Origin of the sequence: Anaeromyxobacter diazotrophicus (assembly GCF_013340205.1) — a bacterium.
GTDB lineage: Bacteria > Myxococcota > Myxococcia > Myxococcales > Anaeromyxobacteraceae > Anaeromyxobacter_A > Anaeromyxobacter_A diazotrophicus.
In genome coordinates, this window is the sequence record NZ_BJTG01000007.1 from 223286 (window position 1) to 280039 (window position 56754).

Below are 56754 nucleotides of genomic sequence, written 5' to 3' on the forward strand. Positions count from 1 at the left end.
CTCGGCCAGGCCGTCGAGCAGCACGGTCGCGAGGCGCGGCGGGTCGATGACGGTGGCGATCCGGTCCCGCAGCTGCTCGAGGTGCCGCACCAGCTCGTACCGCTCGCGGAACAGCGTCACGATCACCCACTCCTCGACCTTCTCCCGCAGCGGCTCGAAGAGCGAGAGGATGACGAAGGAGGCGACGAGGGTGTTGAAGTAGAAGAGCTCGGGCCGGTTGCCGACCCAGGAGACGAGCCCGCCGTAGATCGCGACCAGCACCAGGCCGAGCGCGGTCACCACCACGATCTTCCCCAGGAACTCGTGCAGGTCGAGCAGCCGGTGCCGCAGGAGCGTCTGCGACAGGAAGAACATGAAGACGGTGAGCGTGATGGCGCCGAGCCCCTCGAGCGGGTAGGGCAGGCCGAAGCGGGGCAGGACGTCGAGGGTGGAGAGGGCGACCGCGACGCACGCGCCGATGAAGAGGTACAGGAGGCGGGCCCGCTCCACCCGCGTCGGGGCGCCGTGGAGGCGGTTCCACAGGACGGTCAGCACCGCCATCATCCCGCCGACCACGTAGAGCGTGACGGCGAGCTTCGCGACGGCGACGTGGACGAGCGGCGACGCCGCCACCACCAGGCCCGAGACCGAGCCCGCCAGCATCGCGTTGCGCGCGCGGCGGGCGGGCCGCCGCGCCACGCCCAGGAACTCGAGGAAGAAGGCGAGCCCGGTGGTCGGGAGCAGCGCCCCCATCACCACCGCCACCCGCTCCCAGCCGTCGTAGCCGAGCTCGGCGCCCGGCCAGCGGTGGAAGAAGTCGGCCAGCGAGTAGAGGCCGAGGTTGGCCGCGAAGAGCGCGAACAGGGTGAAGACCCGCGGGCGGTTGTCGCGCAGCAGGGCCGCGCCGGCCAGGGCCAGGGTCACGATCGCCGCGAGGAGCGAGGCCTGGGTGCGGATGTCCACGGACCCCGATCCTAACCGCGATCGGGGGAGCGGCGCGACGCGTGAAATGACGAGCGCCCGCCGGCTGTTCCCGGGCTGCAGCGCCCCGCGGCCGGGAAGCCGGACGCACCCTTGACCACCTGGCGAACCCGGCGCACCGTGCCCGACCGATGACGACGCTCGTACTCAGCCTGCTGCTCGCAACGACCGCGAATCCGACCGCGACCGCGACCGCGACCCCGACCGCGACCGCGACCCCGACCGCGACCGCGACCGCGACCGCGACCCCGACCGCGACCGTGGCGACGACGAACGCGGCCGCGGTCCCGAAGGCGGCCTCGACCCCGGCTGCGGTGGGGCCGGCGCCGTTCACCGAGGCCGACGCGGCGCCGCTCTTCGCGGCCGGGCCGCTGGCGAAGGCGCGCGCCGACCTCGACGCGGGGCGCTTCGACGCGGCCGCGAAGGGGTTCGAGCGCGCCACCGCGCCGGAGGCGCGCTACCTGCGTGCGGCGGCGCTCGTCCAGGGGCACCGCGGGGCGGAGGCGCTGAAGGCGCTCGACGGGCTCGAGGAGAAGCTCCCGGAGGTCGCCGACCGCGTCGCCTTCTGGCGGGCGCGCGCCCGCGAGGCGGCGGGCGCGCCGCGCGCGGCCGCGGCCGACTACGCCGCGGTGGGGGAGGGCTCGCTCCTGTGGGCCGAGGCGCAGCTCGCCCGCGCCCGCGCGCTGCACGCCGCCGGCGACCGCGCCGCCGCGCTCGACGCGCTCGCGCCCATCCTCTCCCTCCCCGCGCCGGACGAGGTCACGAAGGGCGACTTCGCGGCCGAGGCGCTGCTCCTCGACGGGCGGCTGCGCGCGGCCGGGAAGACCTCGGCCGAGCTGGCCTGGGCGCGGCGCGCCTACGTCGACTGCTGGGCGGGCCACCCGCTCGCGGGCGAGGCCGCCACCTGCCTCGCCGAGCTGCGGCGCCTGCCGAAGCCGGCCGGGGCTCCTCCCGCGACCGAGGACGCGCTCCGCCGCGCGGAGGCGCTGCTCGACGCCAACCGGAACGCGCCGGCGCTGGCGGAGCTGCAGAAGCTCGTGCCCGGCCTGCCCGGCCCCGGCCCCGGGGAGCCGGTCGCGTGCCGCGCGCGCTTCGCGCTCGGCAAGGCGTACCGCAAGGAGCGCCAGCACACGAAGGCGATCGAGATCCTGAAGCCGGTGGTCGAGCGCTGCGAGGATCCGCAGCTCCGGGTCCGCGCCGTCTACGTCCTCGCCAGCGCCGCCTCCATCGCGGCGCCCGAGGAGGGCGTCACCTGGTACCGCGTGCTGGCGCGCGACTACCCGGCCCACCCGTTCGCCGACGACGCGCTCTTCTACGCCGCCGACCTGCTCGCCCGCGCCGGCCACACCGACGAGGCGCTGGCCGCGCTGGCCGACCTGTCGGAGCGCTACCCCAAGGGCGACTTCCGGGCCGAGGCGCTCTTCCGCATCGCCTGGATCGAGCGGCAGGCGGGCCACGCCGCGGGCGCGCTCGCCTCGCTGGCGCGGATCGAGCGCGACTACGAGGCGAGCGATCCGTACGAGCACGCCCGGGCCGTCTACTGGCGCGCGCGCCTCCTGTGGGACCGCGCCGCCGACGGCGACCGCGAGGCGGCGCTGGAGGCGTGGCGCGCGCTCGCCGGGCGCTACCCGGCCGACTACTACGGCCTCCTGGCGCGGGCGCGGGTGGAGGAGGCGAAGCCCGGCTCCGCGCCGCCGTGGGTGCGGGTGGAGGCGGCCGCGGAGGAGGGCCTGCGCTACCAGCCCGGCCCGCTCGCGCGCGACCGCCACTTCCGGGCCGGCGTGCTGCTGCTGCGCCTGGGGCTCTCGCGCGCGGCGGCGGAGGAGCTGGGCGCCGTGGACCGGAAGGCGCTCTCCCAGGGCGAGCCGCTCCTGCTGGTGGCGGAGCTGCTCGACCGCGCCGGCGACCACAAGGCCTCGCACCACCTCATCCGCTCGCTGGGCCGGGCGGCGCTCCGGCAGAAGCCCGAGGGCGCGGCGTTGCGCGTGTGGCGGGTCGCGTACCCGCCCGCCTACCGCCAGGAGGTGGAGCGGTGGGCGCCGCCGAACGGCGTCCCCCCCGACCTCCTGCTCGCGCTCATGCGCGAGGAGAGCGGGCTCGACCCGACGGTCATCTCGGGCGCCGGCGCGGTGGGCCTCACCCAGCTCATGCTCCCCACCGCCCAGGGCGTGGCGAAGCGGCTCAAGCTGGGGCGAGTGCGGCAGGCGGACCTCATGAGGCCGCCGCTGGCGATCCGCATCGGGGCCACGTACTTCGGGGGCCTCCTGCGGCGCTACGACGGCTCGGAGGCGCTGGCGCTCGCCGCGTACAACGTCGGCGACGGCCCGGTGAAGCGCTGGCTCGAGCAGCGCGGGACGCTGCCGCTCGACGCGTTCGTCGAGGAGATCCCGGTGCAGGAGACGCGGGGGTACGTGAAGCGCGTCCTCCGCTCGTACGCCGCGTACCGGTTCCTCTACGGCGGCCGCGACGGGAAGCCGGTCCACCTGGCGCAGCCGCTGCCGAAGCTCGCGCAGGGAAGCCCGTGAGGGCTCGCTCGCCGCGCGCGGGTGACGCCCCTGGCAGGGGCGCCGCTCGCGGAGCCGCCGTGCGAGCCGGCTCGGGCGTGACTACGATCTCGCCAAGATGCTCGAGACCGGCGTCCTCGTCCTGAACCGGGTCTACCAGCCGGTCCACATCACCTCGGTCCGGCGGGCCTTCTCGCTGCTCTACCAGGGCGCGGCCAAGGCCATCGACGAGGAGTTCCAGCTCTTCGACTTCGACAGCTGGCGGGCGCTCGCGGTGGCGGTGCACCAGGACGCGGTGGGCACCGTGGGCCGGCGCATCCGCGTGCCGCGGGTCATCGTGCTCATGGCCTACGAGCGGATGCCGAAGACGCGCATCCGCTTCTCGCGCTTCAACATCTACGCCCGCGACGAGAACACCTGCCAGTACTGCGGCGCGCGCCTGCCGCGGGCGGAGCTCAACCTCGACCACGTCGTGCCGCGCTCCCGCGGCGGCGCCACGAGCTGGGACAACGTGGTGTGCTCGTGTGTGCCGTGCAACCTGCGCAAGGGCGGGCGGACGCCCGAGGAGGCGCACATGCGGCTCCTCCGGCACCCGGCCCGGCCGCGCTGGACCCCGATCTTCCGCTCCGCGGCGCGGCGCGCCTTCTACCGCGAGTGGCGGCCGTTCCTCTCGCTCGCGGACGCCGCCTACTGGAACGCCGAGCTGCTCGCGCATTGAGCGGGGCAGGGGGCGGGCCTCCCCGCCGGCGCGGGTGGGACTCCGGCGCCGCGCGCGCAGGTCCTCCCACCGCCGCGGGTGCGCCCGGCACCTTCCTTGGGAAAGCGGCGGCGCTCGGCTAGGATCGCGGCCCGTGGCGGATGCGCGACCCCTGCAGCTCGTGCCCGCGGACCCCCCCGGCCCGCGGCGCCCGGCCGTGCGCGCGCTGCGCCGGCCCGCGCGCGTGGTGAGCGTCGGCGGCGGCAAGGGCGGGATCGGCAAGAGCCTCGTCGCCGCGAACCTCGCCATCGCGCTCGCCCGCCGCGGCGAGCGCGTGGTGCTCGTGGACGCGGACCTGGCCGGCGCCAACCTGCACACCTGCCTCGGGCTCGAGCTGCCGCGGCGGGGCCTGGCCGACGTGATGGAGCGGCGCGCCGAGCTGGCCGAGGTGGCGGTGCCGACCGGCGTCGAGAACCTGGGGCTGGTGGCGGGGGCGATGGACCACCCCGACGCCGCGAACCCGAAGCTGTCGCAGAAGGCGCGGCTGGTGAAGCAGCTGCAGGCCCTCGACGCCGACCGGGTGGTCATCGACCTCGGCGCGGGGACCCACCTGCACGTGCTCGATCTCTTCCTCGTCTCCGAGCACGGCCTGCTGGTGCTGGTCCCGGAGCCGAGCGCGGTCGAGAACGTCTACCGCTTCGTGAAGGCGGCCTTCTGGCGGCGCGTCCGCCACGCCGTCTCGGCCCACGGCTGCGAGGCGCAGCTCCGGGCCGTCATCGGCGCGGGGACCTTCCGGAGCCCGGCCGAGATCCTGGGCGCGCTCTCGGCGCGCCACCCGCAGTCGGGCGCGGTGCTCGCCCGCGAGCTCGCCGCCTTCCGACCTCGCCTGGTGGTGAACCAGGCCCGCACGCCGCAGGACGAGCAGGTCGGGCAGGCGGTGGTCGGCGCCTGGCGGAAGTTCTTCGGGCTCCGGATGGACTACCTGGGCCACGTGCCGCACGACTCCGAGATGTGGCGCGCCATGCGGGCGCGCCGGCCGCTCCTGGTGCACGCGCCCGAGGCCGCCGCCGCCCAGAGCTTCGCCCAGCTCGCGGAGGGCCTGGCCGCCCTGGAGACCGCCGAGATCGCCAGCGGGAGAGCCACGTGAAGCCGCTCGCCGAGCAGAACCTGTACGAGCTCCTGGAGCTGCCGCCCGACGCGCGCGAGGACGACATCGTGAAGGCGTGGGACCGGCTGAACGCGCTCTGCGCGCCCGGGTCGCTCGCCACGTACACGCTGGTGGCGCAGGAGGACGCGGCCCTGCTCGGGCGCCGCCTCGAGGAGGCCCTCACCGTCCTGCTCGACCCCGTGGCGCGGGAGCGCTACGACGCGAGCCTCTCGCTCACCCCCGCGCCGCGCGCCGCCAGCAGCGCCGAGGCGTCCGTCTCCGGGCCGGAGTCGCCCTCGCGGCCGCGGCCGGTCCCGGAGGTCCACCGGCCGCGCGCCCTGCCGCCCATCATCCCGCCGCTGCGCGAGGTCCCGACGCCGAGCGCGCCGGCCACGCCCATCGCCCTCGAGCGGGTGTCGGCCTCGGCGGAGGCGCCGGCCCCCGCGGAAGCGCCGGCCGCCGGGCCCGCGGCCGCCGCGGCGCCCATCCCGCTCGTGACGCCGCTCCCCTGCACCCCGCCGTTCGCGGCGGTGACGCCCCTCCCGGCCACCTTGCCGGCGGTGCCGCCCCCGGCCGCGGCGCCGCTCGCGGCCGCCGGCCCCGAGCCGCTCCTCGGCGAGCCCGGCCGCTACACCGGCGACGCGCTGCGCCGCGCGCGGGAGGCGCGCGGGATCACGCTCCCGCAGCTCTGCGAGCGCACCAAGATCACGCGCCATCACCTCGAGAACCTGGAGGCCGATCGCTACGAGCGGCTGCCCGCCGCCGTCTACCTGCGCGGCATGCTGATGGCGCTCTCGAAGGAGCTGCGGCTGGACGGGCAGAAGGTGGCGCGCAGCTACCTCGACGCGATGGCGGCCGCCGCTCCGCCGGCCCCGCCGCCGCCCCCGCGCGCCACCCAGCGTTGACCCTCCCGGGGCTCTGGCCTACGATCCGCGCATGCCGCTCATCGAGACGCCCGAGCAAGCGATCCGCCTCGCCCGCGCCATCTGCTCCGACGTGTCGCTCTACAACGAGGAGAAGATCGTCCGCGGCATCGAGCAGGACACCTTCTTCGACGCGCTCCGGGACGAGCTGGAGGAGGGCCGGGAGCTGTACCGCTCGCGGGTCTCGCCCGAGCTCTACGCCCGCACGAACTTCTACGATCGGGCCATCGTCGACGTCATCCTGCGCTCCAAGCGGCACGTGAAGTCGCGCATCTGGTGACGGCGGCGGCGTGCCCGAGACGCGCTCGCTCCTCGCCCCGGCGGCGCTGGCCGGCCTCCGCCTCGACGTCGCCCTCACCCGGCTCGCGCCGGACCTGACGCGCGCCCGCGCCCAGCGGCTGCTGGAGGGGGGGCACGTGCTCGTGGACGGGCGCGCGCCCAAGGCGGCGGCGCGGCTGCGCGGCGGCGAGCGGCTCGTGCTGACGCTCCCGGATCCGGAGCCGTCCGGCCTCGTGGCGCAGGACCTGCCGCTCCAGGTGCTGTTCGAGGACGACGACCTGCTCGTCCTCGACAAGGCGGCCGGCATGGTGGTCCACCCGGCCCGCGGCTCGCCACACTCGACGGTCGTGAACGCGCTGCTATACCGGCTCGGCTCCGGCGGCCCCGGCGACCGGCTCGGCCTCGTGCACCGGCTCGACAAGGAGACCTCGGGCTGCCTGGTGGTGGCGAAGCGCGAGGAGGCGCTGGCGGCGCTGCAGGCCGCGTTCAAGCGGCGCGAGGTGGAGAAGCGCTACCTCGCGCTGGTCCACGGGGCGATCGCGGCGGAGGGGCGCCTCGACACGCCCTACGGCCGCCATCCGCGCGACCGGACCCGCTACACCTCGCGGCTGGCGGAGAGCTCCCGGCGGGCGATCACCGCCTGGCGCGTCCGCGAGGCGTTCCCCGGGGCGGCGCTGGTCGAGGTCGAGCTCCACACCGGCCGCACGCACCAGATCCGGGTGCACCTCTCCGAGGCCGGCCACCCGCTCCTCGCCGACGCGGCGTACGGCGGCACGCGGCGCGAGGCGCGGCTCGCCGCCGAGGATCCGGTGCGGCGGGCGGCGGCGGCCGTGGGGCGCCAGGCGCTGCACGCCTGGCGGCTCGCCTTCCCGCACCCGCGCACGGGAGAGCAGGTCGCCTTCGAGGCGCCGCTGCCGCGGGACTTCGAGGCGGCGCTGGCGGTGCTCAGGGCCCCCGCTTCACCGCGCTGAAGCGCCGGAACAGCCCCCGGGTGCGCCGGCCCTCCTGCTCGAGCCGGAAGCCGGCCGCCTCCACCGCCGCCTCCGTGTCGCGGTTCGGGCGGCAGCCGCCGCTCACGTGCGTCCAGGCGGGCTGGACCGCGTCCTGCAGCCGCGCCTGCCAGCCGCGCGCGCGGACGTGCTCCACCGCGCGCAGCGCGCCGCCGGGCGCGAGCACCCGGCGGACCTCGGCCAGCGCGCGGGGCGGGTCGTCCACGCTGCACAGCACGAGCGCGGCCACCACGGACTCGAAGGCGCCGTCGCGGAAGGGCAGGGCCTCGGCGCGCGCCTGGACGAGCGGCACGCCGGGGGCGCGCCGCCGGGCGCGGGCCAGGTTCTGCGGGTGGGGGTCCACCGCCACGAGCGCCGCGCCGGGCGGGTACCGCGGCAGGTTGCGCCCGGTCCCGCAGCCGAGCTCGAGCACCCGCCCGCGCGCGCCGCCGGCGAGCCAGTCGCGCCAGCGCGCCAGCCAGCGCCGATCGGCGAGCGCCATGCCGGCGTCGTACAGCCAGGGGATCTGCTCCAGGCCGCGCATGGTCAGTCGAGGTAGCCCTGCGCCTGCAGCCGGAAGAGGTGCGCGTACCGGCCGTCCTTCTCCAGCAGCTCGCGGTGGCTGCCCAGCTCGACGATCCGGCCGCCGTGGAGCACCGCGATCCGGTCGGCCATGGTGCGCACGGTCGAGAACCGGTGGGAGATGACGATGGCGGTCCGGTCGGCGGCCAGCGCGCGGAAGCGCTCGAACAGCTCGTGCTCCGCCTCGGCGTCGATGGCGGCGGTGGGCTCGTCCAGGATGAGCACCTCCGGCCGCTCGCGCATGAAGCCGCGCGCGACCGCCAGCTTCTGCCACTGGCCGGCCGAGAGCTCCTGGCCCGCCTCGAACCAGCCGCCGAGGACCGTGTCGTAGCGGCGGGGCAGCGCCTCCACCACCGCCGCCGCGCCGCCCCGGCGCGCCGCCTCCTCGATGCGCGGCCGGTCCTCCAGGTGGGGCGGGCTGCCGAGGCCGATGTTCTCCGCGGCCGTGAACTGGTAGCGCACGAAGTCCTGGAACACCGCCCCCATCCGCTGCCGGAGATCGTCGGCGTCTAGGTCGCGCAGGTCCACGCCGCCGTAGCGGATCGCCCCGCGGGTGGGCTCGTACAGCCGGAGGAGCAGCTTGACGAGCGTGCTCTTCCCGGCGCCGTTCTCGCCCACCAGGCCGAGCTTCTCGCCCGGCGCGATCGTGAGCGTCACGTCCTCGAGCGCCCACTCGGCCCGCCCCGGGTAGCGGAAGGACAGGTGGTCGAGCTCGATGGGGAGCGGGTCGCCGCGGGGCAGGGTGGGCGCCGCGGGCAGGCGCGCGCGCTCCTGGCCGGTGGGGATGGCCAGGTAGGCGAACAGGTTCGACATGTAGAGCGCGTCCTCGTAGAGCGCGCCGATGGCGGAGAGGATGTTCTGCACCGCCCCCTGGCCCTGCCGGAAGACCGCCAGGTACAGGGTGAGGTCGCCGAGCGAGATCTCGCGCCGGGCCGCGCGGGCGGCCACCAGGGCGTACATGGCGTAGAACGCCGCCAGCGAGACGAGGCCGAACGCGACCCCGAACGCCATCCGCCGCACCGCCAGCCGCCGGTCCTCCCCGTAGAACTTGGTGAAGAGCGCCCGGTAGCGGTCGAGGACGAGCGGCCCCAGCCCGAACAGCTTCACCTCCTTCACGTGGCTGTCGCGGGTGAGGATCCACTCGAGGTAGTTGAGGCGGCGCCCCTCCGGCGCGCGCCAGGAGTTGAGGCGGAAGGAGGCGGCGGCCAGCCGGGCCTCGGCCAGGAAGGCGGGGATGGAGGAGGCCACCACCACCAGCACGCTCCAGGGCGAGAGCCGGGCGAGCAGCGCCGAGAGCGCCGCCAGCGTGACGGCGTTCTGGGCGATGGCGAAGGCCTGCATGACGAGCGAGAGCGGGCGCGCCGAGGCCTCGCGGCGCGCGTTCTGCATCTTGTCGTAGACCTCGGCGTCCTCGAAGTGTCGCAGCTCGAGGTCGAGCGCCTTCTCCAGGATGCGCTCGTTCACGGCGTTGCCGAGCCGCGCCCGGAGCAGCTCGCGCTCGAGCCCCAGCAGGCGCCCGGCGGTCAGCGAGAGGGCCATCAGCCCGAGCTCGACGAGCACCAACGCCGTGACGCGCCCCGGCGGCCCCTCGCCGCGGCCGGCGGCCACCACCGCGTCCACGATGAGCTTCCCGACCCAGGCGATGCCGGCCGGCAGCACCGCCGCCACCGCGGTCAGCGCCGCCAGCAGCACCGCGCCGCTCGCGTCCGCCCGCCAGACGAGCGCGAACGTGCCGGGGACCTGGCGCGCGGCGGCGCCGAGAGCGCGCGCGCGCTCGCGCCAGGGGAGGCGCTCCGATGGCGGTCGAGGAGGGGGCGGGTGGGAGGCGGGCACGCCGCTCGCTCACTAACTCGCGGCGGCGGGCGTGGCGACCTTTCTTTCTCGCGCCCAGCGATCTAGAAGAGGTCCGCCATGGCGACCCCCGAGACGCGGTTCCCACAGCACCCGAGCGACGCCACGGCGGCCACGCCGGCCTCCGACTGGTCCGTGGAGAAGGCGGCCCAGCACTACAACGTGCCGGGGTGGGGCGCCGGGTACTTCTCGGTGAGCGACAAGGGGCACCTCGTCGTACATCCGCACGGCCAGCCCGGCCCCACCATCGACATCATGGACGTGGTGGAGGACATCCGGGAGCGGAACCTCGGCTTCCCCTGCGTGGTCCGCTTCCAGGACGTGCTGCGCGCGCGGGTGAAGGCCATCAACGAGGCCTTCGGCAAGGGGCTCGTCGAGCAGGGCTACGGGGGCAAGTACTTCGGCGTCTACCCCGTCAAGGTGAACCAGATGCGCGAGGTGGTCGAGGAGATCCTCGACGCGGGCGCGCCCTACCACTACGGCCTCGAGGCCGGCTCGAAGGGCGAGCTCCTCATCGTGCTCGGCCACAACACCGACCCGGAGGCGCTCACCGTCTGCAACGGCTACAAGGACGAGGAGTTCCTGCGGCTGGCGCTGCTCGGCCGCAAGCTCGGCCGCAAGGTGATCGTCGTCATCGAGAAGCTGTCCGAGCTGCCGCACCTGCTGCGCCTCGGCGACGAGATGGGCGTCGAGCCCCTCATCGGGCTCCGCTCCAAGCTCACCACCCGCGGCACCGGCAAGTGGGAGGGCAGCTCGGGCGACTTCGCCAAGTTCGGCCTGACCGTCCCGGAGCTCATCCACGCGGTCCGCATCCTCAAGGAGCAGAAGAAGGAGCACTGCGCGCGGCTCCTCCACTTCCACGTCGGCTCGCAGCTCACCGACATCCGGGTGGTGAAGGACGCCATCAACGAGGGGGCGCGCGTCTACGCCAAGCTGCGGAAGATGGGGCTGCCCATCGAGTACTTCGACGTCGGCGGCGGGCTGGGCGTCGACTACGTCGGCTCCCACGGCGGGAACGGCAACGGCAACAACGCGGCGCCCGGCGTCACCATCGCCTCGACCGTGAACTACACGCTCGAGGAGTACGTGGGCGACGTCGTCTACAACCTGCAGCGCGTCTGCCAGAACGAGCAGGTCCCGGAGCCGCACATCGTCTCCGAGTCCGGCCGCGCCGTGACCGCCCACCACTCCTGCGTGGTGATGAACGTCTTCGGCCACATCGAGATCGGCTCGCAGGAGCAGATCACGGCCGCCTCGGTGGCGGACCCGAACGAGTCGAAGGTCGTGCGCGAGATGCGGGAGATCGTGACCGGCCTCACCCCGCGCAACAAGGCCGAGGCCTACCACGACGCGGTGGCGAAGAAGGAGGAGGCCCTGCAGATGTTCAAGCTGGGGCTCCTCGGGCTCGAGGAGCGGGCCATGGTGGAGAGCCTGTTCTGGAAGCTCTGCCGCGACCTGGTGGCGCTGAACCGCGGCAAGAAGCGGCTGCCCCGCGACACCCGCGACCTGGGGGACAAGATCGCCGACCAGTACATGGCGAACTTCTCGCTCTTCCAGAGCGCGCCGGACCACTGGGCCTTCGACCAGCTCTTCCCCATCGTGCCGCTGCACCGGATGGACGAGCCGCCCACCCGCGACTGCACCATCGTCGACATCACCTGCGACTCGGACGGGAAGATCGACCGGTTCATCGAGGGGGAGGGCGTCGACGAGACGCTGTCCCTGCACGCCCTCGAGCCGGGCCAGCCCTACTACCTCGGGCTCATGCTCACCGGCGCCTACCAGGACGTCATGGGCGACATGCACAACCTCTTCGGCCGGGTGAACGAGATCCACGTGTTCGTGGACGACGAGGACCCGGAGGACTTCTACATCGAGGAGGTCATCCCGGGCGACCGCATCGAGCAGGTGCTCTCGCGCATGCAGTACGGACCGGGCGACCTGGCCCGCCGCGTCAAGAACGCGCTCGACCAGAAGGTGAAGGACGGCGCCATCCGGCCGAAGGAGGGCGTGCAGCTCGCCGACTTCTTCGAGCAGGTGATGCGCGGGTACACGTACCTCGCGGGCGTCTGAGCAACGCGCCCGCGGCTCGGCACGCCCGCGGCCCGGTCAGGGCCGGTGGCGCTCCCGTCGGGGGCGCACCGCCCGAATGTGACCCTCCGTCACGAGCGGCCGCGTTAACTGCAAGGTCCCACCTCCGGGGAAAGGGACCTCCATGTCCGGCACGTACAAGAAGATCGAGATCGTCGGCACCTCGCCCACCAGCTTCTACGAGGCCGTGAAGGCGGGCATCGCCGAGGCCTCGAAGACCGTCCGCCACATGGACTGGTTCGAGGTGGTCGAGGAGCGCGGCGCGATCAAGGACGGCAAGGTGGCCGAGTTCCAGGTCACGCTCCGCATCGGCTTCAAGCTGGAATAGCAGCGGGCAGGCGCGGCGTATTGCCGCGGTCCGATCCGACGCAACGCGGCGAGACTACGGGCAAAACACCGCGCGGGGCGCTTGATCGCGCGTCACGGCAGGTGCTAGCGTCCCCGCGCTGTTTCGCCCGCGGAGGCTGCGACGCTCCGTCCAAGCTCGCCGGGCGCGCCCTCGCGGCCGCGCCACGGGAAAGGATTGCCCATGGCCGTCCCCGCCGCCCTCGTCTCCGAGACGCTCAGCACCCTGCCGGGCGACGACGTCCGCTCCGTCATGTGGCGCCTGGAAGGGCGCTACGACCTGCAGATGCTGATCCAGTCGGTGCGCCAGGTGGCGCGCGGGCCGGTGGCGCGGCTGGTGGCCGAGGGGGCGCGCAGCTCGCACGACTGGACGGAGCAGAAGAACGCGCTCCTCGAGCACTACGACGCCTGCGGCGCGACCGGCGTCTTCATGGAGCCGCACCAGGGCGGGTTCCTCGAGGGGCCGAAGAACCTGGCCATGGCGCTGGTGGCGTTCGAGCTCGCCTGGGTGGACGCCGGGGCGGCGACCGGGGCGCTGGCCGGCCACCTGGGGCTCTCCCCCATCCACGAGCGGGGCACCCAGGAGCAGCAGGACCGCTACATGAGCCTCTCGGCGCCGGCCGCGCCGGGCGAGGACCGCAAGCCGTGGCGCGGCGCCTTCGCGCTCACCGAGCCCATTCCGTACGTCGGCGTCGACACCGGCATGCTGGGCGGCAAGGTGAGCGTGGCGCGCTGGGAGCCGGGGCAGGAGCCGGTGCTCAAGGTGGAGAAGCGCGGCCGCTTCATCACCAACATGGGGTTCGCGAACTTCGTCACGGCCGCGGTGGACTCGGCCGACGAGCGCATCAAGGGCACCTGCATGGTGATCCTGGAGGAGGGCGACCCGGGCACCTTCGACCGCGGCACGCCCACCAAGAAGCTCGTCCACCAGCTCTCCTCGACCAGCGACCCCATCTTCTCGCTCGAGGTGCCCGCCTCGCGCATCGTCGGCGGCTACAGCGTGAAGGACGGGGTGATCGTCCCCCGCTGGTCGCACGACGAGATCATCGCCGCGGTCTTCAAGCACACCCGCGTGCCGGTGGGCGTCATGACCGCCGCCAAGCTCCTCAGCGCGGTCGAGCCGGTCATCCGCTACCAGCGCGGCCGCTTCCGCGGCGCGCAGCAGGCGCGGCCCGGCTCGCCCCGCTACGACCTCGGGCTCCAGGTGCGCGAGGACGTGCTGCACCGGCTGGTGGACGTGTGGGCCACCGGCGAGGCGGCCGCCTCGCTCGGCTTCTCCACCTCGCGCCTCTTCGACGAGCTCGACCCGCTCGAGAAGGTGAAGTTCCAGACGCTGCAGGAGAAGGGCATCACCGGGCGCGCCGAGCTGCGCTACTTCAAGGACGTGAACGCCCGCGCGGTCGAGCTGGTGAAGCTGCGCGCGAAGCCCGAGGCCGAGCGCGACGCCGCCCGCGTCGCCGAGCTCGAGGCCGATCCGCTCGTCCGCTACGCCATCCTCGACTCGGCCGGCGCCGTGCTGTGCCCGGCCACCAAGCTGTGGAACACCGGCCACGGCGCCACCGTCATGCGCGAGGCGGTCGCCCTCATGGGCGGCTACGGCATCACCGAGGACTGCCCCGGCTTCCTCGGCCACAAGTGGATGGACGCGCAGCTCGAGGCCACCTACGAGGGGCCGGAGGCCGTCCAGCGCCGGCAGCTCTCGGTCTGCATGCAGAACGAGGTCTTCCTCGCCCAGCTCGACGCCTGGACGAAGGAGCTCCGCCACATCGCCTCGGAGCGGCCCGACACTGGCGCCTGCAACCTCGCCTCCGCCTTCGTGCTCTGGCGCTACACCTACGACCACCTGCAGGTGGCGACCGACGCCACGGGCCAGAAGCTCTACCAGGGGCCGCGGCAGGGCGTGACCTTCGCGCTCTCCGACGCGCTCGCCTGGCTGATGGCGGCGCGCAGCCTCGTCCTCGACGTGGTCGAGCTGGAGCAGAAGGGCGCCGAGAACGCCGTGCTGGCCGAGGGCCTGCCGGGGCTGGTGCGTTTCTACCAGGACCTGTCGCACGTGCAGTGCGCGCGCGCCTCGGGGGAGGTGGGCCGCATCTGCGCCGAGCTGGTCTACGGGTACAACAAGCACCCCGAGTGGAACGCGGACGCGCAGCAGGCCTGCTGGGAGGCGCGCGAGCTGGACGAGCTCGAGGACCTCATCCCCGGCATCGGCAGCTGCGCCAAGGACGTCATCGAGGCCGGCGGCGGCCACCCCGACAAGGCGGGCCCCTGCGCCCACTGCTCGAGCGTGGCCGACTTCGCCGCGCTCCGCATGAAGCTCGACCAGTGCCTCACCGGCGCGCGCCTCGCCAAGGACCGCGCCGCCGAGGCGCTCTCCAAGGTCATGATCCCCGAGGCGCTCGACTACCCGGTCTAGCCCTCGCCGCCGCCGCGCGCGGCCCTCGCACGTAGGTGGGCCTCGCCCGCCGCTGGTCCCGAGCCGTAGGGCGGGGGCTCGTCCCCCGCCGCTTCCCTGGAGAGGAGCACGCCTTGTCGAACGCGCCTGACGAGACCTCGCCGCAGCCCGACCGCCAGAGCATGGAGGTCGACATCGCCTGCGTCGGCTTCGGCCCGGCCATGGGCGGGTTCCTCACCACGCTCGCGCGCGGGCTCACGAACCCGGACGGCACGCCGGCGGTGGAGAGCGCGGTGTCGCCCGGGCTGCCGCCGCAGGTGGTGTGCTACGAGCGCGCCGACGGCCTCGGCTTCGGCGTGTCGGGCGTGGTCACCCGCGCCCGCGGGCTCCGCCAGAGCTTCCCGGACCTCGACCCGGCGCAGATCCCCATGGCGACCGCGGTGAAGGAGGAGAAGGTCGTCTACCTCCTCGACCCCCACGGCGCGAGCCGCCGCTCGGCCACGCTCCAGGCCGCGGACGCCACCTTGCAGGCGCTCCGGCTGGTGCTGCCGCTGCGCGACCACGCCCTCGAGCTGCCCTACACCCCGGAGTTCCTGCACAAGCGCGGCGGCCTCGTCCTCTCGCTCGGGCAGCTCAACCAGTGGGTGGGCGAGCAGCTCATGGCGGGCGGCCAGGTGCAGCTCTGGCCGGCGACGCCGGTGGACGGGCCGCTGGTGGAGGGCGGCAAGGTGACCGGTGTGCGCCTGCTCGACCAGGGCGTGCAGAAGGACGGCCGCCCCGACGCAGGGTACGTGGCGGGCCTCGACGTGCGGGCGCGCCTCACCGTGGTGGCGGACGGCCCGGTGGGCGCGGTCGGCCGCGCGCTCGACGAGCGGTTCGGCCTGCCCGAGGGGCACCACCAGCGGGAGTGGGCGGTGGGCATGAAGGTGGTGGTGGACCTGCCCGAGGGCTGCGCGCTCCCGGAGGGCACGGTCCTCCACACCATCGGCTACCCCGAGCCGGAGATCTTCGGCTTCCTGTACGTGCACCCCGGCCGCGTGGCCTCGGTCGGCATCTTCGTCCCCTCGTGGATGGGGAGCCCGGTCCGCACCTCCTACCTCTACCTGCAGCACTTCCTGCAGCACCCGTACCTCTGGAAGCACCTCCAGGGCGGGAAGCTGCGCTCCTGGGGCGCCAAGTCGCTGCAGGAGTCGGGGCGGCGCGGCGAGCCGCAGCTCGTCGGCGACGGGTTCGCCCGCATCGGCGAGGGCTCCGGCACGACCAACGTCCTCACCGGCTCCGGCGTGGACGAGGCGTGGACGAGCGGGACCCTGCTGGCGGAGGGCGTGCTGGAGCTCCTGCGCGCCGGCAAGCCCTTCACGAAGGAGAACCTCGACGCCGCCTACGTGGCGCGGCGCCGCGCGAGCTGGCTGGAGGAGGAGGGGAGGGTGGCGGAGAAGGCGCGCGACGGGTTCGGGCGCGGCTTCGTGACCGGCCTCCTCGGGATGGCGCTCTCCGGGATGACGAAGGGGCTGGTGAACCTCGGCTCGGAGCCGGTCCCCTCGCACGAACGCTTCGAGAGCCTCGAGGAGTGGTACGCGGGCAAGATCCCCGGCACCGAGATCGACCGGCTGCGGGCCGAGTGCAAGGCGAAGAACACCTCGCTCCACGCCGCGCTCATGAAGGCGGCGGGCTGGCCGGACATCGTCTACGACGGCCAGCTGCTCGTCTCGCACCAGGACGCGCTCCTCATGGGCGGCAAGGTGCAGGCGCCCGCCGGCTACGCCGACCACGTCGTCTTCCGGCAGCCGGCCGTCTGCGCGCGCTGCGGGAGCCGCACCTGCATCGAGATCTGCTCGGCGCAGGCCATCGCGCCGGGCGAGCCGGGGCAGCCGCCCGCGTTCGACCGGGAGAAGTGCGTGCACTGCGGCGCCTGCCTTTGGAACTGCACCCAGGTGCTGGAGGGCGAGACGACCAACCTCGCCTTCCGCGCCGGCGCGGGCGGGCTGCACTCGGCCGAGAACTAGAGTTCACCAGGAGGCTACATGAGCGGTTACCACGTCGTCGTCTGCGGAAGCATCGTCCCCGACCCGCTGCAGACCCTCGAGCCGATCACGGGCCCGACCGGCCCGTCGCTGAAGAACGAGATGATGCTGCCGGCCGTGCTCGACCCGTGGGCGGCGCAGGCGCTCTTCGAGGCGGCCGCCCTGGCGCAGAAGGCGCCCGGCTCCAAGGTGTGGCTGGTCGCGCTCGGCCCCAAGGCGAAGCTGCAGCAGGTGATGATGGCGGTGGGGCAGAAGGTGCCCTTCGAGCTGGTGGCGGTGGACGGCCCCGCGGGCGGGTTCGTGGACGCGCACGAGACCGCGGCCGCGCTGGCGGAGGCGGTGCAGGCGATCCCGGGGCTCGACCGCGCCCGCCTGCTGCTCTTCGGCGGCTGGGAGTCGGGCTCGCGCGGCGCCGGCGTCACGCTCCAGCTCGTCGGCGAGCGGCTCGGCCTGCAGGACCAGTTCCAGGGCGTCGACCAGCTCACCCCGCAGCCGGACGGCTCGCTCGAGATCCTGGAGCGCGTCGAGGGCGGCAAGCACCAGGTGTCGGTGGTGGCCGGCCCGCCGGCGCTGCTCGGCTGGGCCACCGGCAACCTGCCCGAGCCGCGCAACAACCCGCAGGTGGGCATGGCCAACATGAAGGGCATCATGCCGGCGCTGCAGAAGGCGAAGCCGGCCAAGGTCGGGGCGGCCGACGCCCAGTACCTGGCCGTGCAGCTGCCGAAGCAGCAGCGCGAGACGCGCGTGGTGAAGGACCTGACCCCGGACGCGATCGCGGCCGAGCTGGTCGAGTGGATCTCGAAGGACTAGGACCGGAGCCGACCATGGAGACCATCCTCTTCCTCAGCCACACCGAGCCGGACGGCGCGCTCCCGCGCGCCGCCCTCGAGGCCTTGACCGCCGCGCGGGCGCTGGCGCAGGGCACGAAGGGCCAGCTCGTCCTGGGCGTCTTCGGCGCCGAGACCGCCGGCGCCGCCGCGCAGCTCGCCGGCGCCGGGGCGCAGCGCGCCCTGGCGGTGACGAGCCCCGAGCTCGCCGCCGCGCGCTACGCCAGCGACGCCGCCGCCGCCGAGGCGCTGGCGCGCGCCGCCGGGGCCACCGTCGTGGTGGCGCCCTCCACCTCCCGCCTGGCGCGGGTGCTGGCGGGCGTCTCGCACCGGCTCGGCGGCAAGATCGACACCCACGCCACCGGCGTCGCCGCGCAGGACGGGGCGCCCACCGTCACGCGCTGGTTCTACCGGCAGCGGATGGAGGCGACGCTGCGCCGCGCCGCCCGCCCCTGGTTCGTCACCGTCGACGCCGGCACCCAGCCCGCCTTCCGGGCCGAGGGCGCCGCGCCGGCCCTCGAGGCGGTGCCGCTCGCGCTCGCCGACGCGCAGCGCCGCACCCGGGTCACCGGGTTCCGGGCGCCGGAGGCGCAGGCGCAGACCATCCGGCCCGACGCGAAGCTGCTCTTCGTGGCCGGCGCCGGCTGGACGAAGAAGCAGGCCGACGGCAAGCCGCACCTCGACCAGGCCGAGCAGCTCATCCTCGGCTTCCTCGGGAAGGCGAAGGCGTCGCTGGGCTCGTCCAAGTCGATGACCGACCTCGCCACCGAGGGGCACGGCGTCATGGGGTTCATGACGCACCTCAACCAGGTGGGCCAGACCGGCTCCACGCCGCGCCACGCCAAGGGGCTCGCCACCTGCTGCCACGGCGAGGAGCCGCACGTGGTCGGCTGGCGCTTCATCAACGAGCGGCGCGCCGTGAACCTCGACCCGAACTGCGGCTGGGCGCGGGGCAAGGCCGACGTGGTCTACGTCGCCGACGCCTTCGCGGTGATGGAGAAGGTCAACGCGCTGCTGGCGTCGCGCGGGTAGCCCCGGCTACTCCTTCGCCAGCTCCGCCACCGCGCGCTGGAGGCCCTCCACCACCTGGCGGACCTCCGCCAGCGCGGCCGTCTGCCCGCGCGCGAGGGCCGCGCTGCGGTCGATGGCGCCGCCCAGCCGGCCCATCGACTGGTGCGCGTCGGAGAGGGTGACCTGGATCTCGTTGGCGGCGGTGCGGGCGCCCTCGGCGAGCGCGAGCATCTCGCGCGCCACCACCGCGAAGCCGCGCCCCTGCTCGCCGGCGCGGGCGGCCTCCACCGAGCCGTTGATGGAGAGGATGCGGCTCTTCTGCGCGATCTCCTGCACGGTCCGGACGACGAGGTCGGTCCGCTCCACCTGGGCGGCCGCGTCCTTCGACGCCGCCACCATCACCCCCACCACCTGCTCCGACTCGGCCGAGGCCTCCGCCGCCTTGCCGGACACCGCCGCGACCCCGGTGAAGACCTCCGCCGCGGCGCCCTTCAGCGCCGAGCGCTGCCGCTCCTCCTGCGCCCACGACACCACCACCGCCGCCGCGATCCGCGCCAGCGGCCGCGCGATCTCGAGCGAGCCGGCCAGCCCGAACGTCCCCACCCGCTGGCCGTCGAGCACGATGACGCAGTTGCACCCCTCCTTCATCCGGGGGTCCTGCGCGACGTCCTCGGCGGTGACGAACAGCTCGTCCGCCTCGCCCGCCAGGATCCGCTTCGCGAAGGCGTGGGACGTCCCGATGCGGCGGCGATCCACGCTCTCGACGATGGTCCCGGTCTCGTCGCACACCATCATCGGCAGCCGGGTCGCGGTGTGCACGAAGTCGACGAAGCGCCGGGCGACGCGGCGGAGGTCCTCGTTCACGCGCGGGCTCCCGGGGCGGTGGACATCCCGCCCGGCGAGTGCGGCTCCTGAAGGTCGCGGTCCACCCCCGATCCCCGTGCAGGAAGCGTGCGCCCCGGGCCGGTGCGCCGGCGCGGCCCCCGGCGCGCGGGACACGCCGCGGCGCGGCGGGGTGTCGCGGACCCCGGGTCGAGAAGGAGAGCGGGCCGCGACCCTGTCCGGCGCTGTCAGACAGGTCCGCTACAGGGTGAGCCCGCGCCGGGCTCGCCGCCCGGTCGGTCGCCCGCGCGCGCGCGGGCAGGGAGAGGGACCTTCATGAGCCAGCCGAGGACCGTCGACGTCGGGGAGCGCTTGCCGCTCCTGCAGAGCATCCCGCTCAGCCTGCAGCACCTGTTCGCCATGTTCGGGGCGACCGTGCTCGTCCCGTATCTGGTCGGGCTCGACACGTCGGTGACGCTCTTCTCGAGCGGCGTCGGCACGCTGCTCTACATCTTCATCACCAAGGGGAAGATCCCGGCCTACCTCGGCTCCTCCTTCGCGTTCATCGGCGCGCTGACGGTGCTGCTGGGCGTGAAGCCGGGCCAGCTCGCCGACGCGTCGCACATCGCCGTCGCGATGGGCGGCTGCGTGGTGGTGGGGCTCATCTACATCGCGGTGGCGGCGGTCATCGCCCGCTTCGGCACCCGCTGGATCGACCTCCTCCTCCCGCCGGTGGTGATCGGCTCGGTGGTGGTGGTGATCGGCCTCGGCCTGGCGCGCGTCGCGGTGGACATGGCGACCGGCGCGGCCGTGGGCGGCTACAGCGCGAGCTCGTTCGCGGTGGCGCTCATCGCGCTCGCCATCGCCATCTGCGCGGCCACCTTCCTGCGCGGCTTCCTGGGCGTCATCCCCATCCTCATCGGCATCGCCGGCGGGTACGCGGTGGCGCTCGCCATGGGCAAGGTGGACTTCTCGCCGGTGGCGGGGGCGCAGGCCTTCGCGGTGCCGCAGTTCGTCCTCCCGCGGCTGACCTGGGGCGCGGTGCTGGCGCTCGGCCCCATCTCGCTCGTGGTCATCACCGAGCACATCGGCCACCTCATCGTGACGAACCGGGTCTGCAACCGCGACTTCTTCAAGGAGCCGGGCCTGCACCGCTCCCTGGCCGGCGACGGCGTGGCGACCGCGGTGGCCGGAATGATCGGCGGCCCCCCGAACACCACCTACGGCGAGAACATCGGCGTGATGGCCATCACCCGCGTCTTCAGCGTGTGGGTCATCGGCGGCGCGGCGGTGCTCGCCATCGTGATGTCCTTCATCCCGAAGATCGGGATGCTCATCCACACCATCCCGGTGCCGGTCATGGGCGGCATCTGCATCCTGCTCTTCGGGATCATCGGCTCGCAGGGCGTGCGCATGCTGGTCGAGGCCGGCATCGACTTCTCGCAGAAGCGCAACCTCATCATCGCCTCCGTCATCCTCGTCATCGGGATCGGCGGGGCGCACGTCCAGCTCGGCGGCGTGGAGTTCTCCGAGATGCCGCTCGCCACCTACGTGGGCATCCTCCTCAACCTCGTGCTGCCGCGCTCGAAGGAGCTCGAGGGGAACGGGGAGGGCAACGGCCTGCCGGCCGCCGCGCTCGACGCGCCGGACGTGTAGCGCCCCGGCGGGAGGCGGGGACGGCGCACCGTCCCCCGCCTCCCCCTACAGCGGCCGACATGTAGTTACCCAGGGTAAAAAGAGACCTGCGGCCGGATTGCTTCACTTGCTCGGGTGTCGTGTATCGTGGCGGCTGGCGGATTTCCGGCGCGGGGGGCGACGGAACGCCGGCTGCACGGAGAGTGAGCCCCGGCGCGCGAGCGCCAGCAAGAGGAGCGCATGGCCCTGATCGGTGACTTCAACGACACCCCCTTCGCCGACCTGATCCAGCTGTACGCGGGCAGCGGTCAGACCGTCGCGGTGACGATCAACCTCCCCGACGGCAAGGGGGAGGACGGCGTCTTCTACGTCGAGAACGGCGACGTGGTGGACGCGTGGCTCGGCGACGCGCACGGGCGCGACGCCGTGCGCCAGGCGCTGCGGCTCGACCGCGGCTCGTTCATCGTGGAGCAGGACGTCCGCGCCGCGGAGCGCACGCTCTCCATGCCCTGGCGCCAGCTCCTCATGGAGGAGGTGGTGCGCATGGACGAGGAGCGCCGGCGCGGCGGTGCGGCCGCGCGCAGCGGCCGCGGCGCGGGGCAGGCCTCCGGGGCCACCCCCGGCGCGTCCGGGGCGCTGCCGCTCCCGGGCGCGACTCCGCGCACGCCCCCGGCCATCCCGCTGCAGGCGGCGTCCGGCGCCGGCTCGGTCCCGCGGCTGACGCCCACCAGGCCCTCCGCTCCGCCGTCCGCCACGCCCGCCTCGCCGGCGCGCCCCACGGCGGCTGGCGCCACGCCGGCGCCGGGCCGGCCCGCCTCCGGCGGCGGCGGGCTCCGCGCCGGGGCGATGGTGGCCATCGCCGCGGTGGTGGTCGGCGCCGCGGGCGCCGGCTTCTTCCTCCTGCGCGGCCGCGGGAGCGCCACGGTCGAGGCGCGCCCCGCCCCCGCCGCGGGGGCTGCCCAGGCGGCCGCGGAGGTCCCCACCCTGACCTTCGGGATGGTCTCGCCGCTCTCCGGGCCCGACAAGGATCTCGGCCGCGGCATGAAGGCCGGCGTCGAGCTCGCGTTCGCCGCCGCCAACGAGGCGGGCGGCGTGCACGGCCGCCGGCTGGCGCTCGTCGCGGTGGACGACGGCAACGACCCCGCGCGGGCCGCCGAGGCCATGCGGGAGCTCACCGAGCAGCGCAAGGTCTTCGCGGTGGTGGGCAACGCGGGCACCGCCACCGCGGGCGCCGCCGTGCCGGTGGCGCTCGAGCGCAAGGTCCCGTTCATCGGCGCGCTGGGCGGCGCCCCCGCGCTGCGCAGCGACCCGCCCCAGCACGACGTGTTCGTCTACCGGCCGAGCCTCAGCGAGGAGGCGGCCGCGGCGGTGCGCTACCTCGTCGAGGTGCGGCGGCTCGACCCGGGCGACATCGCGGTCTTCGCCCAGGACGACGAGTCGGGCCAGGCCGGGTGGACCGGGGCGGCGCAGCAGCTCAAGAGCTACGGGCGCGACCCCGCGCAGACGGTGCGCGTGAGCTACCGGCGCAACACCGCCGAGGTCGACGGGGCCGTGGAGCGGCTCCGCGCCATGGGCGCGCACCTCAAGGGCGTGGTGATGGTCGCCGCGCACCGGCCGGCGGCGCGCCTGGTGGAGAAGGTCATCGCGTTCGCGCCCGGGACCGTCTTCACCGACACCTCGTCGGTCGACGTGGCGCAGCTGGGTGAGGAGCTGGTCGGCTCGCGCGTGGGCCTCGCCGACAACGTCGTCGTGACGCAGGTGGTGCCGCTCCCCACCTCGCGCTCCTCGGCCGTGATGCGCTACCGCGCGCTGCTCGAGAAGTACGCGCTGGGCGAGACGCCGGGGGCGCTCTCGCTGGAGGGCTGGATCGTCGGCACCCTGGTGGTGAAGGCGCTCGAGGCGGCGGGCCGGGACGCGGATCCCGAGAAGCTCGTGGCGGCGCTCGAGGGCTTCCAGAACCTCGACATCGGCATCGGCGCCCCGCTGACCTTCTCCCGCGCGGACCACCAGGCCTCGCACAAGGTCTGGGGCACCGCCCTCGACCGCAGCGGCGCCTGGCGCCAGGTCGACCTGGAGTGACCGGCCGCCCGCCGGGGGGCGGCCCCGCCCGGTCGGCGAGTCGAGAACTGGCGCGACGGCCGGGACGTGCGTAGTCTGTTTTCAGGCTCGGTCCTGGCGACCGGGTCTTGAGAGCGGCCAGGGCAACGGGAGTTGCCCGGTCGCTCTTTGTTTTTTAGCGATCCGGCATGCTCGGACGATCGAAGCTGCTCGCTCTCCCGCGGCCGGAGGAGGCGCTCCCTGGGCGCACCGAGGCGATGCCCGTCCCGGAGCGCCACGCGGTGCTGGGGCACCCGCTCGCGCCGCCCTTTCCCCCGGGGCTCGAGCGCGCCGTCTTCGGGATGGGGTGCTTCTGGGGCGCCGAGCGGAAGTTCTGGACGCGTCCGGGCGTCTACACGACCGCCGTCGGCTACGCCGGCGGGTCCACGCCCCACCCGACGTACGAGGAGGTCTGCACGGGCCGGACGGGCCACGCCGAGGTGGTGCTGGTCGTCTACGACCCGCGCCAGGTCGGCTACGGCGAGCTCCTGCGCATCTTCTGGGAGTCGCACGATCCGACCCAGGGCATGCGGCAGGGGAACGACGTGGGGACGCAGTACCGCTCCGCGGTGTACGCCTTCGGCGAGGCGCAGCGCCGGGCCGCGGAGGCGTCGCGCGAGGCGTACCAGGCCCGGCTGGCCGAGGCGGGGCACGGCGCCATCACGACCGAGATCCGCGACGCGCCCGAGCTCTACTACGCCGAGGGGTACCACCAGCAGTACCTGGCGAAGAACCCGGACGGCTACTGCGGGCTGGGCGGGACGGGCGTCGCCTGCCCCTCGTCGGTCTTCTCGTCGCCGCCGGCGGCCTGAGCCGCCTTCCCGGGATCCGCGCGGAGGGGCGCCTCACCGGCGCATGCGCCGGCCGAGCTCCACCAGCCGGCAGACGCGCGCCGCGGCGGCCTCCACCAGCTCGGCGCCGCGCGCCATCGCCTCGTCGAGCGGCATCGCCTGGGCGACCGCGGCGGCGAGCCCGTCGATCCCCTGCGCCAGCACGTCGTCGGCCCCGTCGCCGAGCCCGCCGGCCAGGCACACCACCGGGACGCCGTGGCGCTTGGCGGCCTGGGCGACCCCGACCGGCGCCTTCCCCATGGCGGTCTGGAAGTCGGTGCGCCCCTCGCCGGTCAGCACCAGGTCCGCGCCCTGGACGAGCGCGGCGAAGCCGGTGGTCTCGAGGACGATCTCGACCCCGGGCCGCAGCCGGGCCGGGGTGAAGAAGAGCAGCCCCGCGCCGAGCCCGCCCGCCGCGCCGGCGCCGGGGAGGCGGGCCACGTCGCGGCCGGTGGCCGCCTGGGCCACCCGGGCGTAGTGGCCGAGCGCCGCGTCGAGCTCCTGCACCATCTCCGGGGTCGCGCCCTTCTGCGGCCCGTAGACGGCGGAGGCGCCGCGGGGGCCGGTGAGCGGGTTGTCCACGTCGCAGGCGACAAGCACCTGGGCCGAGGCGAGGCGCGGGTCCAGGCCGGAGAGGTCCACCCGCGCGAGCCGCGCCAGGGCGGCACCGCCCTCGGGCAGCTCGGCGCCCGCATCGTCGAGGAAGCGCGCGCCGAGCGCGCGCGCGAGGCCCGCCCCGCCGTCGTTGGTGGCGCTGCCGCCGATGCCGACGACCAGCTTGGAGAGCCCCGCGTCGAGGGCCGCGCGCACGAGCTCGCCCGTCCCGTAGGTGGTGGTGACGCGCGGGTCGCGCCGCTCCTTCGGCACGAGCGGCAGGCCGGAGGCGGCGGCCATCTCGATGACCGCCGTCGCGCCGTCGCCGAGGACGCCCCAGCGCGCCCGCACCGGCTCCCCGAGCGGACCGCGGACGGTCCGCTCCTCGAGCCGGCCCTGGGTGGCGGTCACCAGCGCCGCCACGGTCCCCTCGCCCCCGTCGGCGATGGGGACCTTGCGCACCTCGGCGTCCGCCCAGACGGCGCGGGCGCCGCGCTCCATCGCCTCCGCCACCGCCAGGGCGGAGAGGCTGCCCTTGAACGAGTCGGGCGCGATGACGATCCGCATGGTCCGCCTCCAGGCGCGCCGGCGCGCGCTACGGCACGAGCTGCGGCGCCGCGAAGGCGCAGAGCCACACCATCGCGGCGACCACCACCAGGTAGACCACGGTGTACTTGATGGTCTGCCGCATGATCCGGCCCTCCTGGTTGAGGAGGCCCACCGCGGTGGCGGCGATGACGATGCTCTGCGGCGAGATCATCTTACCGGCCGGGCTGCCGGCGTTGCCGCCCGAGGCCATGAGGACGTCCGAGAGGCCGAGCCCGTGCGCCGTGAGCTTCTGCAGGTTCCCGAAGAGCGCGTTGGAGGAGGTGTTGGACCCGGTGAGGAAGACGCCGATGGTGCCGAACACCGGCGAGAGCACCGGGTAGACGTGCGCCGAGACCACGCTGACGATGCTGTTCGCCATCGTGTTCACCATCGAGATCTGCTTCACCCCGAGCGTGCCCCACACGGCGAGCTTGGTCTTGGGGTCCACGATGGGCAGCGCCAGGTTCATCACCTCGGAGATGGAGAGGATCGAGGCGACGGCGATGAAGGACGGGATCATCTGCTTGAAGGTCTTCCCGAACTGCTCGCCGTAGCGGCGCATCGGGATGCCGAGGAAGGGGAACGCGAGCAGGCCCGCGATGAGCATGATGGTGCCGGGCGTCTGCAGCCAGGCGAACTTGTAGAGCTTGCCCGGGTTGTAGAGCTGCGCCTGCACCAGCATCCACTCGAAGCCCTTGGCGCTGCCGTTGAAGTAGCGCTTGGTGGCGTCGAGGTTCACCAGGATGACGAGCACCGCCAGGAGCAGGTACGGCAGCCAGGAGAGGAACAGCTCGCGGGGGTGGAACTCGCGCGGGCGGGACGTGGCCGCGCTCTCGCCCGGGAAGAGCCAGGGGTCCTTCTTCATGGCGCGGGAGAGGTAGAGCGCGGTGGCGGTGAGGCAGACGAGCGAGGCGATGACGTCGGTGAGCTCGGCGCCGACCCAGTTCGAGACCACGAGCTGGGTGGCGGCGAAGCTCAGGCCGGTGACCAGGACGGCCGGCAGCGCGCCCTTGAGGCCGCGCCCGCGCGACATGGCGAAGACGGTGAGGAAGGCCATGAGGAACGACATCGGGGCCATGAGGCGGCCCGACATGGCCGAGAGCTTCATGAGGTCGAGCTGGGTGGTGCCCGCCAGCGTGACGGTCGGGATGGCGAGCGAGCCGAACGGCACCGGCCCGGTGTTGGCGACGAGGCACACCAGCGCCGCCATCATCGGGTCGTAGCCGAGGCCGACCAGGATGCTGGCCGGGATCGCGACCGGCGCGCCGAAGCCGCAGATGCCCTCCAGGAAGGCGCCGAACCCGAAGCCGATGAGGAGCGCCTGCGCCCGCCGGTCGACGGTGAGGTTCGCCATGGCGCCCTGCATCTTGTCCATCCAGCCGGTCGCCTTGAGCGTGTTGTAGACGACCAGGGCGCCGAACGGGATGTACATGATCGGGAAGATCCCGAAGAGCGCGCCCTGCAGCGCCGCGAGCAGCGTCACCCCCAGCGGAAGCTGGAAGACCGCGATCGCGACGAGCACGGTGACGACCCAGGCGATCGGGGCCACCTTGACCGCGGGCTTCATCAGGATGGGGAGGCCGACGAGCAGGACGAGGAGCGGCAGGGCGGCGGCGAATGCGGCCATGGAGGAGCCTCTCTCTGGCGCGAGGAGCGCGCGTTGGAGCCCGGAGCGTAGCAGACGGCTCCGGCGCGTGGTGGTGCTGACATGCCCGCACACCGCGCGACTTCTTGCCCCACGCCCGCGGGGCTGCCGCGCGGACCCGGACCAGCCTACGCTCGCGGCGCGGGGTCGTGACGGAGGGTGCCGTGGGGCCGAAAGACGTCCAGCTGCTGGGCCGGGTCGCGCTCGAGCGCGCGGTCCGGCTCGGCGATATCGCGCCGGAGGCCCCCGCGCCGGCCCCGGCCGCCGACGCGGACGTGCGGTGCCCCGGCTGCGGCGCGAGCCTGTGCGACGCGACCCGGCGCGCGCTGTTCGTCGGGATGGTGCTCCGGTGCGGCTGCGGAGAGAAGGCGCGCGTGGAGCGCGCCCCCTAGAAAAAATCCAGGAGGCGCCGGCGTCCTGGCCGGCACCTCCTGGTCCCCCGCAAAGCTGCCCGCGACCGCGCGCTACGCCCGCGCCGCCCGCCGCCGCGCGATCTCGCGCTCCACCTCCGCCAGCCGGTCCTCGGCGGAGGGGCGCCGGGCGCCGCCCTCGGCCCGCTCGGCGCGCGCGCCGGTGAGGTGCGCCTCGCCGGGGACCCACCCCGGCGCCATCGTGGCGGCGACGCCCTCGGCGGAGGCGCGGAAGCCGGCGGTGACCGGCCGCAGCGCGGCCGAGGCCGCCAGGTAGAAGCCGACGAAGGGCAGGAACATCAGGAAGGCGGCGCCCATGGCCGGGGCCACGACGAGCGCGAGCAGCAGCGGGATCCGCAGGTACCGCTCGCCGGGCTCGCCGGGGAGCGTCTCGCCGTCCACCGCGACCGGGTGGAGCGACCAGCGCTTCGCGCTGAAGTAGTAGCCCTTGCTCGCCGTCGCGCCCGCCTCGATCCTCGTCATGACCCGTCCTCCTCGTCCCGGCGCCCCGTGCGCCCTGGGTTCAGCTCGACGATGACAGTGTCGCGCGTCCGCACCCGCCGCGAAATCGGTCCGATCACCCAGGGTGCGAGGAGAGTGTCCGGTCCGCGGCGGCGGCGATGGCCGAGCCGCGGGCGCGCGGAGTCCCGAGGCGGGCCTCGGGAGTTCACCCGAGGTCCCCGGGGACCGCCGCCGGACCGGCCCGAAAAACCGCGCTTGCGCTGGCAGTTGCGTGCAGTAAGGAGGGGAGCGCCGGCCGGCGCCCGGCCGCTCGCACGGAGGACACATGTTCAGGGCCATCCTGGTCGAGAAGACGGCGTCCGGCAGCGCCGCGCGGCTCACGGAGCTGGACGACGCGCAGCTCCCCGACGGCGACGTGACCGTGCGCGTGGAGTGGTCGACGCTCAACTACAAGGACGCGCTCGCCATCACCGGTCGTTCACCGGTGGTGAGGAAGTTCCCCATGGTGCCCGGCATCGACGTGGCCGGCACGGTGGAGGCGAGCCGCGCGCCGGGGTTCGCGCCGGGCGACGCCGTGGTGCTGAATGGCTGGGGCCTCGGCGAGACGCGCTTCGGCGGGCTGGCCGAGCGGGCGCGGGTGGAGGCCGAGCCGCTGGTGAAGGTGCCGCCGCCGTTCGGGACCCGCGAGGCGGCCGCCATCGGCACCGCCGGGTTCACCGCCATGCTCTCGGTGCTGGCGCTGGAGCGGCACGGGGTCACGCCGGACCAGGGCGAGGTGCTCGTCACCGGGGCCGCCGGCGGGGTGGGGAGCGTCGCCATCGCCTTGCTGGCGCGGCGCGGATTCGCGGTGGTCGCCTCGACCGGCCGGCCGGCCGAGGCCGACTACCTGCGCGGCCTCGGCGCCGCGCGCGTGATCGACCGCGCCGAGCTGGCGGCGCCGGGCAAGCCGCTCGGAGCCGAGCGCTGGGCGGGCGCCATCGACGCGGTCGGCAGCCACACGCTCGCCAACGCCTGCGCCCAGACCCGCGCCCACGGCGCGGTCGCCGCCTGCGGCCTGGCCGGCGGGATGGACTTCCCGGCCACAGTGGCGCCCTTCATCCTGCGCGGCGTCGCGCTGTACGGCATCGACAGCGTGCGCGCGCCGCCCCCCCTGCGGCGCCAGGCGTGGGCGCGGCTCGCGGCCGACCTCGACCCGGCCAAGCTCGCCGCGCTCACGACCGAGATCGGGCTGGCGGACGCGCTCGCCGCCGCGCCCGGGCTCCTCGCCGGCCAGGTGCGCGGCCGGATCGCGGTCGACGTGCGCCGTTGACGCCCAGCGGTGCCGAATGGGCGCGGAGGTCGCACCCGCGCTCCTTGCGCCCGCGCGCACCCCAGCGGAAGCTGCTGCCGATGGCGGTCCGAAAGGTGGGGTCGAGCCGCATCCTGCGCGAGATCGGGCGGGGCGGCATGAGCGTCGTGTACGAGGCCTACCAGGAGGGCCTCGACCGGCGCGTGGCGGTGAAGGCGTTCCAGCCGGGGCACACGCCGTCGAAGGACCTGGTCGAGCGGTTCCGGCGGGAGGGGCGGGCGTACGCCCAGATGCGCCACCCGGCGCTGCTCGCGGTGCACGACCTGGTGGAGAAGGACGAGGGGCTCTTCCTCGTCACCGAGTTCGTGGACGGGGCCGATCTGCAGAAGCTGCTCTCCGCGGGGGGGGCGCTGCCGGTCGCGTGCGTGGCGGCCATCGGGGCGCGGATGGCGGACGCGCTCGAGTGCGTGCACGAGCACGCGCTCGTCCACCGCGACGTGAAGCCCTCGAACGTGATGCTGTCGCGGGCGGGCGAGGTGAAGCTCATGGACCTCGGCATCGCCAAGGATCCGCTCGCCTCGGAGATCACCCGCACCGGCGCGGTGGTGGGGACGCCGGCCTACGTGTCGCCCGAGATGCTCGAGGGCGAGCAGGCCACCGAGCACAGCGACATCTGGTCGACCGGGGTGATGCTCTACGAGCTCGCCGCCGGGCGCCGGCCGTTCCAGGGCGACACGTTCGCCGAGCTCTTCGCGGCGGTGCGCAAGAAGCGCCTGCGCCCGGTGCGCGACGCCGCGCCCGAGGTGCCGCGGCGGCTGGCCCGCGCCATCGAGCGCTGCCTGGAGAAGCGCCCCTCGCGCCGCTGGCCGTCGGCCGGGGCGCTGGCCCGGGAGCTCGAGGCCTGCGCCGAGCGGCTGCTCGGCGGCGCGCCGGCCGAGGAGGTGCTGGCGGCGCTGCTCAGCGACCGGGGCCTCACCGAGGAGGCGCGCAGCGTGGCGGTGCGCTCCACGGTGCTGTCGCGGGCCTCGGTCGCGGACGCGCCGGCCGCCCCGAGCTCGCGCGGGCTGGCGCGCCTGGGGTGGGCGCTGGCCGCCGCGCTGGTGATCGCGGGCGCCTGCCTGGCCTGGGCCAGGCAGGCGCTCTGACCGCCTAGAAGGCCCGCGGCGTCGCGTCCGGCGCCAGCGGCGAGCGGTACGGCTTGCCGCCGGTCGCCCGGTGGAAGTCCTCCGCGACCGCCTGGCACAGGGCGGGATCGCGGAGCAGGTCGACCGCGGAGGCGCCGAGGACCTTGGCCGCGACCAGCATGCCGCGCCGGCCGACCGGGTGGGCGGCGGCGGAGGTCTGCGCCCAGTGGTGCGCCGCGGTGCCGATGGGGCGCACCGCCACGCCGAGCTCGGCCAGCGGCGCGACCGCGCTCACCTCGCCGATGTCGGAGGAGGCGGTCCCGCCGACGCGCGGGGCGTAGGGCACGACGCCGGTCGAGAGCCCCTGCGGTTCGACGCCGACCTCGCGCTGCAGCGCCTGGGCCCAGCCGACGTCCGCGGCGTCGAAGGCCGGGGCCCCCACGCGCTCCAGCTCGCGGTGCAGGAGCTTGCCCAGCGCGTCGTTCGGGACCACGTCGCGGGCCGAGAAGAGGACGGTGACCTTGGCGCGCGTCCCGGTGGCGAGCGCGGCGCCGTCCGCGGCCTGGCGCAGCCGCCCCATGAGCTCCTCGACGCTCTCGCCCGTCGCGTCGCGCAGCCAGTACTGCCCGCGGGTGTAGTCGGGGATGATGTTGGCTTGGGCGCCGCCGTCCTTGACGACGCGGTGGATGCGGGCGGTCGGCTTCACGTGCTCGCGCATGAGCGCCATGGCGTGGTCGAACAGCGCCAGCGCGTCGAGCGAGCTGCGGCCGAGCCAGGGACTGGCCGAGGCGTGCGCCGACTTCCCGAAGAACTCCACGTCCGCCGCGCTCACCGCCAGCCGCGTCCGGTTGACCACCCGGTTCTGGTCGTCGGGGTGCCAGGTCAGCACCGCCGCGCTCTTCGCGAACAGGCCGTCGCGCGCCATGAACGCCTTCCCGATGAACTGCTCCTCGGCCGGCGTCCCGAGCACCTGGATCGTGCCGGGGAGGTGCTGCGCCAGGCGGGCGCGGTTGGCCGCCGCCGCCCCGGCGACCGCGGCGGTGCCGAGCAGGTTGTGCCCGCAGGCGTGGCCGGGCGCTCCGGCCGCGATCGGCTGCTTCTTCGTGCTGCCCGCCACCTGCGACAGCGCGGGGAGCGCGTCGTACTCGGCGAGCAGCGTGACGACCGGCTCGCCCGAGCCGGCGGTGGCGACGAACGCGGTCGGCAGCCCCGGCACGCCGCGGGTCACCTTGAATCCCTCCTGCTCCAGCGCCGCCGCCAGCATCGCGGACGACCGCACCTCCTGCAGCCCGACCTCCGGCGCCTCCCAGATGCGCTGGGCCAGCGCCTCCCACTGGCCCCGCGTCTCGTCGAGGTAGGCGTCGGTCGGCGCCGCGCCGGCCGCGAAAGCGGCGGGTGCGCACAGCGCGGCCAGCACGGCCGCGATCCGTCTCGTCTTCATGACCTTCTCCTTCAGGGTGGACGGCGGCGCGAGCCGTACGGAGACGCCGCCGGCGCGAGGGCATACCCCCGACGGGCTACCGGGGACAAGGGTCACCCGATCAGGTGATTGGGACACCTCGGGTCGGCGCGAACCCGCCGTCCCCGCGTGTCAAAGGCGCTACCCGCAAGGCGGGCCGAGCGGCACGGCCTTTGCGCAGGGGGCTCCCCGTCGCGCGACGGGAGCGCGACGAGCGGGCCGGCTCGGGCCCGAGGAGGACCGCGTGATCAGGGGATGGTTGGCGACGTGGAGGCTTGGGCCGAAGATCGCGGCGTCCTTCGCGATCGCGATCGCGATCACGCTCGGGATCGGGCTCGCCTCGTACCTGTCCGCGCGCAGCATCGCGGCGCACCTGGCCGAGGTGGCCGGCGTGAGCTTCGCGGGCGCGCAGGCGCTCGGCGCGGTCGACGCCGCCCACATGACGGCGGACCGCGCCCTCGGGCGGCTCCTCCTGCCGCGCGCCGATCCCGAGCTCCGCAAGGCGGCGCGGGCCGAGCTCGAGGCGTCGCACCAGCGGCTCGACGAGGCCTGGAAGACCTTCGGGGAGCTGCCGCGCGACGCGGACCTCGAGGCCGAATGGCACCGCGCCGCGGCCCCGTGGGACGGCTGGCGCGTGAGCGCGCGCGCCCTGCTCGCCCGCATCGACGAGCACGATCGCGCCATCCTCGACCGCGGGCAGGACAGCCCGGAGGAGATCGCGACCGACCGCGCCGTGTGGCAGGCCTTCGCCGAGCTGCGGAAGGCCGACGAGGCGGCCTCGGCCGCGCTGGGCGCGCTGCTCCAGAACGAGCAGAAGGACGTGCAGGCGAGCCGCGACGCGGGCGAGCGCGCCGCCGCGGTCGGCATGCTGGTCATCGGGCTCTCGGTGCTCGCCGGCGCGGCGCTCTCGATCGCGCTCGCGGCGCTGCTCGCGCGGAGCATCGGCCGCACCGTCGCGACCCTCACCGGCGAGGCGCGCAAGGTCACCGGCGCCGTCGCGGCGGGGCGCCTCGACGAGCGCGGCACCCCCGAGGCGGTGGACGCCGAGTTCCGCGGCATCGTGGAGGGCATGAACGGGGCGGTGGACGCGACCGTGCGCGCCTACCGCGGGGCGAGCGCGTTCCTCCGCGCCTACGCCGCCGGCGAGCTCCCGGCGGTGGGCGCGGAGCAGCTCGCCGGGGAGTACGAGGCGCAGCGGCAGGACCTGCTGCGCCTCAAGGCGCAGACCGAGCGCCGCAACGCCGAGATCGAGCGCCTGCTGGCGGCCGCCACGCGCGGCGAGCTGGCGGTGCGCGCCGACGCCGCGGGCGAGGCCGGGTTCAACCGGCGCCTGGTCGAGGGCATCAACGCGCTCCTCGACTCCATCCTCGGCCCGGTCAGCGCCGCGACCGAGGCGCTGGAGCAGCTCGCCGCGCGCGACCTGCGGGCCAGGGTCCACGGCGACTACCGGGGCGACCACGCCCGGCTGGTCGGCTCGCTCAACGCGATGTCCGACGCGCTGGAGCGCGCGATGCAGGAGGTGTCCGCCTCGGCCGGCGAGGTCTCGTCCGCCTCGGCGCAGATCGCCTCCTCCAGCCAGGCGGTGGCGTCGGGCGCGAGCGAGCAGGCCGCGAGCATCGAGGAGACCACCGCCTCGGTGGAGTCGGTGGCGGGGATGGCCCGGCGGTCCGCCGAGGCCGCCGCGCGCGCCAGCCAGCTCGCCGAGGGGGCGCGCGGGGCTGCCAGCGAGGGCGCCGGCGCCATCGGCGAGATGCAGCGGGTGATGGAGAACGTGCGCCGCGCGGCGGAGGGCACCTCCGCCATCATCAAGGACATCAACGAGATCGCGTTCCAGACGAACCTCCTCGCGCTCAACGCGGCCGTCGAGGCGGCGCGCGCCGGCGAGGCGGGCCGCGGCTTCGCGGTGGTCGCCGAGGAGGTGCGCTCGCTGGCGCTCCGCTCCAAGGAGGCCGCCAACAAGACCGAGGCGCTCATCCGCGAGTCGGTGAAGCAGGCCGGCGCCGGGGAGCTCACCTCGCGGCAGGTGGCGGAGAAGCTCGCGGCCATCGTGCAGGGGGTGGGGCAGGTCTCCGGGCTCGTGGGCGAGATCGCGGTCGGCGCCCGCGAGCAGGCCGGCGCCATCGACCAGGTGACCCGCGCCATCGCCGACATGGACAAGGTCACCCAGCAGAACGCCGCCAGCGCCGAGGAGTCCTCCTCGGCGGTGAACGACCTGTCCGGGCGCGCGCAGCAGCTCGCCGCCACCGTCGCCTCCTTCCGCGTCGGCGAGACGCCCGGCGAGTCCGCCCGGGCGACCCCCGCCGCCGCCGCGCGCCAGCCGTGGGCGCACCCACCGCAGTCCCGCCGCAGCACCACCCTGGAGAACCACCGATGATCAAGCAGCTCGGCACCGCCCTCTGCCTCCTCGCCTCGCTGGCCGGCCCGGCCCGCGGCGAGGACGTCGTGCGGCTCGGCAACCAGAAGTTCGTCATCTACGGCGCCGTCTCGTACATGAAGGAGCTGGCGCCCAAGTACGGCCTCAAGATCGAGGAGCGCATCTACGACAAGGGCATCGACATGATCCCGGCGCTCAACGCGGGCGAGCTCGATCTCGCCGCCAGCGCCGCCGACGCCGCGGTGGTGGCCCGCGCGGGCGGCGCCAAGACGTTCGTGGTCGCCGGCTTCGCCAAGGGCAGCGCCCGCCTCCTCGCCCGCGCCGACCTGCCGCTCAAGAAGATCGCCGACCTCAAGGGCAAGAAGGTGGGCGTGGCGCGCGGCGGCGCGGTCGAGCTGCTCCTCGCCGCCGAGCTGGCGAAGCACGGCATGACTTGGTCCGACAAGCCCGGCCGCGACGTGACCGTCGTCTACATGCCCTACGGCGAGCTCAACGCCGGCCTCGAGGCGAAGAAGGTCGACGCCGTCATGCAGTCCGAGCCGTACGCGTCGCAGGCCATCCACAAGGGGTTCGGCAAGGAGATGCTGAAGCCCTACGACACCGAGCTCGGCGAGCCGGTGCGCGTCCTCGTCATGACCGAGGCGATGTACCAGACGAAGCCCGAGGTCGCGCTGCGCGTCATGAAGTGCTTCGTCGAGGCCACGCGCGCCTTCAAGAAGGACCGGAAGCTGGCGGAGCGGTTCATCCGCGAGGACCTGTTCAAGGGCCAGCTCACCGCGGAGGGCTTCCGCGACGCGATGGAGAACGCGGAGTTCACCTACGAGGTGTCGCCCCGCCACGTGCAGGTCACGACCGACCTCATGCTGAAGTACGGCATCGGCCGGATGGTGACGCCGCCGGCCGCCACCGAGTGGGTGAAGCTCGACCTGCTGGAGAAGGCGAAGGGGTAGCGCCGCTCGGACCACCGAGCCGTCCGGGGCCGGACTCCGCCGCGCGGAGCCCGGCCCCGCTCGTCTCGGCCGCCGTCACCGCCGGCGCTGCGCGCGCTGCTGCTCCCAGACCGGCCGGTAGTCGTAGGTGGGGTAGAACTCGGTGCGGAAGGCGCCCCAGGCGCCGTTCTCGACGGCGAGGTTCACCTCGCGCAGCTTGTCCGGCGGGACGCGCAGCGTCACCACCTGGCCGATCCCCATCATCACGTACCAGGAGACCACCTCCACCCCGGGCGGGGGAAACCGCTCGTGGAAGCCGCTCCGGTCGAGCTGCGCGTTGATCTCCGGCAGCGGCTTCGACTGATCGTGACGGAGGAAGATGGTGAGGAGGATGGCGTTCTGCGGCCCGCTGGCGGCGCCGGCCGCGGGGGAGGCCGAGGGCGGGACGAGCGGCACCGCCTGGGGAGCGCGCGCGGGCGCGGGCGCCGGCGGGGAGCCCTGGGCGAAGGCCGGGGAGGCCGCCAGGGCGAGCCCGGCGGCGGCGAGGAGGGGCGCCGCGGCGGCGCGGCGTACGGCGGCGGGGTAGGTCGGCATCCCGGTCGCGATAACGACCGGCCCGCTCCGCCGCTCGCGCGAGGTGGAGTCCTCCCGCCGCGCCTGCTAGAACCGGAGCATGCGCGTCGGCTACCTCGGCCCACCCGGCACCTTCAGCGAGGAGGCGCTCTCGCGCTGCGACCTCGCCGGCGGCGCCGAGCGCCGCGACTACCCCAGCATCGCCGACACCTTCGAGGCGGTCGCGAAGGGTGAGGTGGACTGCGGGCTCCTCCCCATCGAGAACTCGCTCGAGGGCAGCGTCTCGGCCACGCTCGACCTGCTCGTGCACCGGCCCGGGCTCCGCATCCGGCGCGAGGTGCTCCTGCCCATCCGGCAGAACCTGCTGGCGCGGCCCGGCGTCGCGTTCGGGGACGTGAAGCGGGTCCTCTCCATCCCCATCGCGGCGGCGCAGTGCCAGGCCTTCCTCCGCGCCAGGCTGCCCGGCGTGCCCCTCGAGCCGGCGCTCTCGACCGCCGAGGCGGCGCGGCTCGCCGCCGAGCGCCCCGACGCCGCCGCGGTCGCGTCGCGCGCCGCCGCCGAGCGGTACGGCCTGGCGCTGCTCGCCGAGGACATCCAGGACGGGGAGGGGAACACCACCCGCTTCGTGCTGGTGGCGCGCGAGGACGAGCGGCCGACCGGCCGCGACCGCACCAGCATCGCCTTCACCCTCGACCGCGACCGGCCGGGCGGCCTGTACGACGTCCTCGGGGTGTTCGCGCAGCGGCACATCAACCTGTCCAAGATCGAGAGCCGCCCCAGCAAGCAGGCGCTCGGCCACTACGTCTTCTTCATCGACTTCGAGGGCCACCGCTCCGAGGCGGCCGGCGCCGAGGCCATCGCGGGGGTGCTGGAGCGGGTGCACGCGCTCCACCTGCTCGGCTCCTACCCGCGGGGCTAGGCCGGCGCGCCCTCGCCCCGGAGCCGGCGCGCGGCGGCGGCGAGGTGCCCGGGGGTCGCCCCGCAGCAGCCGCCCAGCCAGCCGGCGCCGGCGCGGTGCAGCTCGACGAGCCAGCCGGCGAAGGCGCCGGGGGAGACGAGCCGGCCCGGCAGGCCGGCCGAGGGCTTCGCCACGAGCGGGACCCCCACCTCGGCGCGGCAGTCGACGAGCAGCGGCGCGAGCGGGGCGAGGGGCAGGGCGCAGTTCACGCCCACCGCCGCGGCGCCCTCGCGCGCCAGGGCGAGGAGGCACTCGCGGGCGGGCTCGCCGGAGCCGGCGACGAGCGCCTCGGCCTCCTCGCGGAACGCGAACGTCACGGCCGCCGGGAGGCCGGTCTCGCGGGCCGCCGCCAGGGCGGCGCGCGCCTCGGCGAGGTTCCACTGGCTCTCGGCCCACAGGAGCTCGGCCCCGGCGGCGGCGAGCGCCCGGAACGCCTCGCCGTAGCGCGCGCGGAGCTCCGCCGCGGGGGCGGCCTCGCGCTGGGTGGGGCCCACCGCGCCCGCCACCCGCGCGCCCGGCGCGCCGCGCCGCGCGAGCGCCACCGCGCGCCCGGCCAGCTCCGCCACCGGCGCCGCCACGCCCGCGGCGCGCAGGCGCGGCGCCGCCAGGCTGAAGGTGCAGGTGAGCACGACCTCCGCCCCGGCCGCGGCGTGGGCGGCGTGCACCGCGGCGATCGCCTCCGGCCGCTCCTCGAGCCACGCCTCCGGCAGCGCCCCGGCGGGCAGGCCGGCGGCGAGGAGCTCGGTGCCCATGGCCCCGTCGAGGAGGAGCGGCCTCACCCGAGCTCCACCTCCTCCCCGTGCCTCGGCACGGCCGCGCTCCAGCCGCGCGCCGCCAGCCGGTCGCGCACCGCCGCGAGCGGCGCCGGCTCGCCGTGCACGCAGTAGGTCCGGGCGGGCGGGCGCGGCAGGGTGTCGAGCCAGCGCGCCACCTCGTCCCGGTCGCCGTGCGCGGAGAGGCCGGTGAGCGTCGCCACGCGCGCCCGCACCGGCACGTCCAGCCCGTGCAGGCGCAGCGTGCGCGCGCCGTTCTGCAGGCTCCAGCCGCGGGTGCCCGGCGCCTGGTAGCCGGCGAGCAGCACGGTGGTGCGCTCGTCGGGCAGGCGGTGCTCGAGGTGGTGGAGGATGCGGCCACCGGTGGCCATGCCCGAGGCGGAGATGATGACGCACGGCCCCTCCACGCGGTGGATGGCCTTCGACTGCTCCGTGGCGCGGGCGAAGCGCAGGCGCGCCGGGCGGAGCGGGTCGACGCCCGCCGCGAGCAGCCGGCTCATCTCGTCGTCGTGGTCCTCGCGATGCGCCACGTACATGGGCGTGGCGTCGACCGCCATGGGCGAGTCCATGAACACCGGCAGCTCCGGGATCTCGCCGGCCGCCTCGAGCGCCCGCAGCCGGAAGAGCAGCTCCTGGCTGCGCCCGACGGCGAAGGCGGGCACGAGGAGCGCGCCGCCGCGCGCGACCGCCTCGAGGACCGCCTGGCGCAGCTCGGCGCCGGCGTCGCCCTGGTGCAGCCGGTCGCCGTAGGTGCACTCGACGAGGAGGACGTCGGCCGCGGGCGCCGGTTCGGGGTCGGGCAGGATGGGCGCGCCGTAGCGCCCGAGGTCGCCCGAGAACAGGACCCGGCGCGCCGCGCCGCCCGGCCCCGCGAGCGCGAGCTCGACCGTGGCGCTGCCGAGGATGTGGCCGGCGCGGCGGAAGGTGAGGGTCACGCCCGGCAGGATCTCCCGCGGGACGCCGTAGGGCAGCGGCTGCAGCAGGCGCAGCGCCGCCACCGCCTCGCGCTCGGTGTAGAGCGGGCGCGCGTTCGGCGCGTGCTTCGAGTAGCCGCGCTGGTTCGCGAAGCGCGCCTCCTCCTCCTGCAGCTTCCCGGAGTCGGGCAGGAGCAGCGAGGCGAGGTCGCGGGTGGCGGGCGTGCAGTGGACCGGCCCTCGGTACCCTTCGCGCGCCAGCAGCGGCAGCGCGCCCGCGTGGTCGATGTGCGCGTGCGTCAGCACCACCGCCGCCAGCGTGGCGGGGGGGACGGGGAACGGCTCCCAGTTCCTGAGCCGGAGCTCCTTGCGGCCCTGGAACAGGCCCGCGTCGACCAGCACCGCCCCCGCGGGGGTGTTGACCAGGTAACGCGAGCCGGTGACGGTGCCGGCCGCGCCCAGGAAGCGCATGGACGCCATGGAGCCCGGATTCTACAATCCACGGACCACCGCCGCTCGGGGCGCGGCGCCAGGGAGAGGTCGATGCGGCGCAAGATCCGGGTCGTCGGCGCGATGATCGAGCGCGACGGGAAGTACCTCATCACGCAGCGGCCCGCCCGCGCGTCGCTGCCGCTCCTGTGGGAGTTCCCGGGCGGGCGGGTCGAGCCCGGCGAGACGGACGAGGAGGCGCTGGCGCGCGAGCTCTCCGAGGAGATGGGGATCGAGGTCGCGGTCGGCCCGCGCGTCATCCACGTCGAGCACGCCTACGAGAGCTACGACATCGACTTCTGCGTCTACCGCTGCCGCCACGTGGACGGCGTCATCCAGCACCAGGGCGTGAACGACCACCGCTGGGTGAGTCCGCACGAGCTGGACGACTACGAGTTCCCCGCCGCCGACGAGAAGACCATCGCCAAGCTGCTGGGTTTGTAGGCATTCCCCGGCCCGGGCCCGATCGGCAGCGGCCCCCGGCGCCTCCCCCGACTAGGCAGATCCGTCGCGCACCGCAGCGGGCCAGTTTGCCCGCCTGCCGGACGTGCACATGTTGCCGAAAAGGGGTGGCACCGCGTGGCCGATCACGAAAAGACGCCCAAGGGGCGCCCAGACAAGCCGGGCCGGCTGGCAGGCCGCTCGCCGTTCTCCTCGCCCGCGGCCTGGCTGGTGCTCATCGCGCTGGCGGTCTTCCTCTTCCGCGCCTTCCAGGACGTGGGGGTGCGGCGGATTGGCTACTCCCAGTGGAAGGAGATGCTGCGGAGCCAGTCGTTCGAGCGCGTCGTGGTCGGCCCGGACTGGGTGCGCGGCTATCCCAGGCCGGCCGAGGTGGCGGCCGAGAACGACCGCGACAAGGGCAAGGGCCAGGCGGGCCTGCCCTACGTCGCGACGCGCATGACGGGCGACGACGAGCTCATCAAGGACATCGAGAAGTCGAAGGTCGAGTACGACGCGGTCTCCTCCTCCGGCATGGGCGACGTGTTCTGGGTGTGGGTGGCGCCCATCGCGCTCGGGCTCCTGTTCTGGGGCTGGGTGATGCGGCGGATGACCGGGCAGATGGGCCAGGGGCCGCCCGGCGTGATGACCTTCGGCAAGTCGAAGGCGCGCATCCACATGGAGCCGGACACCGGCATCACGTTCAAGGACGTCGCCGGCATCGACGAGGCGGTCGAGGAGCTGCAGGAGATCGTCGAGTTCCTGAAGACGCCGGAGAAGTACCGGCGCCTCGGCGGGCGCATCCCCAAGGGCGTCCTGCTGGTCGGGCCGCCGGGCACCGGCAAGACGCTGCTCGCGCGCGCCACCGCGGGCGAGGCGGGCGTGCCCTTCTTCTCGCTCTCCGGCTCCGAGTTCGTCGAGATGTTCGTCGGCGTCGGCGCCGCGCGCGTCCGCGACCTGTTCCAGCAGGCGACGGCCAAGGCGCCCTGCATCGTCTTCATCGACGAGCTCGACGCGCTCGGCAAGAGCCGCAACTCCGGCATCATGGGCGGGCACGACGAGCGCGAGCAGACGCTCAACCAGCTCCTCGCCGAGATGGACGGCTTCGACAACCGGGCCAGCCTCATCGTCATGGGGGCCACCAACCGCCCCGAGATCCTCGACCCGGCGCTCATGCGGCCCGGGCGCTTCGACCGGCAGGTCCTGGTCGACCGGCCCGACAAGCGCGGGCGCGAGAAGATCCTGCAGATCCACGCGCGGAACGTGAAGCTCGGGCCGGACGTCGACCTGCGCTCGGTCGCGGCGCGCACCCCCGGCTTCGCCGGCGCCGACCTCGCCAACGTGGTGAACGAGGCGGCCCTGCTGGCCGCCCGCCGGAACAAGTCGGCGGTGGGCCGCGCCGAGTTCGAGGAGGCCATCGAGCGGGTCGTGGCCGGCCTCGAGAAGAAGAGCCGGCGCATCAACGAGCGCGAGAAGGAGATCGTCGCCTTCCACGAGTCGGGCCACGCGCTCGTCTCGTGGCTGCTCCCCAACGCCGACCGGGTGACGAAGGTGTCCATCATCCCCCGCGGCCTGGGCGCGCTCGGCTACACGCTCCAGCTGCCGATCGAGGACCGGTACCTCCTCACCCGCAGCGAGCTGCGCGACCGGATGGCCGGGCTCATGGGCGGCCGCGTCGCCGAGGAGGAGATCTTCGGCGAGCCGTCCACCGGCGCCTCCAACGACCTGCAGCAGGCGACCGGCCTCGCGCGCATGATGGTGCGCGACTACGGCATGAGCAGCCTCGGGCCGGTGTCGCTCTCCGACGACCACGGCCCGACCTTCCTCGGCCTGAAGGGGCCCGAGTCGCGCAGCTACTCGGACCGGACCGCCCTCGAGATCGACCGCGAGGTGCAGGCGCTCGTGACCGAGGCGCAGGGGCGCGCCCGCGACGTGCTGCGCCGCCACCGCGACAAGCTCGACATGCTGGCGGCGCGGCTGCTCGCGGTCGAGGTGGTGGAGGAGGAGGAGATCGTGCGGCTGTGGGGCCCCAAGGTCGAGCGGCCGGGCGGGATCGACAGCCACGGCCACGAGGAGGCGCCGCCGGAGCACCCGAGCCGGCCGGTCTCCGCGGCGGGCGGCGCGAGCCACGCGTGCGCGCCCTCCGCGCCCAAGGCGGTGGCGGGCACGCCGGATCCGGAGCGCGGCCCCACGTGAAGACGAGCCGCAGCCACCGCGCCCGCAAGGAGCTCTTCCAGCGGGGGATCCAGCAAGGCTGGCTCTCCGTGCAGGAGGTCGAGCGCGCGATGCCCGCCGGCTCGCTCACCGACGCCGAGCGGTGGCTGCTGTACTACAGCCTCCGCGCCTCGGGCGTGGAGATCCGGGGCCAGGACGGGGAGGCGGTGCGGGAGCCCGAGTTCCCGGCGCCCCCGGGAGACTGACGCCCCCCTTCAGGTTTGACAGCGTCCCGCCTGTGGTTAGCTTCGGCGCCGGAGGTAGGAATGCCCGACGAGTCGAGCCGGCAAGGTCCGCGCCCTGAACCGCAGGTGAAGGTGAACGACCGCCGCCGCTTCACCCCCGACGGGGAGGCCGTGCCGGAGCAGGAGGTGACCTCCGCGCCGGAGGCCGCCCAGGGGGAGGCCGGCGGGCCCGACCCGCGCGACGCCACCCTCGCCCAGCAGTCCGCGCGGATCGACGAGCTCATGCGCGCCTACGCCTCGCTGGTGGAGGACGGGAAGGCGGCGCGCGTCCGGCTCGAGCGGGAGAAGACGCGCGTGCTCGAGGCGGAGCGGGCGCAGGTGGCGCAGGTGCTCCTCGAGGCGGTGGACGAGCTGGAGCGCGCCCTGGGGGGGGCGGGGGACGCGACCGGGCCGCTCGTGGACGGGGTGCGGCTCACGCTCGCCTCGCTCGCCAAGAAGGTCTCGGAGCTGGGCGCGCAGCGGCTCTCGGTGGTGGGTCAGCGCTATGACCCGCACCTGGCCGAGGCGGTGGACGTCGTGCCGGTGGGCGATAGGTCGCAGGACGACGTCGTGGTGCAGGAGGTCCGCGCAGGTTATCGGATCGGCGAGAGGATTTTGCGGCCTGCCCGGGTGAGGGTGGGGCGCTTCACGCAGGCCTGAGGCCCGGTCGCAGGACGGGCCGCGAGAGCTTTCACCCCGCACCCTCGGCCGCGCGCGGAAATAGATTCCGGGCGCGGCTGTATGGGGTGCATGACCTTCTGGAGGAGCACGATGCGGCGTCACACCGCGTTCACAGTCAGTTCCGTCGTCCTGGCCTTGGCCGTCGCGACCGCCTGCGGGATCGAGGGCCGCGCCGACGCCGGCCCCCCGCCCCAGGCGCCCACCTCGAAGGAGACCGGCAAGCAGCTCTGGCACGACTCGACCGGCCAGCCCCCGGTGAACGTGAGCGTGCCGTCGCAGAGCTCGCTCGCGCCCCTCATCAAGCAGCTCAAGCCGGCGGTGGTGAACATCTCCTCGACCACCGTCATGAAGAACCCGCACCGCGGCCTGCGGATGCCGAACGGCGGCGGCGGGGGCGACGACGACGAGAACCAGCAGCTCTTCGAGAAGTTCTTCGGGCAGCGCGAGATGCCGGAGGAGCTCAAGGGCACGAGCCTCGGCTCCGGCTTCATCATCAACGACGACGGCTACGTCCTTACCAACAACCACGTGGTGAAGGACGCCACCGACATCAAGGTGCGCCTCTCCGACGGGCGGGAGTTCGAGGCCAAGATCGTGGGGCGCGACCCCGCCTCCGACGTGGCGCTCATCAAGCTCCAGCAGCTCAAGGGCAAGCTCCCCACCGTCGCGCTGGGCGACTCCGACGCGCTCGACCAGGGCGACTTCGTGCTCGCCATCGGCAGCCCGCTCGGCTTCCGCGAGTCGGTCACGTTCGGCATCGTCTCGGCCAAGGACCGCAGCCTCACCGGCGGCGCCTTCGACGACTTCCTGCAGACCGACGCCGCCATCAACCAGGGCAACTCGGGCGGCCCGCTCTTCAACATGAAGGGCGAGGTGGTGGGCATCAACACCGCCATCATCTCCCCGCAGATCGGCTCCGGCATCGGCTTCGCGGTGCCCATCAACATGGCGAAGCAGCTCGTCCCGCAGCTCCTCACCGGCAAGGTCTCGCGCGGCTACCTGGGCGTGGCGGTGAGCGAGCTCACCCCCGATCTCGTCCAGGGCTTCGGGCTCAAGGAGGGGACGAAGGGCGCGCTGGTGCAGTCGGTGGTGCCGAAGGCGCCGGCGGACAAGGCGGGCGTGAAGCCCGGCGACGTGGTCGTGGCGGTGAACGGCAAGCCGGTCGACAGCCCGAGCCTGCTCACCCGCACCGTCTCCTCGGTGCAGCCCGGCGGCAAGGCCACGCTGACGGTGCTGCGCGGCAACGAGAAGAAGGACCTCACCATCACCGTGGCGCAGCGGCCGGACGAGGAGGCGCTGGCGCGCGGCGAGCTGGGCGGCGGCGAGGAGGGCGAGGGCGGGCCGGCCGCGCAGAAGCCGGGCGCCAACGACAAGCTCGGCATCCGCATCGCGCCGGTCCCGCCGCAGGTCGCCAGCGAGCTCAACGTGCAGCCGGATCAAGGCGTCCTGGTGGTGGCGGTGAACCCCAACGGCCCCGCCGGCTCGGCGGGGGTCCGCAAGAACGACGTCATCCTCGAGGTGAACCGCCAGCCGGTGAACAAGGTGGAGCAGGTGGTGGGCCTCATCCAGAAGATGAAGCCCGGCCAGGTGGTGGTGCTGCGCGTCCAGCGCGGCCAGCAGGCGTCGTACCTGCCGGTGAAGCTCGGCGGCGAGAAGAAGTAGCGCGGCTCGCCCGGCGGCGGGGTGCGAGGCCTCCGCCCCACGGACTCGACCGTGGGGCGGGGCTCGTCCCCCGCCGCGCCTTTACCCGCTCAGCACCTTCGAGGCGATCTCCGCGCCGCTGCGCGAGTCGACCAGGCGGATGGCGAGGAAGCGGGCCTTCACGCCCTCGTAGAAGCCCGGCTCCCCCTTCCGCTTCAGCTTCCAGGCCCCCTCGGGCCGGAAGAGCACCTCCATCTGGAGGCGGCCGGTGCGGAGCGCGCTCTCCAGCTCGAGCTCGTCCATGCCGTCGGGCAGCGCGCCCTCGATCACGATGAACTGGATGAGCGGCCGCCCGGCCGCGTCCTGGCGGCGCGGCTCCCCGTTCGTGAGCGCGATCCCGCCGCCGTCGATGAAGGGCGTCACCACGAAGCGGAAGCCCGAGCGGGTCCGCTGCGGGCGCACGAGGTCGAGCGTCTGCTCGGCCACGCTCGCCGCGTACACGTTGCCGTCGAGGCCCCGGCGCACCCGGCGGACGTTCTGCTCGCAGTCCGCCCGCGTGAACGCGTCCTTGCAGGAGCCGACGTACCGCTCCAGGAAGGGCCCCAGGCTGTCGAGGCGCGTGGCGTGCCCGCGCAGGGCCTCGAAGCGCCCGTCTGCGTGGGTCAGGGCCGGGAGGAGGAGGGCGAGGGGGAGGAGGGCCAGGCGAGCGAGGCGCATGTGCCGCGCATCATGGACACCTGCGGCCGGGCGCATCAACGACGGGCTTGGAGGCTTCCGTCGGATGAGGTGAGGAACTATCTCCCGCCGCCGCCGGGCGCGCCCGCCTGCGCGGTCCCGAGTTTGGGTCGGGTAAGGTCGCTTTTTTGACTACATTCCCACACCACCCTAATGTCCGCCTCGGGGAGCAGGAGGGCGGATGGCGCGAGCCAGGGCGGTGGAGCGGAGCGAGGCGCAGGAGCGGCGTGCGGCGCCGCGGCTCGACAAGGTGTTCCCGGTCTTCATCGAGGGGGAGCGCGGCGGCGCCCTGGGCGTCGCGCGCAACATCTCGCAGGGCGGGCTGTTCGTGGAGACCCGCGCCCCCGAGCCGCTCGGCAGCCAGGTCCGCGTGAGCTTTCCGTCGAGCGCGGGCGAGATGACCGCGGTCGCCGAGGTGCGCTACGTCTGCCACCTGCTCGCCCGCGCCGCCTCCGGCGCCGAGCGCCCCGCCGCGGTGCGAGGCATGGGCCTGCGCTTCCTCTACTTCGACGCCGGCGGCGCTCCGCCGCCGGTGGTCCACTGAGCGACGCCGGCGCGGCGCGGCGGCGCTGGCGCCCACCCGCGGCCACGTGCTACGCGAGCGGGATGCTCGCCATCGAGACGCGCGGGCTCACCCGGCTCTTCGACGGCAAGCCCGCCGTGCAGGAGCTGGCCCTGGCGGTGCCGGCCGGCGCGTTCTACGGCTTCCTGGGCCCGAACGGCGCCGGGAAGAGCACCACCATGCGGCTGCTCACCGGGCTGCTCGCGCCGACCTCGGGCGAGGCGCGCGTGCTCGGGCTCGACGTGGCCGCGAGCCCGCTGGCGGTGAAGGCGCAGCTCGGGGTGGTCCCGGACGGCCTGTCCCTGTTCGAGCGGCTCACCGGCGAGGAGCAGCTGCGCATCCACGGGCAGCTCTACGGCCTCCCCCGCCGCGAGGCCGCGCGCCGCGCCGCCGAGCTGCTCGAGGCGCTGGAGCTGGCGGGCGACGCCGGCAAGGTGGTGCAGGCCTACAGCCACGGCATGAAGAAGAAGCTCGCCCTCGGCTGCGCGCTCATCCACGGCCCGCGGCTGCTCTTCCTCGACGAGCCGTTCGAGGGCATCGACGCGGTGGCGGTGAGCGGCATCCGGCGGCTGCTGCAGGACCTGGTCAGCCGGCGCGCGCTCACCATCTTCCTCACCAGCCACGTCCTCGAGGTGGTGGAGCGCCTCGTCACGCACGTCGGGATCATCCACCGGGGGCGGCTGGTGGTGCAGGGGACGCTGGAGGAGGTCCGCGCGACCGGCACCCTCGAGGAGACGTTCATCCGCGCCGTCGGCGAGGCGCGGCCGGCGCCCCCGCCGCTCTCCTGGCTGGCCGGGCCGGGCGGGGCAGGGGACGGCGGGGCGTGAGCGCGCGCCTGGCGGATCTGGTCGAGCTGCGCCTGCGGCTCGGCCTGCGCCGGCTGCGAGGGCGCGGGGGCGCGGCCGAGGGGGCGGCGCAGCTGGTGCTCTTCGCGCTGGCGATCCCGGCGGCCCTGGCGCTGGCGGCCGCGCTCGGATTCGGGAGCTGGCGCGCCGCGCGCGCCGGCAGCGGCGAGAGCGCGATCGCGCTGGGGGCCATCCTGTTCGGCCTCTGGCAGAGCTGGACCGCGGTGGGCGTGACGGTGAACGAGCGCGACGCCCTCGACCTGCGGCGGATGCTCGTCTACCCGGTGGCGCCGGGCCGGGTCTACGCGCTCGGGCTCACGGCGAGCCTGGTGGGCGATCCGCTCGCGCTCACCTGGCTCGTGCTGCTGGCGGGCGTCGTCGCGGGCGCGGCGGTGGCGCGCCCCGGCGCCTGGCTCCTCCTGCTGGTCCTGGCGCTGCTCCTGTTCGCCGCTGCCACGACGGCGCTGGTGGCGCTCCTGCAGGAGCTCCTGGCGCGGCTCGCCCGCCGCCGCTTCGCCCGCGAGGCCGCGCTCGCGGCCGGGCTGGCGGGCTGGCTCGCCTTCGCGCTCTCGGGGGCCCGCGGCGCGGGGGCGCTCCGGACCGCCTTCCCGGCGGCGGTGCGGCTGCGCTGGGTGCTGTTCCCGCCGGCGCTGGCCCACGCCGGCGTGGCGCACCTCTTCGCCGGGAGGCCGGCGCGCGCGCTGCCGTGGCTCGCGCTGCTGGCGCTGGCCGCGGCCGTCACCGGCTGGCTCGCCTACCGGGTGGCGCTCGGCGACGCCCAGGCGGGCGGCGAGGCTGCGCTGGCCGCGCCGCGCCGCGGCCGGCCGGCCGCGCCGCTCTTCCCGGAGCGGCTCGGGCCGCTCTTCGAGAAGGAGGCCCGGCAGCTCGCGCGGCACCCGGCGGTGCGCGTCTTCGCGCTGGCGCTGCCGGCGCTGGCGGCGCTCGTCGGGTGGAAGGCGCCGGTGCACCTCCCGGGCGACCTCGCGCCGCTCTCCCAGGCGCTGCCGCTCTTCTTCCTGGCGGTGTACGTGCACCTCGGGCTGCAGGCGTTCTGGGTGAACCCGCTCGCCTGGGAGCGCGGCGGCGCGCGCGCGTTCTACCTGGCGCCGGTGGTGCCGGACGAGGTGCTCGCGGCCAAGAACCTGGCGCTCGCCGCGTGCGCCACGCTCGTCTTCCTCGCCGCCGAGACCGCCTACGCCGCCGCCGCCGGCTGGCCCGAGCCGTGGGCGGTGGCGGGCGCGCTGGCGCTCGAGCTGGGCCTCGCGCCGGTGCTGTACGGGCTCGGGAACGTCATCGGCATCCTGTGGCCGCGTGCGGCGCCGGTGGGGGCGCAGCGGTCCGGGGCGCTCTCCCCGCTGGCGGCGCTGGCGGGGATGGTCATCGCCTCCGGCGCGACGCTGCTCTTCGCGATCCCGGTCCTGGTGGCGATCGCGCTCGACCGGCTCTGGCTGGCGCCGGCCGCGTGGGCAGCGCTGGCGGCCGGCGGCGCCATCGCCTGGCGGCTCGCGCTCCCCGCCGCCGGCCGCCTCCTGTGGCGCCGCCGCGAGGCGGTGCTGGCGGCGGTGACCGGCGACGAGGTGTGAGGCGCGGCGCTACTGGCTGAACCCCTCCAGCAGGTAGTGCGCCTCGATCCGCTTCAGCGCCAGCACCATGGCCGCGGTCCGCATGTCGACCTCCTTCCCGATGCAGTAGGGGCGGGAGTCGTGGGCGGGGGTCTTGGTGGGCCGATCGCGCGACACGTCGCGGATGATGGCGTAGTTCGACTTGATGGCGCGCTCGAGCCGGGTGTTCACCTCCTGCTCGGTCCAGTGCTCCATGCGCTGGTTCTGGAGCCACTCGTAATACGAGACCGTGACGCCGCCGGCGTTGGCGATGATGTCCGGGATGAGGTCGATCTTGCGGCCGGCGAGGACGCGCTCGCCGTCGGGCGTGGTGGGGCCGTTGGCGCCCTCCACCACCAGCTTGACGCGCAGGGTCTCCGCGACGTTCCCGTCGATCTCGCCGCCCAGCGCCGCCGGGATCGCGATGTCGGCGTCCACCTTCCAGAAGTCGGCCTTGGAGATGGCCGCCGCGCCGGGGAAGCCGAGCACCGTCTTCTTGAGGTTGTCCGGGTTCTGGTGGACGTACTGGACGAGCGCGTCCACGTCGAGGCCCTCGTCGCTGTGGATGGTGCCGTTCGCGTCGTTCACCGCCACGATCTTGGCGCCCATCCCGTACAGGATCTCGGCCGCGGCGGAGCCCACGTTGCCGAAGCCCTGCACCAGCACCCGGGCCCCGCGCAGCGAGAACTCGCGGTCGCGCGCCCACTCCTCGATGCAGTAGACCACCCCCTGGCCGGTCGCCTTGAGCCGGCCCTCGGAGCCGCCGATGCGCACGTCCTTGCCGGTGACGACGCCGCGGAAGGCGTGGGGCGTCCGCTGACCGTCGGTGAACTGGCGCATCATGATGGCCATGATGGCGCCGTTGGTGTTCACGTCCGGCGCCGGGATGTCGAGGAACGGGCCCATCAGGTTCTTCAGCTTGTACATGTAACGCAGGGTGAGGTGCTCCATCTCCTCGCGCGAGTACGCCTGGGGGTCGATGCGGATGCCGCCCTTGGCGCCGCCGAACGGGATGTCGGCGATGGCGGTCTTCCAGGTCATCTCCGCCGCCAGCGTCTTGAAGAGGTCGAGCGAGACGTCCTTGTGGAAGCGGATGCCGCCCTTGTACGGGCCGCGGACCTGGTTGTGCTGGATCCGGTACGCCTTGAACTTGCGCGGCTCGCCCTTGACCATCTTGAAGAGCCCGCGCTTGGGGATGCGGATGACGCCCTCGCGCACGGTGATGTCGGCGTCCAGCAGGGCGCGCCGGTGCAGCACGAAGTCGCCGTTGGCGAGCGGCTCGAGCGCCACCCCCGCCTTCATCGACGAGGCGGGCAGGTCCTTGAACGGGCCGGCCTCCTCGTCGTCGAGCGGCACCAGCCGGTCCCGCAGGTCGAGCGACACGTAGAAGATGTGCTCGAAGTCCGGCTCCTCCAGCTCGAGCCGCACGCGCGGGTGCATGTCGATGAGATCGGCCGCCCGATGGAACGTCTCGAGCTGCTCCGTGTAGATGGTCGACTTCTTGGGAGAGGAGTCCTTGCGCATCACTCGCATGTCGGTCCTCGGCAGAGGCGGGAGGGGAGGCGGGTTGCCAGCTGCGCCGAAGCTATGCCCGTTTCCACGGCGAGTCCATTGCTTGGAGAGAATGAAAGTAATGTAAGGATGTCGAAGGGTTGTGCCATCCTGCAGCCTGGCGTGGACGGCGCGGAGACGTGGGTGCTCGATCCGTAGGCAGACTTTGGCCACCCCCCCAAGAGTCCAGGGGCACCCCGGGTGTGCGACGATCAGCCACGGTGGCGGGCCGTGTTTTCCAGCAAATCGGCGCAAGCCGCCATCGGCTCGCCGTCGCGGGTCCGCAGGGGAGGGTGAGCGCCGCCTCAGCGCGCCATCCGGCTGGAGTCATCCATCGCGCTCTCATTGCGGCGTTCGCCGCGTTCACGCTCTGCGGCATGACGTTTGCTCTTCCGAACGAACGCATCCGCGGGGGCGGAAAGGACAGCTGGTGACTCGCAAGAAGGTCCTGCTCGTCGACGACTCGAGCACGGTCATCTTGATGGAGAAGATGATCCTGTCGAAGAGCCCCTACGAGCTCCTGACGGCGAAGGACGGGCAGGAGGGCGTCGAGATGGCGCTCGCGGAGAAGCCCGACCTCATCCTGATGGACGTGATGATGCCGCGCCTCACGGGGCTCGAGGCCTGCAAGCAGCTCCGGGCCAAGGGCCACCGCGCGCCCGTCATCCTCGTCACGACGCGCGGCGAGGAGCAGAGCGTCAAGAACGGATACGACGCCGGCTGCAACGACTACGTGACCAAGCCCATCAACGGAGCGGAGCTCCTCTCCAAGGTCCGCGGCTACCTCGGCGCGTAGAGGTCTACCGATGACGACTGAGCGAGGGCGGCGCGCCGAGGGCGTGGGCCGCGAGGAGGAGGCTCTGCGCGAGCGCCTGGCCGGCCTGGAGCAGCAGGTCGTGGAGCTCGGCAACGCCTGCGTGGTCATGGAGCGCGTCCACGGCGCGCTCGACCGCGGCGCGGTGTTGCTCGCCATCCAGGACGTCGTCATCAACGTGATCGGCTCGGAGGAGCTCGCGATCTTCGAGGTCGCGGACGGTGGCCGGCTGCTCCGCCCCGTGCAGAGCTTCGGCGTCGAGCCGCGCGAGCTGGCGGTGGGAGCTGGCCCGGTCGGGCGCGCTGCCTCGGAGCGGAGGGCGTGGACGATCCTCGACGGCGCGCCGCCCGAGGAGGAGCCCCGGCTGACCGCCGTCGCGCCGCTCAGCGCCGGCCCGCACCTGACGGGCGTGGTCGCGATCTGGCGGATGCTCGCGCACAAGCCGGTCTTCGGCGAGGCGGACCGCGCGGTGCTCGAGCTCCTCTCACGCCACGGCGGCGCCGCCCTGCACCTCACCTCGCCGCACGCCGGCCGCCGCGCGGCGGCCTGAGGCCGGAGCCCCGCATGGACCAGCAGATCGACCCGGGGGACGAGATCGAGATCGACCGCGAGGTGCTCGTCCAGGCCTTCGTGACCGAGGCGGGCGAGGTCCTCGCCCAGATGGAGCAGCTCGCGCTGGCGCTGGAGAGCCGGCCGGAGGACGACGAGACCATCCACTCGCTGTTCCGCGCGGCGCACACGCTCAAGGGCTCGGGCTCGCTGGTCGGGTTCGACGCCGTCCGGGAGCTGGCGCACGCCACCGAGGACCTGCTCGACAAGGTGCGCTCCCGCGCGCTGCGCGTGAGCGACGGGCTGGTGAGCCTGCTCCTGCGGTCGGTCGACCTGCTCCGCGTCGCCGTCGCGGAGGGCGCCGCGGGCAGGACCGCCGCCTCGCCCGAGACGACCTCGCTGGGTGAGCGGCTCCGCCGAGCCTCGGGAGGCGAGGGCGCCGAGTCCGGGCTGGCCCCCGCCGAGGCGGGCACCGCCGCGGGCGCCGGCGCGGCGGCCGCCCGCCCGCCGCGCACCCTGCGGGTCGAGGTCGGCAAGCTCGACCGCATGATCGACCTCTCCGGCGAGATCGCCATCTCGCGCGGCCGGCTGGCGGACATGCTGGAGCGGCGCCGCACGCTCTCGATCGAGGAGATCCTCGAGGCGCATCGCGAGGCCGACCGCCTCTACCTGGACCTGCAGGACCTCATCATGCAGGCGCGGATGGTGCCGCTCGGCCCCACGTTCCAGCAGCACTTCCGGACCGTGCGCGACCTCGCGACGGCTCAGGGCAAGCAGGTCCGGCTGACGCTGGAGGGCGAGGACGTGGAGGTCGACACGGCCGTCGTCGAGCACATCCGCGACCCGCTCGTCCACATGGTCCGCAACGCGGTCGATCACGGCATCGAGGCGCCCGCCGATCGGACCGCGCGCGGCAAGGATCCCTGCGGGCGACTCACGCTCCGGGCCTTTCACGAGGGGGCGCTCGTCGTGGTGCAGCTGGCGGACGACGGCGCCGGCCTCGACCGCGACCGGATCGTCCGGCGCGCGGTGGAGCGGGGCCTGGTGACCGCGGGCGCCGCGCTCACGGACCAGGAGGTCTACGGGCTCATCTTCGAGCCGGGCTTCAGCACGCGCGACGAGGTCACCGAGGTCTCCGGCCGCGGGGTCGGCATGGACGTCGTGCGCCGGAACGTCGACGCGCTGCGCGGCTCCGTGTCCGTGGACAGCGTGGCGGGCCAGGGCACCACCGTCACGCTGCGCTTCCCGCTCACGCTCGCCATCATCCAGGGCTTCCGCGTGGTGGTCGGAGGGGACGTCTACATCCTGCCGCTGGATGCGGTCGCCGAGTGCGTCGAGCTCCCGGCGGGCGCCGATGGAGGGCGTACCGGCGTGCTGAACCTGCGCGGGCGGCCCCTGCCCTACCTCCGTCTCCGCCGCTACTTCGAGCTCGCCGGGGAGCCACCCGCCCGCGAGAACGTGGTGGTGGTCGAGCACGAGGGAGCGGCCGTGGGGCTCGCCGTCGACGCGCTGCTCGGCGAGAGCCAGACGGTGATCAAGCCGCTCGGCCGGATGCTCCAGGGCGTGCGCGGCGTCTCGGGCTCGGCGGTGCTGGGGGACGGCCGCGTCGCGCTCATCCTCGACATCCCCGGGCTGCTCCGGGACGCGCTCGGCCGGGGGCATGGAGCGCTGCTCAGCTGACGAGATCGCAAGGACCGGCCCGCCTCGGCGCGGGCCCATCACGACGGAGAGGGTCGACACATGAACGGGTTCCGCAACATGGGCGTGAGGGCGCGGCTGCTGGTGGCGTTCGGGGCGGTGATGCTGCTCACCGGCGGGCTGGGTGCCTTCGCCGTGGTGCAGCTCTCGAAGGTGAACGCCGCGACCGAGGACATCGCCACGAACTGGCTCCCGAGCATCAAGTACCTCGGCCAGATCGACGACCGCATCAACACCATCCGGCGCTACGAGCTCGGGCACGTGCTCGCCACCGATCCGGCGGTCTTCGACCGGTACGAGCAGAAGATCGAGTCGCTCGGGCGCGAGCTCGCCGAGGCGGAGAAGGCGTACGAGCCGCTCCTCTCGTCGGCCGAGGAGAAGGCGGCGTACCGGACCTTCCGCGACGAGTGGGACCACTATCTGACCGAGCAGCGCCAGGTGCTCGCGCTCTCGCACGCCGGCAAGCAGGTGGAGGCGCGCAACCTGACGAGCTCGACCTCGCTCAAGCTCCACAACGACGCCATCGCCACGCTCGCTGGCCTCATCGCCCAGAACGTGGCCGGGGCGCAGCGCGCCCACGAGGCGGCGGCGGAGGCTTACCGGGTCTCGCGCCTCTGGGTGATCGGGATCATCGCGGCGGCCGTGGCGCTGAGCGTGTTCATCGCCGTGGCCATCTCCGGGGCGCTCGTGCGCCAGCTCGGAGGCGAGCCCGACTATGCCGCGGGGATCGCGAAGAAGGTGGCGGAGGGCGACCTCACCGTCCGCGTGGCGCTCCGGCCGGGGGACGAGAGCAGCCTGCTGCACGCCATGAAGGGCATGGTGGAGAAGCTCACCGAGATCATCGCCGAGGTGCGCGGCGGCGCGGCGGCCCTCTCTTCCGCCGCCGAGCAGGTCTCGTCCACCTCCCAGAGCGTGTCCCAGGGCACGAGCGAGCAGGCGGCCTCGGTCGAGGAGACCACCTCGTCGCTGGAGCAGATGAGCGCCTCGATCACCCAGAACGCCGAGAACAGCCGCCAGACCGAGCAGATGGCGGTGGCGGGGGCGAAGAACGCCGAGGAGAGCGGCAAGGCGGTGGGCGAGACGGTGACGGCCATGAAGGAGATCGCCGAGAAGATCTCGATCATCGAGGAGATCGCCTACCAGACGAACCTGCTCGCGCTCAACGCGGCCATCGAGGCCGCCCGGGCCGGAGAGCACGGCAAGGGCTTCGCCGTCGTGGCCACCGAGGTCCGCAAGCTGGCGGAGCGGAGCCAGAAGGCGGCCGGCGAGATCGGCGGCCTCGCCAGCCAGTCGGTCAAGGTGGCGGAGCGGTCCGGGCAGCTGCTGCTCGAGCTCGTGCCGGCCATCAAGAAGACCGCGGACCTGGTGCAGGAGGTGGCCGCCGCCAGCCAGGAGCAGTCGACCGGCGTCGCCCAGATCAACAAGGCCATGGCGAACGTCGACCAGGTCACGCAGCGCAACGCCTCCGCTTCGGAGGAGCTCGCCTCGACCGCGGAGGAGATGAATGCCCAGGCGGAGTCGCTCCAGCAGCTCATGGGCTTCTTCCGCGTGGACGGCGCCGAGGCGCAGGCGGAGCGGGCCGCCCCGCGGGCCGCGGCCCGCGCCGCCGCGCGCCCGGCGCTCGCGCTGCAGCCGGCGGCGGCCGCCGCCGACCCCGGCCTTCACCCCGCCGCGCTCCGCAACGGCAAGGCGAACGGCGTGAACGGCGCGCACCCCGACCGAGAGTACAAGCGGTTCTAGGAGGGGACATGAGCGCCAGCGACGCCACCCAGCGCAACCAGTACCTCTCCTTCACGCTCGCCGGGAGCGACTACGCGGTCGGCATCCTCCAGGTACGGGAGATCCTGCAGTACGAAACCGTCACGCGCGTGCCCTCCGTGCCTCCCTCGATCCGCGGCGTCATCAACCTCCGCGGCGCGGTGGTCCCCGTCCTGGATCTCGCGCTCAAGTTCGGGCTGGAGGCGACGCCGGTGACCAAGCGCACCTGCGTCCTCATCGTCGACGCGTCGGTAGGGGGCGAGTCGACCGTCGTCGGCGTCATGGCGGACGCCGTGCGCGAGGTGCTCGAGCTGGGCGGCGACGAGGTCGAGCCCCCGCCCTCCTTCGGGACCCAGGTCCGCGTCGACTACCTCGTCGGCATGGGCAAGGCGGGCAAGGGCTTCGTGCTCCTCCTCGACCTCGACCGCGTCATCTCCGCCGGAGAGCGGGAGCTGGCGGCGCAGCTCGGCGGCGAGGGCGGCGCGCCCGCCGGGGCGCTCGCCGCGGGCGGCTCGGCGCCGGCCGCGGGGGAGGCCCTCGTGCCATGAGGCGCGAGGAGGCCGGAGCGGCCGCGCCGACGCTGGCGCCCGAGCGCGCCATCGCGGCCCGCGACTTCGCCAAGTTCCAGGCGCTCATCCACCGGGAGGCCGGGATCTGGCTCGCCCCCGAGAAGCAGATGCTGCTCGTCGGCCGCCTGGGGCGCAGGGTGAGGGAGCTCGGCCTCGGGTCGTTCGACGCCTACTACCAGCGCGTCGAGGCCGACCCGGACGAGCGGGTCCGGATGCTCGACCACATCACCACCAACGAGACGCACTTCTTCCGCGAGCCGCGACACTTCGAGCTCCTGGAGGAGCAGGTGTTCCCCCGTTGGATCGCCGAGGCCGCCCGCGGAGCCAGGCCGCGGCGGGCCAGGGTCTGGAGCGCCGCCTGCTCCACCGGCGAGGAGCCGTACTCGCTCGCGATGGCGCTCCTGCGCGCGTTTCCGCCCGGCTCGGGGTGGGAGCTCGAGATCCTCGCCACCGATCTCTCGACGCGCGTCCTCGAGCGCGCCCGCGCCGCGGTGTGGCCGCTCGAGAAGTCGCGCGAGATCCCGGTCGACCACCTCAAGGCTTACATGTGGAAGGGCACCGGCACGCAGGAGGGGCTCATGAAGGCGGGCCCCGAGCTGCGCGCGCTGGTGCGCTTCGCGCGCCTCAACCTGGTCGACGAGGTCGACGCGTCCACCGGCCGATTCGATCTGATCTTCTGCCGCAACGTGCTCATCTACTTCGACGCGCCGACCAAGCAGCGCGTCGTCGCGCGGCTGCTCCGGCACCTCGCGACCGATGGCCAGCTGTTCCTCGGGCACGCCGAGAGCCTGTCCGGGATGGGGCTCCCGGTCCGGAGCGAGGTGCCGACCGTGTACAGCCACGCCGCCCGGGGCGACGCGGGCGCGCGGAGCTCGCCGTGATGACCTCCCCTTCGCGTCCGGCCTCCCCGGCCCCGCCGCGCGTCCTGGTGGTGGACGACTCGGCCGTCGTCCGGCAGGTCCTGACCGCGATCCTGTCCAGCGCCGGGATGCAGGTCGAGGTGGCGGGCGATCCGCTCATCGCCATGGAGCGCATGGCCCGGCAGCGCCCCGACGCCGTGGTCCTCGACATCGAGATGCCGCGCATGGACGGCCTCACCTTCCTGCGGCGCCTCATGAGCGCGGACGAGCCGGTCCCGGCGCTCATCTGCTCGAGCCTGGCTGGGCCCGGAACCGAGGTGGCGCTGCAGGCGCTCGACGAGGGCGCGGTGGGGATCGTCGAGAAGCCGCGCCTCGGGGTGAAGGGGTTCCTGCAGGACTCCGCGCGCCAGCTCATCGAGGCGGTGCGGGGTGCCCTGCACGCCCGCGTGCGGACGCGCGCCGCGCGCCCGGAGCCGCGGCACGACGCCGGCGCTGTGCTGCCGCCGCCGGCGAAGGCCGTAAGGCTCGCCACCACGACGAGCAAGGTCGTGGCGGTCGGTGCGTCCACCGGGGGCACCGAGGCGCTCCGCGAGCTGCTCATGGCCCTGCCTCCCGACGCCCCCGGGATCGCCATCGTCCAGCACATGCCGGAGGCGTTCACCGGGCCGTTCGCCCGGCGGCTCCACGGGCTGTGTCGCATCGAGGTGAAGGAGGCGCAGCAGGGGGACCGCCTCTGCTCCGGCCGCGCGCTCGTCGCGCCGGGCAATCACCACCTGGCGGTCCGCCGGAGCGGGGCGCACTACTTCGCCGAGGTGCTCGAGGGGCCGCCGGTCTCGCGACATCGCCCGAGCGTGGACGTCCTCTTCCGCTCCACCGCACAGGCGGCGGGCGCGAACGCCGTGGGGGTCATCCTCACCGGCATGGGCGACGACGGCGCGCAGGGACTCCTCGAGCTGCGCCAGGCGGGCGCCCACACCATCGCGCAGGACGAGGCGACGTCAGTCGTGTTCGGGATGCCGCGGATGGCGATCGAGGCGGGCGCCGCCAGCGAGGTGCTGCCGCTTCCCGCCATCGCGGCGGCGATGTTGAGGAGAGCGTCGTGAAAGCACACCGAGGAGGAGCCCCATGTTCGCGCGCCTGAGCGGCTGGAGCATCTCCGCCCGCCTGCGGCTCACCTGCGCGCTCGCGAGCGGCGCCATCGCTGGCGCCGGGTTCCTGGCGTGGCGCGCGCTGCGCGACACCGGGGCGCCGGGCGCGAGCGCGATCGGGCTCGGGCTCGCCGGGGTCGCCCTCGCGGTCGCCCTGGCGCAGGGGTGCGTCGTGCACCGCAGCTTCGCCCGCGAGCTGCGGGGCACGGCGCGGGAGATGGAGGCGCTGCGGCAGGCGACCCTCGAGGGCCGGGTGGACGCCCGTTGCGACGCGAGCCGC

General features: G+C 74.3%; 50 protein-coding genes (2 of these 50 only partly in view). 37 read left to right on the forward strand and 13 right to left on the reverse strand.

The annotated features are described in order from the left end of the window. Positions 1-942: the 5' portion of a GAF domain-containing sensor histidine kinase gene (locus HWY08_RS15550; RefSeq protein WP_176066812.1), read on the reverse strand. 1302 nt of this gene lie to the left of the window's left edge; only the first 942 of its 2244 coding nucleotides appear in the window; its start codon is at positions 940-942; the stop codon falls past the left edge of the window. Between the two features lie 149 nt (positions 943-1091). Between HWY08_RS15550 and HWY08_RS15555 the strand changes: the two genes are divergently transcribed. The 6 genes from HWY08_RS15555 (at position 1092) to HWY08_RS15580 (ending at position 7481) form a co-directional block, all read left to right on the forward strand. Beyond that, positions 1092-3485 (forward strand): transglycosylase SLT domain-containing protein, encoded by a 2394-nt coding sequence (locus HWY08_RS15555; protein ID WP_176066814.1) that lies wholly within the window; start codon positions 1092-1094, stop codon positions 3483-3485. A 97-nt stretch (positions 3486-3582) separates the two neighbouring features. Beyond that, positions 3583-4182 carry an HNH endonuclease gene (locus HWY08_RS15560; RefSeq protein ID WP_176066816.1) on the forward strand — a complete coding sequence of 200 codons (600 nt, stop codon included), beginning with the start codon at positions 3583-3585 and terminating at the stop codon, positions 4180-4182. Positions 4183-4315: 133 nt separating this feature from the next. Then, on the forward strand, positions 4316-5308 hold the full coding sequence (locus HWY08_RS15565) for a P-loop NTPase (protein ID WP_176066818.1): 993 nt from the start codon (positions 4316-4318) through the stop codon (positions 5306-5308). Continuing rightward, complete coding sequence (locus HWY08_RS15570; protein WP_176066820.1) at positions 5305-6213, forward strand: helix-turn-helix domain-containing protein; 909 nt, start codon at positions 5305-5307, stop codon at positions 6211-6213. Before HWY08_RS15565 ends, HWY08_RS15570 begins: the two co-directional genes overlap by 4 nt. A gap of 31 nt (positions 6214-6244) precedes the next feature. Beyond that, complete coding sequence (locus HWY08_RS15575) at positions 6245-6511, forward strand: hypothetical protein (protein WP_176066823.1); 267 nt, start codon at positions 6245-6247, stop codon at positions 6509-6511. A 10-nt stretch (positions 6512-6521) separates the two neighbouring features. Further along, positions 6522-7481, forward strand: a complete 960-nt coding sequence (locus HWY08_RS15580) for an RluA family pseudouridine synthase (RefSeq protein ID WP_176066825.1) — start codon at positions 6522-6524, stop codon at positions 7479-7481. Here the strand turns inward: HWY08_RS15580 and HWY08_RS15585 are convergent. Together HWY08_RS15585 and HWY08_RS15590 are read right to left on the reverse strand one after the other, a co-directional pair. Beyond that, complete coding sequence (locus HWY08_RS15585; RefSeq protein WP_176066827.1) at positions 7456-8043, reverse strand: class I SAM-dependent methyltransferase; 588 nt, start codon at positions 8041-8043, stop codon at positions 7456-7458. The genes HWY08_RS15580 and HWY08_RS15585 overlap by 26 nt on opposite strands. A 2-nt stretch (positions 8044-8045) precedes the next feature. Then, a complete protein-coding gene (locus HWY08_RS15590; RefSeq protein WP_176066829.1) occupies positions 8046-9914 on the reverse strand; it encodes an ABC transporter ATP-binding protein in 1869 nt (622 codons plus the stop codon). 78 nt (positions 9915-9992) lie between these two features. On the opposite strand from HWY08_RS15590, the gene speA reads away from it, so the two are divergent. From speA to HWY08_RS15620, 6 genes are all read left to right on the forward strand, one after another. Then, a complete protein-coding gene (speA, locus tag HWY08_RS15595) occupies positions 9993-12005 on the forward strand; it encodes a biosynthetic arginine decarboxylase (protein WP_176066831.1) in 2013 nt (670 codons plus the stop codon). A 142-nt stretch (positions 12006-12147) separates the two neighbouring features. Continuing rightward, positions 12148-12351 carry a dodecin gene (locus tag HWY08_RS15600; protein ID WP_176066833.1) on the forward strand — a complete coding sequence of 68 codons (204 nt, stop codon included), beginning with the start codon at positions 12148-12150 and terminating at the stop codon, positions 12349-12351. A 201-nt stretch (positions 12352-12552) separates the two neighbouring features. Then, a complete protein-coding gene (locus HWY08_RS15605) occupies positions 12553-14781 on the forward strand; it encodes an acyl-CoA dehydrogenase family protein (RefSeq protein ID WP_176066835.1) in 2229 nt (742 codons plus the stop codon). Positions 14782-14894: 113 nt separating this feature from the next. After that, the gene (locus HWY08_RS15610) at positions 14895-16766 is read left to right on the forward strand and encodes a 4Fe-4S ferredoxin (protein WP_235969657.1); all 1872 of its coding nucleotides are present in this window, start codon (positions 14895-14897) and stop codon (positions 16764-16766) included. Positions 16767-16784: 18 nt separating this feature from the next. After that, complete coding sequence (locus HWY08_RS15615) at positions 16785-17594, forward strand: electron transfer flavoprotein subunit beta (RefSeq protein ID WP_176066838.1); 810 nt, start codon at positions 16785-16787, stop codon at positions 17592-17594. 14 nt (positions 17595-17608) lie between these two features. After that, entirely contained in the window at positions 17609-18643 is a 1035-nt protein-coding gene (locus HWY08_RS15620; RefSeq protein WP_176066840.1) for an electron transfer flavoprotein subunit alpha/FixB family protein, read from the forward strand. Positions 18644-18649: 6 nt separating this feature from the next. Here the strand turns inward: HWY08_RS15620 and HWY08_RS22135 are convergent, their stop codons facing one another. Continuing rightward, positions 18650-19486 carry a sugar diacid recognition domain-containing protein gene (locus HWY08_RS22135; protein ID WP_176066842.1) on the reverse strand — a complete coding sequence of 279 codons (837 nt, stop codon included), beginning with the start codon at positions 19484-19486 and terminating at the stop codon, positions 18650-18652. A gap of 294 nt (positions 19487-19780) precedes the next feature. On the opposite strand from HWY08_RS22135, the gene uraA reads away from it, so the two are divergent. The 3 genes from uraA to msrA all read left to right on the forward strand — a co-directional run bounded on the left by uraA (position 19781) and on the right by msrA (position 23988). Next, positions 19781-21100 carry a uracil permease gene (uraA, locus tag HWY08_RS15630; RefSeq protein WP_176066844.1) on the forward strand — a complete coding sequence of 440 codons (1320 nt, stop codon included), beginning with the start codon at positions 19781-19783 and terminating at the stop codon, positions 21098-21100. Positions 21101-21319: 219 nt separating this feature from the next. Further along, positions 21320-23158 (forward strand): ABC transporter substrate-binding protein, encoded by a 1839-nt coding sequence (locus HWY08_RS15635; RefSeq protein WP_176066846.1) that lies wholly within the window; start codon positions 21320-21322, stop codon positions 23156-23158. Between the two features lie 167 nt (positions 23159-23325). Then, complete coding sequence (gene msrA, locus HWY08_RS15640) at positions 23326-23988, forward strand: peptide-methionine (S)-S-oxide reductase MsrA (RefSeq protein WP_176066848.1); 663 nt, start codon at positions 23326-23328, stop codon at positions 23986-23988. Between the two features lie 33 nt (positions 23989-24021). On the opposite strand, the gene HWY08_RS15645 is transcribed toward msrA, so the two are convergent. Next, positions 24022-25167 carry a glycerate kinase gene (locus HWY08_RS15645; RefSeq protein ID WP_176066850.1) on the reverse strand — a complete coding sequence of 382 codons (1146 nt, stop codon included), beginning with the start codon at positions 25165-25167 and terminating at the stop codon, positions 24022-24024. Between the two features lie 28 nt (positions 25168-25195). After that, positions 25196-26815 carry an L-lactate permease gene (locus HWY08_RS15650; RefSeq protein ID WP_176066852.1) on the reverse strand — a complete coding sequence of 540 codons (1620 nt, stop codon included), beginning with the start codon at positions 26813-26815 and terminating at the stop codon, positions 25196-25198. 182 nt (positions 26816-26997) lie between these two features. Here HWY08_RS15650 and HWY08_RS15655 point away from each other — a divergent pair, with 182 nt between their 5' ends. Beyond that, positions 26998-27225 carry a hypothetical protein gene (locus HWY08_RS15655; protein WP_176066854.1) on the forward strand — a complete coding sequence of 76 codons (228 nt, stop codon included), beginning with the start codon at positions 26998-27000 and terminating at the stop codon, positions 27223-27225. Between the two features lie 72 nt (positions 27226-27297). Here the strand turns inward: HWY08_RS15655 and HWY08_RS15660 are convergent, their stop codons facing one another. Further along, a complete protein-coding gene (locus HWY08_RS15660; RefSeq protein ID WP_176066856.1) occupies positions 27298-27726 on the reverse strand; it encodes a hypothetical protein in 429 nt (142 codons plus the stop codon). A gap of 304 nt (positions 27727-28030) precedes the next feature. Between HWY08_RS15660 and acuI the strand changes: the two genes are divergently transcribed. Next, positions 28031-29014 carry an acrylyl-CoA reductase (NADPH) gene (gene acuI / locus HWY08_RS15665; protein ID WP_176066858.1) on the forward strand — a complete coding sequence of 328 codons (984 nt, stop codon included), beginning with the start codon at positions 28031-28033 and terminating at the stop codon, positions 29012-29014. A gap of 80 nt (positions 29015-29094) precedes the next feature. Continuing rightward, the gene (locus tag HWY08_RS15670) at positions 29095-30138 is read left to right on the forward strand and encodes a serine/threonine-protein kinase (RefSeq protein ID WP_176066860.1); all 1044 of its coding nucleotides are present in this window, start codon (positions 29095-29097) and stop codon (positions 30136-30138) included. A 4-nt stretch (positions 30139-30142) separates the two neighbouring features. Here the strand turns inward: HWY08_RS15670 and HWY08_RS15675 are convergent, their stop codons facing one another. Continuing rightward, the gene (locus HWY08_RS15675) at positions 30143-31558 is read right to left on the reverse strand and encodes an amidohydrolase (protein WP_176066862.1); all 1416 of its coding nucleotides are present in this window, start codon (positions 31556-31558) and stop codon (positions 30143-30145) included. Positions 31559-31820: 262 nt separating this feature from the next. Here HWY08_RS15675 and HWY08_RS15680 point away from each other — a divergent pair, with 262 nt between their 5' ends. Beyond that, a complete protein-coding gene (locus HWY08_RS15680) occupies positions 31821-33950 on the forward strand; it encodes a methyl-accepting chemotaxis protein (RefSeq protein ID WP_176066864.1) in 2130 nt (709 codons plus the stop codon). After that, positions 33947-34900 (forward strand): ABC transporter substrate-binding protein, encoded by a 954-nt coding sequence (locus HWY08_RS15685; protein WP_176066866.1) that lies wholly within the window; start codon positions 33947-33949, stop codon positions 34898-34900. Before HWY08_RS15680 ends, HWY08_RS15685 begins: the two co-directional genes overlap by 4 nt. Positions 34901-34975: 75 nt before the next feature. Here the strand turns inward: HWY08_RS15685 and HWY08_RS21915 are convergent, their stop codons facing one another. Continuing rightward, positions 34976-35473, reverse strand: coding sequence for a hypothetical protein (locus HWY08_RS21915; protein ID WP_176066868.1), 498 nt, complete (start codon positions 35471-35473; stop codon positions 34976-34978). A gap of 79 nt (positions 35474-35552) precedes the next feature. On the opposite strand from HWY08_RS21915, the gene pheA reads away from it, so the two are divergent. Then, positions 35553-36371 carry a prephenate dehydratase gene (gene pheA / locus HWY08_RS15695; protein ID WP_176066870.1) on the forward strand — a complete coding sequence of 273 codons (819 nt, stop codon included), beginning with the start codon at positions 35553-35555 and terminating at the stop codon, positions 36369-36371. Here pheA and HWY08_RS15700 read toward each other — a convergent pair. Both HWY08_RS15700 and HWY08_RS15705 read right to left on the reverse strand, forming a co-directional pair. Then, the gene (locus HWY08_RS15700) at positions 36368-37189 is read right to left on the reverse strand and encodes a homocysteine S-methyltransferase family protein (protein ID WP_235969658.1); all 822 of its coding nucleotides are present in this window, start codon (positions 37187-37189) and stop codon (positions 36368-36370) included. The genes pheA and HWY08_RS15700 overlap by 4 nt on opposite strands. Further along, positions 37186-38577 carry an MBL fold metallo-hydrolase RNA specificity domain-containing protein gene (locus HWY08_RS15705; protein ID WP_176066872.1) on the reverse strand — a complete coding sequence of 464 codons (1392 nt, stop codon included), beginning with the start codon at positions 38575-38577 and terminating at the stop codon, positions 37186-37188. The genes HWY08_RS15700 and HWY08_RS15705 overlap by 4 nt, the downstream gene beginning before the upstream one ends. A gap of 63 nt (positions 38578-38640) precedes the next feature. Between HWY08_RS15705 and mutT the strand changes: the two genes are divergently transcribed. The 5 genes from mutT to HWY08_RS15730 all read left to right on the forward strand — a co-directional run bounded on the left by mutT (position 38641) and on the right by HWY08_RS15730 (position 43805). Continuing rightward, positions 38641-39030 carry an 8-oxo-dGTP diphosphatase MutT gene (gene mutT, locus HWY08_RS15710; RefSeq protein ID WP_176066875.1) on the forward strand — a complete coding sequence of 130 codons (390 nt, stop codon included), beginning with the start codon at positions 38641-38643 and terminating at the stop codon, positions 39028-39030. 135 nt (positions 39031-39165) lie between these two features. Beyond that, positions 39166-41220: an ATP-dependent zinc metalloprotease FtsH gene (ftsH, locus tag HWY08_RS15715; protein WP_176066877.1), complete on the forward strand. Its 2055-nt coding sequence runs from the start codon at positions 39166-39168 to the stop codon at positions 41218-41220. Further along, positions 41217-41444 (forward strand): hypothetical protein, encoded by a 228-nt coding sequence (locus tag HWY08_RS15720; RefSeq protein WP_176066879.1) that lies wholly within the window; start codon positions 41217-41219, stop codon positions 41442-41444. The genes ftsH and HWY08_RS15720 overlap by 4 nt, the downstream gene beginning before the upstream one ends. Before the next feature lie 60 nt (positions 41445-41504). Continuing rightward, positions 41505-42122: a nucleotide exchange factor GrpE gene (locus HWY08_RS15725; protein ID WP_176066881.1), complete on the forward strand. Its 618-nt coding sequence runs from the start codon at positions 41505-41507 to the stop codon at positions 42120-42122. A 156-nt stretch (positions 42123-42278) separates the two neighbouring features. Then, positions 42279-43805, forward strand: a complete 1527-nt coding sequence (locus HWY08_RS15730; RefSeq protein ID WP_235969659.1) for a Do family serine endopeptidase — start codon at positions 42279-42281, stop codon at positions 43803-43805. A gap of 81 nt (positions 43806-43886) precedes the next feature. Here HWY08_RS15730 and HWY08_RS15735 read toward each other — a convergent pair whose 3' ends face one another. Then, complete coding sequence (locus HWY08_RS15735) at positions 43887-44501, reverse strand: DUF6066 family protein (protein ID WP_176066885.1); 615 nt, start codon at positions 44499-44501, stop codon at positions 43887-43889. 199 nt (positions 44502-44700) lie between these two features. Here HWY08_RS15735 and HWY08_RS15740 point away from each other — a divergent pair, with 199 nt between their 5' ends. From HWY08_RS15740 to HWY08_RS15750, 3 genes are all read left to right on the forward strand, one after another. Then, positions 44701-45063, forward strand: a complete 363-nt coding sequence (locus HWY08_RS15740) for a PilZ domain-containing protein (RefSeq protein ID WP_176066887.1) — start codon at positions 44701-44703, stop codon at positions 45061-45063. Positions 45064-45125: 62 nt separating this feature from the next. After that, a complete protein-coding gene (locus HWY08_RS15745; protein WP_176066888.1) occupies positions 45126-45908 on the forward strand; it encodes an ABC transporter ATP-binding protein in 783 nt (260 codons plus the stop codon). Then, the gene (locus tag HWY08_RS15750) at positions 45905-47509 is read left to right on the forward strand and encodes a hypothetical protein (protein WP_176066890.1); all 1605 of its coding nucleotides are present in this window, start codon (positions 45905-45907) and stop codon (positions 47507-47509) included. Before HWY08_RS15745 ends, HWY08_RS15750 begins: the two co-directional genes overlap by 4 nt. A gap of 9 nt (positions 47510-47518) precedes the next feature. Here the strand turns inward: HWY08_RS15750 and HWY08_RS15755 are convergent, their stop codons facing one another. Next, positions 47519-49051, reverse strand: coding sequence for a Glu/Leu/Phe/Val family dehydrogenase (locus HWY08_RS15755; protein ID WP_235969660.1), 1533 nt, complete (start codon positions 49049-49051; stop codon positions 47519-47521). A gap of 457 nt (positions 49052-49508) precedes the next feature. Between HWY08_RS15755 and HWY08_RS15760 the strand changes: the two genes are divergently transcribed. The 8 genes in view from HWY08_RS15760 to HWY08_RS15795 are tightly spaced (at most 60 nt apart) and all read left to right on the forward strand, a layout consistent with a single transcriptional unit that may run on beyond the window. After that, positions 49509-49874, forward strand: a complete 366-nt coding sequence (locus HWY08_RS15760; RefSeq protein WP_176066894.1) for a response regulator transcription factor — start codon at positions 49509-49511, stop codon at positions 49872-49874. 10 nt (positions 49875-49884) lie between these two features. Further along, entirely contained in the window at positions 49885-50442 is a 558-nt protein-coding gene (locus HWY08_RS15765) for a GAF domain-containing protein (RefSeq protein ID WP_176066896.1), read from the forward strand. Between the two features lie 14 nt (positions 50443-50456). Further along, a complete protein-coding gene (locus HWY08_RS15770) occupies positions 50457-52121 on the forward strand; it encodes a chemotaxis protein CheA (RefSeq protein ID WP_176066898.1) in 1665 nt (554 codons plus the stop codon). Positions 52122-52181: 60 nt separating this feature from the next. Next, on the forward strand, positions 52182-53879 hold the full coding sequence (locus HWY08_RS15775; protein ID WP_176066900.1) for a methyl-accepting chemotaxis protein: 1698 nt from the start codon (positions 52182-52184) through the stop codon (positions 53877-53879). A gap of 8 nt (positions 53880-53887) precedes the next feature. Beyond that, on the forward strand, positions 53888-54445 hold the full coding sequence (locus HWY08_RS15780; RefSeq protein WP_176066902.1) for a chemotaxis protein CheW: 558 nt from the start codon (positions 53888-53890) through the stop codon (positions 54443-54445). Further along, positions 54442-55347 (forward strand): CheR family methyltransferase, encoded by a 906-nt coding sequence (locus HWY08_RS15785; RefSeq protein ID WP_176066904.1) that lies wholly within the window; start codon positions 54442-54444, stop codon positions 55345-55347. Before HWY08_RS15780 ends, HWY08_RS15785 begins: the two co-directional genes overlap by 4 nt. After that, positions 55347-56429 carry a protein-glutamate methylesterase/protein-glutamine glutaminase gene (locus HWY08_RS15790; protein ID WP_176066906.1) on the forward strand — a complete coding sequence of 361 codons (1083 nt, stop codon included), beginning with the start codon at positions 55347-55349 and terminating at the stop codon, positions 56427-56429. The genes HWY08_RS15785 and HWY08_RS15790 overlap by 1 nt, the downstream gene beginning before the upstream one ends. Positions 56430-56451: 22 nt before the next feature. Continuing rightward, positions 56452-56754, forward strand: the start of a protein-coding gene (locus HWY08_RS15795; RefSeq protein WP_176066908.1) for a methyl-accepting chemotaxis protein. The gene runs 1371 nt beyond the window's last position; 303 of the gene's 1674 nt are visible here — the first part of the coding sequence; the start codon lies at positions 56452-56454; its stop codon lies beyond the right edge, outside the window.

Coding starts and splice junctions, on each gene's coding strand:
- HWY08_RS15635 (WP_176066846.1), top strand. CDS start 21,320: ATGGCCCTGATCGGTGACTTCAACGACACCCCCTTCGCCGACCTGATC.
- mutT (WP_176066875.1), top strand. CDS start 38,641: ATGCGGCGCAAGATCCGGGTCGTCGGCGCGATGATCGAGCGCGACGGG.
- HWY08_RS15770 (WP_176066898.1), top strand. CDS start 50,457: ATGGACCAGCAGATCGACCCGGGGGACGAGATCGAGATCGACCGCGAG.
- HWY08_RS15740 (WP_176066887.1), top strand. CDS start 44,701: ATGGCGCGAGCCAGGGCGGTGGAGCGGAGCGAGGCGCAGGAGCGGCGT.
- HWY08_RS15575 (WP_176066823.1), top strand. CDS start 6,245: ATGCCGCTCATCGAGACGCCCGAGCAAGCGATCCGCCTCGCCCGCGCC.
- HWY08_RS15745 (WP_176066888.1), top strand. CDS start 45,126: ATGCTCGCCATCGAGACGCGCGGGCTCACCCGGCTCTTCGACGGCAAG.
- HWY08_RS15735 (WP_176066885.1), bottom strand. CDS start 44,501: ATGCGCCTCGCTCGCCTGGCCCTCCTCCCCCTCGCCCTCCTCCTCCCG.
- pheA (WP_176066870.1), top strand. CDS start 35,553: ATGCGCGTCGGCTACCTCGGCCCACCCGGCACCTTCAGCGAGGAGGCG.
- HWY08_RS15755 (WP_235969660.1), bottom strand. CDS start 49,051: ATGCGCAAGGACTCCTCTCCCAAGAAGTCGACCATCTACACGGAGCAG.
- HWY08_RS15705 (WP_176066872.1), bottom strand. CDS start 38,577: ATGGCGTCCATGCGCTTCCTGGGCGCGGCCGGCACCGTCACCGGCTCG.
- HWY08_RS15600 (WP_176066833.1), top strand. CDS start 12,148: ATGTCCGGCACGTACAAGAAGATCGAGATCGTCGGCACCTCGCCCACC.
- HWY08_RS15775 (WP_176066900.1), top strand. CDS start 52,182: ATGAACGGGTTCCGCAACATGGGCGTGAGGGCGCGGCTGCTGGTGGCG.
- HWY08_RS15675 (WP_176066862.1), bottom strand. CDS start 31,558: ATGAAGACGAGACGGATCGCGGCCGTGCTGGCCGCGCTGTGCGCACCC.
- HWY08_RS15780 (WP_176066902.1), top strand. CDS start 53,888: ATGAGCGCCAGCGACGCCACCCAGCGCAACCAGTACCTCTCCTTCACG.
- HWY08_RS15670 (WP_176066860.1), top strand. CDS start 29,095: ATGGCGGTCCGAAAGGTGGGGTCGAGCCGCATCCTGCGCGAGATCGGG.
- acuI (WP_176066858.1), top strand. CDS start 28,031: ATGTTCAGGGCCATCCTGGTCGAGAAGACGGCGTCCGGCAGCGCCGCG.
- HWY08_RS15555 (WP_176066814.1), top strand. CDS start 1,092: ATGACGACGCTCGTACTCAGCCTGCTGCTCGCAACGACCGCGAATCCG.
- msrA (WP_176066848.1), top strand. CDS start 23,326: ATGCTCGGACGATCGAAGCTGCTCGCTCTCCCGCGGCCGGAGGAGGCG.
- HWY08_RS15660 (WP_176066856.1), bottom strand. CDS start 27,726: ATGACGAGGATCGAGGCGGGCGCGACGGCGAGCAAGGGCTACTACTTC.
- HWY08_RS15765 (WP_176066896.1), top strand. CDS start 49,885: ATGACGACTGAGCGAGGGCGGCGCGCCGAGGGCGTGGGCCGCGAGGAG.
- HWY08_RS15785 (WP_176066904.1), top strand. CDS start 54,442: ATGAGGCGCGAGGAGGCCGGAGCGGCCGCGCCGACGCTGGCGCCCGAG.
- HWY08_RS15605 (WP_176066835.1), top strand. CDS start 12,553: ATGGCCGTCCCCGCCGCCCTCGTCTCCGAGACGCTCAGCACCCTGCCG.
- HWY08_RS15620 (WP_176066840.1), top strand. CDS start 17,609: ATGGAGACCATCCTCTTCCTCAGCCACACCGAGCCGGACGGCGCGCTC.
- speA (WP_176066831.1), top strand. CDS start 9,993: ATGGCGACCCCCGAGACGCGGTTCCCACAGCACCCGAGCGACGCCACG.
- HWY08_RS15790 (WP_176066906.1), top strand. CDS start 55,347: ATGACCTCCCCTTCGCGTCCGGCCTCCCCGGCCCCGCCGCGCGTCCTG.
- HWY08_RS15645 (WP_176066850.1), bottom strand. CDS start 25,167: ATGCGGATCGTCATCGCGCCCGACTCGTTCAAGGGCAGCCTCTCCGCC.
- HWY08_RS15560 (WP_176066816.1), top strand. CDS start 3,583: ATGCTCGAGACCGGCGTCCTCGTCCTGAACCGGGTCTACCAGCCGGTC.
- HWY08_RS15615 (WP_176066838.1), top strand. CDS start 16,785: ATGAGCGGTTACCACGTCGTCGTCTGCGGAAGCATCGTCCCCGACCCG.
- uraA (WP_176066844.1), top strand. CDS start 19,781: ATGAGCCAGCCGAGGACCGTCGACGTCGGGGAGCGCTTGCCGCTCCTG.
- HWY08_RS15685 (WP_176066866.1), top strand. CDS start 33,947: ATGATCAAGCAGCTCGGCACCGCCCTCTGCCTCCTCGCCTCGCTGGCC.
- HWY08_RS21915 (WP_176066868.1), bottom strand. CDS start 35,473: ATGCCGACCTACCCCGCCGCCGTACGCCGCGCCGCCGCGGCGCCCCTC.
- HWY08_RS15650 (WP_176066852.1), bottom strand. CDS start 26,815: ATGGCCGCATTCGCCGCCGCCCTGCCGCTCCTCGTCCTGCTCGTCGGC.
- HWY08_RS15585 (WP_176066827.1), bottom strand. CDS start 8,043: ATGCGCGGCCTGGAGCAGATCCCCTGGCTGTACGACGCCGGCATGGCG.
- HWY08_RS15725 (WP_176066881.1), top strand. CDS start 41,505: ATGCCCGACGAGTCGAGCCGGCAAGGTCCGCGCCCTGAACCGCAGGTG.